The 57671-nt window shown below is 64.3% G+C and carries 49 protein-coding genes and 2 pseudogenes (2 of these 51 running past the window's edge); 20 read left to right on the forward strand and 31 right to left on the reverse strand.

The features are described from left to right. Positions 1-1383, forward strand: the final stretch of a protein-coding gene (locus AC15MQ_RS16800; RefSeq protein ID WP_483080739.1) for an AAA family ATPase. Its footprint begins 2127 nt before the window's first position; the window shows 1383 of its 3510 coding nt (coding positions 2128-3510); its start codon lies beyond the left edge, outside the window; the stop codon is at positions 1381-1383. Between the two features lie 146 nt (positions 1384-1529). Next, positions 1530-2114: a hypothetical protein gene (locus AC15MQ_RS16805; RefSeq protein ID WP_483080740.1), complete on the forward strand. Its 585-nt coding sequence runs from the start codon at positions 1530-1532 to the stop codon at positions 2112-2114. 9 nt (positions 2115-2123) lie between these two features. Here AC15MQ_RS16805 and AC15MQ_RS16810 read toward each other — a convergent pair whose 3' ends face one another. The 19 genes from AC15MQ_RS16810 to AC15MQ_RS16900 form a co-directional block, all read right to left on the reverse strand. Next, a complete protein-coding gene (locus tag AC15MQ_RS16810; RefSeq protein WP_332335588.1) occupies positions 2124-3746 on the reverse strand; it encodes an ABC-F family ATPase in 1623 nt (540 codons plus the stop codon). A gap of 86 nt (positions 3747-3832) precedes the next feature. Further along, on the reverse strand, positions 3833-4189 hold the full coding sequence (locus tag AC15MQ_RS16815) for a hypothetical protein (protein WP_483080741.1): 357 nt from the start codon (positions 4187-4189) through the stop codon (positions 3833-3835). A gap of 180 nt (positions 4190-4369) precedes the next feature. After that, positions 4370-4990: a LysE family translocator gene (locus tag AC15MQ_RS16820; protein WP_483080742.1), complete on the reverse strand. Its 621-nt coding sequence runs from the start codon at positions 4988-4990 to the stop codon at positions 4370-4372. Then, positions 4983-5516: an HD domain-containing protein gene (locus AC15MQ_RS16825; RefSeq protein WP_350496543.1), complete on the reverse strand. Its 534-nt coding sequence runs from the start codon at positions 5514-5516 to the stop codon at positions 4983-4985. The genes AC15MQ_RS16820 and AC15MQ_RS16825 overlap by 8 nt, the downstream gene beginning before the upstream one ends. Before the next feature lie 2 nt (positions 5517-5518). Beyond that, positions 5519-6583, reverse strand: coding sequence for a sterol desaturase family protein (locus AC15MQ_RS16830; protein WP_483080743.1), 1065 nt, complete (start codon positions 6581-6583; stop codon positions 5519-5521). Beyond that, complete coding sequence (locus tag AC15MQ_RS16835; protein WP_483080744.1) at positions 6580-7335, reverse strand: polysaccharide deacetylase family protein; 756 nt, start codon at positions 7333-7335, stop codon at positions 6580-6582. The genes AC15MQ_RS16830 and AC15MQ_RS16835 overlap by 4 nt, the downstream gene beginning before the upstream one ends. Positions 7336-7415: 80 nt before the next feature. Further along, positions 7416-8405, reverse strand: a complete 990-nt coding sequence (locus AC15MQ_RS16840) for a YncE family protein (RefSeq protein WP_483080832.1) — start codon at positions 8403-8405, stop codon at positions 7416-7418. A gap of 11 nt (positions 8406-8416) precedes the next feature. Then, positions 8417-8803 carry a lactoylglutathione lyase gene (gloA, locus tag AC15MQ_RS16845; protein WP_483080745.1) on the reverse strand — a complete coding sequence of 129 codons (387 nt, stop codon included), beginning with the start codon at positions 8801-8803 and terminating at the stop codon, positions 8417-8419. A gap of 9 nt (positions 8804-8812) precedes the next feature. After that, on the reverse strand, positions 8813-9571 hold the full coding sequence (locus AC15MQ_RS16850) for a M48 family metallopeptidase (protein ID WP_483080746.1): 759 nt from the start codon (positions 9569-9571) through the stop codon (positions 8813-8815). After that, positions 9555-10298: a lysophospholipid acyltransferase family protein gene (locus AC15MQ_RS16855; RefSeq protein ID WP_483080747.1), complete on the reverse strand. Its 744-nt coding sequence runs from the start codon at positions 10296-10298 to the stop codon at positions 9555-9557. The genes AC15MQ_RS16850 and AC15MQ_RS16855 overlap by 17 nt, the downstream gene beginning before the upstream one ends. Then, positions 10298-10834, reverse strand: coding sequence for a D-glycero-beta-D-manno-heptose 1,7-bisphosphate 7-phosphatase (gene gmhB / locus AC15MQ_RS16860; protein ID WP_287654413.1), 537 nt, complete (start codon positions 10832-10834; stop codon positions 10298-10300). Before gmhB ends, AC15MQ_RS16855 begins: the two co-directional genes overlap by 1 nt. After that, positions 10831-12903: a glycine--tRNA ligase subunit beta gene (gene glyS, locus AC15MQ_RS16865; RefSeq protein WP_483080748.1), complete on the reverse strand. Its 2073-nt coding sequence runs from the start codon at positions 12901-12903 to the stop codon at positions 10831-10833. Before glyS ends, gmhB begins: the two co-directional genes overlap by 4 nt. Before the next feature lies 1 nt (position 12904). After that, positions 12905-13810, reverse strand: coding sequence for a glycine--tRNA ligase subunit alpha (gene glyQ, locus AC15MQ_RS16870; RefSeq protein ID WP_287654416.1), 906 nt, complete (start codon positions 13808-13810; stop codon positions 12905-12907). Between the two features lie 93 nt (positions 13811-13903). Further along, on the reverse strand, positions 13904-15478 hold the full coding sequence (lnt, locus tag AC15MQ_RS16875) for an apolipoprotein N-acyltransferase (protein ID WP_483080833.1): 1575 nt from the start codon (positions 15476-15478) through the stop codon (positions 13904-13906). After that, complete coding sequence (locus AC15MQ_RS16880; protein WP_287668206.1) at positions 15432-16274, reverse strand: HlyC/CorC family transporter; 843 nt, start codon at positions 16272-16274, stop codon at positions 15432-15434. The genes lnt and AC15MQ_RS16880 overlap by 47 nt, the downstream gene beginning before the upstream one ends. A 90-nt stretch (positions 16275-16364) precedes the next feature. Then, a complete protein-coding gene (ybeY, locus tag AC15MQ_RS16885) occupies positions 16365-16829 on the reverse strand; it encodes an rRNA maturation RNase YbeY (RefSeq protein WP_287654419.1) in 465 nt (154 codons plus the stop codon). Then, positions 16816-17847 (reverse strand): PhoH family protein, encoded by a 1032-nt coding sequence (locus AC15MQ_RS16890; protein ID WP_483080749.1) that lies wholly within the window; start codon positions 17845-17847, stop codon positions 16816-16818. The genes ybeY and AC15MQ_RS16890 overlap by 14 nt, the downstream gene beginning before the upstream one ends. Then, positions 17844-19211 carry a tRNA (N6-isopentenyl adenosine(37)-C2)-methylthiotransferase MiaB gene (gene miaB, locus AC15MQ_RS16895; RefSeq protein ID WP_483080750.1) on the reverse strand — a complete coding sequence of 456 codons (1368 nt, stop codon included), beginning with the start codon at positions 19209-19211 and terminating at the stop codon, positions 17844-17846. The genes AC15MQ_RS16890 and miaB overlap by 4 nt, the downstream gene beginning before the upstream one ends. A gap of 16 nt (positions 19212-19227) precedes the next feature. Beyond that, positions 19228-19683: a hypothetical protein gene (locus tag AC15MQ_RS16900; RefSeq protein WP_287668200.1), complete on the reverse strand. Its 456-nt coding sequence runs from the start codon at positions 19681-19683 to the stop codon at positions 19228-19230. A gap of 39 nt (positions 19684-19722) precedes the next feature. Here AC15MQ_RS16900 and AC15MQ_RS16905 point away from each other — a divergent pair, with 39 nt between their 5' ends. Then, positions 19723-22329, forward strand: coding sequence for a bifunctional aconitate hydratase 2/2-methylisocitrate dehydratase (locus tag AC15MQ_RS16905; RefSeq protein ID WP_483080751.1), 2607 nt, complete (start codon positions 19723-19725; stop codon positions 22327-22329). Between the two features lie 200 nt (positions 22330-22529). On the opposite strand, the gene AC15MQ_RS16910 is transcribed toward AC15MQ_RS16905, so the two are convergent. From AC15MQ_RS16910 to AC15MQ_RS16945, 8 genes and pseudogenes are all read right to left on the reverse strand, one after another. Beyond that, on the reverse strand, positions 22530-24734 hold the full coding sequence (locus AC15MQ_RS16910) for a patatin-like phospholipase family protein (RefSeq protein WP_287654424.1): 2205 nt from the start codon (positions 24732-24734) through the stop codon (positions 22530-22532). 30 nt (positions 24735-24764) lie between these two features. Next, positions 24765-25046 carry a TIGR02647 family protein gene (locus AC15MQ_RS16915; protein ID WP_287654425.1) on the reverse strand — a complete coding sequence of 94 codons (282 nt, stop codon included), beginning with the start codon at positions 25044-25046 and terminating at the stop codon, positions 24765-24767. A 189-nt stretch (positions 25047-25235) separates the two neighbouring features. Continuing rightward, positions 25236-26792, reverse strand: coding sequence for a protein adenylyltransferase SelO (locus AC15MQ_RS16920; protein ID WP_483080752.1), 1557 nt, complete (start codon positions 26790-26792; stop codon positions 25236-25238). 100 nt (positions 26793-26892) lie between these two features. Beyond that, positions 26893-27876, reverse strand: a pseudogene (locus tag AC15MQ_RS16925) (YcjF family protein); the annotation flags it as partial. 128 nt (positions 27877-28004) lie between these two features. After that, on the reverse strand, positions 28005-28169 hold the full coding sequence (locus AC15MQ_RS16930; protein ID WP_483080753.1) for a sensor histidine kinase: 165 nt from the start codon (positions 28167-28169) through the stop codon (positions 28005-28007). A 59-nt stretch (positions 28170-28228) separates the two neighbouring features. Continuing rightward, entirely contained in the window at positions 28229-28630 is a 402-nt protein-coding gene (locus tag AC15MQ_RS16935) for a hypothetical protein (RefSeq protein ID WP_483080754.1), read from the reverse strand. After that, positions 28615-29331: a hypothetical protein gene (locus AC15MQ_RS16940; protein WP_483080755.1), complete on the reverse strand. Its 717-nt coding sequence runs from the start codon at positions 29329-29331 to the stop codon at positions 28615-28617. Before AC15MQ_RS16940 ends, AC15MQ_RS16935 begins: the two co-directional genes overlap by 16 nt. After that, positions 29328-30049, reverse strand: a pseudogene (locus tag AC15MQ_RS16945) (response regulator). Before AC15MQ_RS16945 ends, AC15MQ_RS16940 begins: the two are co-directional and overlap by 4 nt. Before the next feature lie 190 nt (positions 30050-30239). Here AC15MQ_RS16945 and AC15MQ_RS16950 point away from each other — a divergent pair. The 3 genes from AC15MQ_RS16950 to AC15MQ_RS16960 all read left to right on the forward strand — a co-directional run bounded on the left by AC15MQ_RS16950 (position 30240) and on the right by AC15MQ_RS16960 (position 35149). Continuing rightward, the gene (locus AC15MQ_RS16950) at positions 30240-30746 is read left to right on the forward strand and encodes a periplasmic heavy metal sensor (protein WP_483080756.1); all 507 of its coding nucleotides are present in this window, start codon (positions 30240-30242) and stop codon (positions 30744-30746) included. 267 nt (positions 30747-31013) lie between these two features. Beyond that, the gene (locus tag AC15MQ_RS16955) at positions 31014-33758 is read left to right on the forward strand and encodes a DUF2339 domain-containing protein (protein WP_483080757.1); all 2745 of its coding nucleotides are present in this window, start codon (positions 31014-31016) and stop codon (positions 33756-33758) included. Next, a complete protein-coding gene (locus tag AC15MQ_RS16960; RefSeq protein WP_483080758.1) occupies positions 33755-35149 on the forward strand; it encodes a DUF3999 domain-containing protein in 1395 nt (464 codons plus the stop codon). Before AC15MQ_RS16955 ends, AC15MQ_RS16960 begins: the two co-directional genes overlap by 4 nt. Before the next feature lie 24 nt (positions 35150-35173). On the opposite strand, the gene AC15MQ_RS16965 is transcribed toward AC15MQ_RS16960, so the two are convergent. The 4 genes from AC15MQ_RS16965 to aceK all read right to left on the reverse strand — a co-directional run bounded on the left by AC15MQ_RS16965 (position 35174) and on the right by aceK (position 40323). Next, on the reverse strand, positions 35174-35941 hold the full coding sequence (locus tag AC15MQ_RS16965; protein WP_287670060.1) for a 2-phosphosulfolactate phosphatase: 768 nt from the start codon (positions 35939-35941) through the stop codon (positions 35174-35176). A gap of 131 nt (positions 35942-36072) precedes the next feature. Then, complete coding sequence (locus AC15MQ_RS16970; RefSeq protein ID WP_287670058.1) at positions 36073-36549, reverse strand: tRNA (cytidine(34)-2'-O)-methyltransferase; 477 nt, start codon at positions 36547-36549, stop codon at positions 36073-36075. Between the two features lie 148 nt (positions 36550-36697). Continuing rightward, on the reverse strand, positions 36698-38395 hold the full coding sequence (gene leuA, locus AC15MQ_RS16975) for a 2-isopropylmalate synthase (protein ID WP_483080759.1): 1698 nt from the start codon (positions 38393-38395) through the stop codon (positions 36698-36700). A gap of 173 nt (positions 38396-38568) precedes the next feature. Next, positions 38569-40323: a bifunctional isocitrate dehydrogenase kinase/phosphatase gene (gene aceK / locus AC15MQ_RS16980; RefSeq protein WP_350497298.1), complete on the reverse strand. Its 1755-nt coding sequence runs from the start codon at positions 40321-40323 to the stop codon at positions 38569-38571. A 308-nt stretch (positions 40324-40631) separates the two neighbouring features. Here aceK and icd point away from each other — a divergent pair, with 308 nt between their 5' ends. From icd to ptsP, 14 genes are all read left to right on the forward strand, one after another. Beyond that, positions 40632-41861, forward strand: a complete 1230-nt coding sequence (icd, locus tag AC15MQ_RS16985) for an NADP-dependent isocitrate dehydrogenase (protein ID WP_287654436.1) — start codon at positions 40632-40634, stop codon at positions 41859-41861. 115 nt (positions 41862-41976) lie between these two features. Then, a complete protein-coding gene (locus tag AC15MQ_RS16990; protein WP_287654437.1) occupies positions 41977-43176 on the forward strand; it encodes a CaiB/BaiF CoA transferase family protein in 1200 nt (399 codons plus the stop codon). A gap of 135 nt (positions 43177-43311) precedes the next feature. Beyond that, the gene (locus AC15MQ_RS16995) at positions 43312-44154 is read left to right on the forward strand and encodes an AAA family ATPase (protein ID WP_350497296.1); all 843 of its coding nucleotides are present in this window, start codon (positions 43312-43314) and stop codon (positions 44152-44154) included. 20 nt (positions 44155-44174) lie between these two features. Continuing rightward, entirely contained in the window at positions 44175-45344 is a 1170-nt protein-coding gene (locus AC15MQ_RS17000) for a vWA domain-containing protein (RefSeq protein WP_483080760.1), read from the forward strand. A 260-nt stretch (positions 45345-45604) separates the two neighbouring features. Then, the gene (locus AC15MQ_RS17005; protein WP_483080761.1) at positions 45605-47554 is read left to right on the forward strand and encodes a DNA topoisomerase IV subunit B; all 1950 of its coding nucleotides are present in this window, start codon (positions 45605-45607) and stop codon (positions 47552-47554) included. Between the two features lie 13 nt (positions 47555-47567). Further along, the gene (parC, locus tag AC15MQ_RS17010) at positions 47568-49922 is read left to right on the forward strand and encodes a DNA topoisomerase IV subunit A (protein ID WP_483080762.1); all 2355 of its coding nucleotides are present in this window, start codon (positions 47568-47570) and stop codon (positions 49920-49922) included. A gap of 106 nt (positions 49923-50028) precedes the next feature. Further along, positions 50029-50472, forward strand: a complete 444-nt coding sequence (locus AC15MQ_RS17015; protein WP_287670179.1) for a CreA family protein — start codon at positions 50029-50031, stop codon at positions 50470-50472. Between the two features lie 123 nt (positions 50473-50595). Then, positions 50596-51960 (forward strand): Eco57I restriction-modification methylase domain-containing protein, encoded by a 1365-nt coding sequence (locus AC15MQ_RS17020; RefSeq protein WP_483080763.1) that lies wholly within the window; start codon positions 50596-50598, stop codon positions 51958-51960. After that, positions 51932-53242, forward strand: a complete 1311-nt coding sequence (gene gshA / locus AC15MQ_RS17025) for a glutamate--cysteine ligase (RefSeq protein ID WP_483080764.1) — start codon at positions 51932-51934, stop codon at positions 53240-53242. Before AC15MQ_RS17020 ends, gshA begins: the two co-directional genes overlap by 29 nt. Beyond that, positions 53233-54186 carry a glutathione synthase gene (gshB, locus tag AC15MQ_RS17030; protein WP_483080765.1) on the forward strand — a complete coding sequence of 318 codons (954 nt, stop codon included), beginning with the start codon at positions 53233-53235 and terminating at the stop codon, positions 54184-54186. The genes gshA and gshB overlap by 10 nt, the downstream gene beginning before the upstream one ends. Further along, positions 54168-55205, forward strand: a complete 1038-nt coding sequence (locus AC15MQ_RS17035) for an FAD:protein FMN transferase (protein ID WP_483080766.1) — start codon at positions 54168-54170, stop codon at positions 55203-55205. Before gshB ends, AC15MQ_RS17035 begins: the two co-directional genes overlap by 19 nt. 70 nt (positions 55206-55275) lie before the next feature. After that, on the forward strand, positions 55276-55668 hold the full coding sequence (locus AC15MQ_RS17040; protein WP_287670040.1) for a PTS sugar transporter subunit IIA: 393 nt from the start codon (positions 55276-55278) through the stop codon (positions 55666-55668). A gap of 22 nt (positions 55669-55690) precedes the next feature. Continuing rightward, positions 55691-55960 carry an HPr family phosphocarrier protein gene (locus tag AC15MQ_RS17045; RefSeq protein WP_287670039.1) on the forward strand — a complete coding sequence of 90 codons (270 nt, stop codon included), beginning with the start codon at positions 55691-55693 and terminating at the stop codon, positions 55958-55960. A gap of 7 nt (positions 55961-55967) precedes the next feature. Beyond that, positions 55968-57671, forward strand: partial view of a phosphoenolpyruvate--protein phosphotransferase gene (gene ptsP / locus AC15MQ_RS17050; protein WP_287670038.1) — the 5' portion only. Its footprint extends 45 nt past the window's final position; 1704 of the gene's 1749 nt are visible here — the first part of the coding sequence; it begins with the start codon at positions 55968-55970; its stop codon lies beyond the right edge, outside the window.

Genomic DNA, 57671 nt, shown 5'->3' on the forward strand with positions numbered 1-57671 from the left:
ACGCTGGCGCGCGCCCGTGCCATCGCCAGGCACCATGCCGACCATCTGACCCAGCGACAACTCAAGACGACCGCCAGGGCAAAGGCGGCTGCCGCGGTCCAGCATGCCGGGGCCGCAGAAATTGCCAGCCGCAGGCAACTGGACGAGTGGAAGAAGCAATGGGGCGAAGCCATGCTGGCGATTCGACTGACCAGCGAGGCCAGCGAGGAAGAAGCGGACGCTCGACTCGAACAGCTTTCTGCGCTGGCCCTGGCGCGTGCCGCGCTGGATCAGGCAGAGAACGAGCAGCGCAACGCCGGCATCCAGATTGACGACTATGAAACCCGACTCACCAGGACCTGGCTGCGCGTCCGTCATCAGCCGATTCCCGAAGACGGACGAACCCACGACGTCCTGGCCGGCGAGTTGTACCGCGAACTGGGGGCGGCTCGTTTGCAGCAGGACAGGAAAAACACGCTCACGCAACAGCTCGCCGATGCCCAGCAGGCCGTGGCCGCAGCTCGCCAGTCTGCGCAGGACGCCGCCGCGATCATCGACAGGCTCCTGCAGCAGGCAGACTGCCGGACGCTCGAAGATCTCGAACTGGTCGAGGGCGAGAGCGCCCTGCGCGCCGCCCTGGTGACTGAAGTGCGGGAAATCGAAGCCCGGCTGGTGAAGTCAGCGGGTTTGCCGCTGGCAGAAGCGCTCAGGCAGGCGGTTGGCCAGGAACCGGATGCGATTGCCGAGGCCCTCGACCACAACATGCGGGAACAGGAACGAAGTGCCGCAACGGTACAGCTCCGCCACGAAGTGTACCTGGCCGCCAGGCAGGCGTTCGAGAAGATGGACGGTTCCGCCGTGGCTGCCGATGCGCAACAGAAAGCCGCGCAGTACGCCGCCCGGATCAGTGAACTCGGGGCCGATTATGCCGCGACGCGGATCGCTTCGGCGGTGATTGCTCAGGTCATCGACGCCTACCAGAAACGGAACCAGGGGCCGCTCGTCGAGCAGGCGTCGCGGCGATTTGCGGTGATCACCGCCGGCCGTTATCGTGGCGTGGTCGTCGATTACGACGACGAGCGGCAGATCCTCAAAGCCGTTCGCGCCGATGGCGAGCGTCTGACGATGGAGCAACTGAGCACCGGTCGCCGCGATCAGCTCTTTCTCGCCTTGCGCCTGGCCGCCATCGAAGGGCACCTCGAAAACGGCGAGCCCTTGCCGGTGATCGTCGATGACATCCTGATCCAGTTCGACGACGAGGCCGCGGCGGCGACCTTCCAGGTGCTGGCCGATCTCTCCCGGCATACGCAGGTGCTGTTCCTGACGCACCACGAGCACTTGCTCGATGTGGCGCGGGCGGCCATCGGTGACGACGCGTATCGGGTACAGCGCCTGTCGCCGTGATCCGGCGGACAAATGCCGTGAGGCGTTTGGCCGGCGCGTTTGATGGATTCAGACTGAACGGCATCGATTCGAACGCAAGCGGCTGCGTCGCTTATAGTGCACGGGTTTGCCGGGCGGCGGCATGTGGGGGGTACAAGGAGGATTGCATGCGTACAGGACAGGTGCTGTTGTTTTCGCTGTGGGTAAGTTGCGCGGCCTGGGCGGCGCCACCGGAGGCGGCGCCGGAGGTGCCGCAAACGCTCGAAGCCGCCGGAGAGCAGCGGACGCGGGCGGCGTCGATGCGCGCCGAGGCGGAGCGCCGTCATCAGGCTGATCAGGACCGTTGCTACACGAAGTTGCTGGTCAACGATTGTCTGGTTGCGGCCAAGAAGCGTTATACGGCGTCCATCGTCGAGGCGCGCAGGCTCGATCAGCCGGCTCGCGACTTCGAGCGGCAGGCGAAGCGGCAGGAAGTCGAAGCCAAGGAGAGCAAACGCGCCGTCGATCAACAGCAACGCGAGGCCGATCAGCAGGAGAACGCCGAGCGCCACCGCACCGAGGAAGCTGCGAAGGCCAGCGCGCGCGAAAAGAAACTCGCCGACAAGGCGAGAAAGGCTGAAGAGGGGCAGAAGAAAGCGGCCGCCGACCAGGCCAGGCGGCAGGCGAAACTGCAGAAGCGTGCCCAGCAGGATGCCGAGCGCGAGGCCAGGAAGGCTGCCCGCGAGGGCGGCAAGCCGGCTCCCGCCAACTGACCGTGCGTTTCAGGCGATGCCCTGGCTGGCCAGGTACTCTTCGTAATTGCCCGGGTAGTTGACCACCTTGCCATCGAGGCGCACTTCGAGGACACGCGTGGCCAGCGACGAGACGAACTCGCGGTCGTGCGAAACGAAGACCAGCGTCCCCTTGAACTTTTCGAGCGCGGTGTTGAGTGACTCGATCGATTCCATGTCCAGGTGGTTGGTGGGCTCGTCCATGACCAGCACGTTCGGCTTCATCAGCATCAGCTTGCCGAAGATCATGCGGCCCTGCTCGCCGCCAGAGATCACCTTGACCGCCTTGCGCACCTCGTTGCCGGAGAACAGAAGGCGTCCGAGGGTGCCGCGGATCAGTGTCGCGAGGTCCTCGCCATCGCTAGCGCTGCTGCGCGCGTAGCCGGCGATCCAGTCGGTGAGGTTGGTATCGCTGCTGAAATCCTTGGCGTGATCCTGTGCATAATATCCGGGGCGTGCCTTCTCCGCCCATTTGATGCTGCCGCGCTGGGGTTGCAGTTCGCCCATCAGCAGCTTCAACAGGGTCGTCTTGCCGACACCGTTTTCGCCGATGATCGCCAGGCGATCGCCACCATTGAGTGACAGGGTGAACCTGCTGAAGATCTTGCGGGAGCTGCCCGGATAAGCGAAGTCGAGGTTTTCGATCTCGACCGCCTGGCGATGCAGTTTCTCCTTTTCGTCGAACTCGAAACGGATCCAGGGATACTGGCGTGACGACGGCTTGACGTCCTCCGGCTTCAGCTTTTCGATCAGCTTCTGGCGGGAAGTGGCCTGCTTGGCCTTCGACGCGTTGGCCGAAAAACGGCGAACGAAGTTCTGCAGCTCGGCGATCCGTTCCTTGGCTTTGGCGTTGGCGTTCTGCTGCCGCTCGCGGGCCATCGTCGAGGCTTCCATGAAATCGTCGTAGTTGCCCGGATAGATGGCGATCTTGCCGTAATCCAGGTCGGCCATGTGCGTGCACACCTGGTTGAGGAAGTGGCGATCGTGCGAAATGATGACCATCGTGCTGTTGCGCTCGTTGATCGCGTTTTCCAGCCAGCGGATGGTGGCGATGTCGAGGTTGTTGGTCGGTTCGTCGAGCAGCAGGATCTCGGGGTCGGCAAAGAGCGCCTGGATGAGGAGTACGCGCAGCTTCCAGCCCGGCGCGACGTCACTCATCGGGCCAAAGTGCTGCTCGGCGGGAATGCCCACGCCGAGCAGCAGTTCCCCGGCGCGTGCCTCGGCGGTATAGCCGCCGTATTCGGCATAGCGGGCTTCCAGATCGGCAGCGTGCAGGTAATCTTCCTCGGTCGCTTCCGGGTTGGCGTAGATCGCGTCCTTCTCCAGCATGCAGGCCCACATCTCCTCATGGCCCATCATCACCACGTCGATCACCCGCTGCTGTTCGAAAGCGAACTGGTCCTGGCGGAGGTAGGCCATGCGTTCGTGCACGTCCTTGGCGACGTTGCCGGCCGTGGGTTCGAGTTCGCCGGCGAGGATCTTCATGAAGGTCGACTTGCCGGCGCCGTTGGCGCCGATCAGTCCGTAGCGATAGCCTTCGCCAAATTTGACCGAAACGTTTTCAAAGAGGGGTTTGACCCCGAACTGCATGGTGATGTTGTTGGCGACGAGCACGAAGAAACCTCGGTAAAATCATCAGGTTGCAAAAGGGCGCTATTGTACATCAGGGACCGGCGATGTGCCTGCCGGCGGCCCTCGTTCTACTCCCGGGGGGCGTGCGCAGGCGGGGCGCTGGTCTGCGAGACGAAGGCAAAGGCTCCGGGCTCGGCAAACCATTGCAGATTGATGCCGTCGACGATGACGGTTACCGGTATCTCATGGGTCGTTCCGGCATACGACACACTCGCCAGTGCAGCGAACTGCCTGTCGCCACCGCCGGTCACGCGCACGCGCACCACCTCGATGCCGCTGCCCTGGAACTCCGGGTTGCTGCGGAAATACTGTTGCATCGAAGCCCTGGCCAGGTCCCCGACCTTCTCCGGGCCAGGGAAGCATGCGGCGAGTGCGCAGGCGACAATCAGCATCGCGGCTCTGAGCAAGATGGTATTGCCGTGCATGGCGTGTTCTCCCTTCTGGTGGTGGCGGCGGGATTGCGGTTCTCGGATCGGCACGCCGCCGATGCCGATCAGTCAGCATCGCCAATGGCAATGCGGCGGTGCACCTCGGCGGGCTGCAGATAGGCGCGACGGCTTGCCAGTCTATCCGCCGCCAATGCCGCGCGACCGGGATGCCCGTCCTCAGCGATTGTCGAACGCCAGCCTGATGCCGAAAGCAAGCAGGGCAGCGCCCGCCGCGCGCGTGGCCAGCCGGCGTACCCAGGGCAGGCGTGACAGCTTGCTTGCCACGGCGTTGCCGACCAGTACCAGCGCGGCCTGATAGAGGAAACTGAGGAGGGTCACGTGCGCCATCATTACCCCGAGCGTCAGCGATGAAGCGTCCGCGCGGAGAAAGAGCGGAAAGAAGGCGACGAAGAAGAGTACGACCTTGGGGTTGGTGAGGCTGACCGCGAAGGCCTGACGAAAATAGACCCAGCCACTTTTTCGGGCTTCCGGCGCACCACTGACATCGGCGATGGGCTTGCGCAGCAATTGCAGACCCATCCAGCCCAGATAGGCCGCGCCAAACCATTGCAGCCCCTGAAACAGGGCAGGCACTGAATGCATCACCGCAGCCAGGCCGAGCACCGCTGCCACCATATAGACCATGTCACCCAGCAGGGTCCCCATGACAGCGCCCAGTCCCGCGGCGACGCCGTTGCGCGCCGTGGCGTTGAGAATCGCCAGCGTGCCCGGGCCGGGGATCAGTTGGAAAACGAAAATCGCGCCGACAAAGCTCGCGTAGTTCTGGATGTCAAACATCGGTCGATCCTTGGTCGCTGCGGCTCCCGGCGTCGGACGCGGTATCCAGCAAGGCATCGAGTTCCTCCCACAGGGGGTCACAAAGCCCTTCACGATAGGCGGCCCGCCTGAAGGCGGCGTGCTCGCTGCGGTACACCCCCCAAAGTCCGCAGCGCTGGTCGACGACGCAGCTTCGGACGTTGGCCAGGCGATCGGCGGCCTTGACCACCAGTGCCAGTTCCCCGGGGCCGGCAACCGTTGCCAGCCGGGCATAGGTGCCGGCCTTGCGCTCGGCCCGGTTGGCCCCCGGTGCGTCGGTCAGCAGACTGACGCATTCACCTACCAGGTGCCCAAAGCGCTTGCGCACCTCGTCTTCGGTGACCGCGGTGTCCTCGACAACATCATGCAGGTAGCCGACGATCTGTGCCTCGACGCCGTAGGGCGTCAACAGTCCGACGACCGCATCGAGATGAAAGACATACGGCTTGGCACCATACATCTGGCTGCCGTGTGCAGTCACAGCGAAGGAGCGGGCATCATCGAGCATGTCTATGGCGTTTCACTGGGGTGTCGTGCGCGCTGCTGGTCGGCGGCGTGCGACGGCAAGGGCACCGCTGTCGTCGGGGCATGGGCCAGGGCTGTCTGCGGCGGCGACGAAGCCGGCAGCACGGTGGCCAGCAGTGCCCGCAGTCCTTCCCACTGCTGCCGCCAGAAGCCACTCTGCGCGGCGGATTCGGCCAGCGGTCCGTGGCTCAGGCCGGAAGGCGGCATCGCCTGCCCGCGATACTGGGTGCCGAAGAGTTGATCCCAGATCGGAAACAGGATCGCGAAATTGCAGCCGAAGCGGTACTGTCGGCCTTCGGGAAGCTCGATCGCATGGTGCCAGCGATGGTAGCGCGGGCTGACCAGCAGCAGCTCGCCAAGGCGTCCGAACGACAGCCGGGCATTGACGTGCGACAGGTTTTCGACGGTTTTCACGGCGATCAGCAGGACGATGAAATGGCCCGGCGGGACGCCGATCAGGAGCGCAATGACGGCGAACCAGAAGCCGCCGATGAGGTCGTCGAGCAGATGGTTGCGGCTGTCGGTCCACAGGGTCATCTGGCGTTGGCTGTGGTGGATCGCGTGCAGCGCCCACCACCAGCGGAGCGTGTGAGAGAAGCGGTGGCGCCAGTATTCGGCGAAGTCCAGGAGGATCAGATAGATCAGGAAGCTGAGCAGGGGGCGTGCTTCCAGCGCCGGAAACAGGTCTTCCAGTTGCCGGGGGATGATGTCGTGAAAACGCAGCCAGCCATCCACCGACACGAAGAGCGGGGCCAGCAGGGCGAACACGAGGAGCGGGATGATGCCCAGCCGGTCGAGCAACGAATACAGCACGTCGACGCGCACTGCCTTGCGGTCGGGCCAGACTTCGATCGGGCGCAGCGCCTCCAGCGGCCGCAACAGCAGGTAGGCGGCAGTGATCTGCAGCACCCCGCAGAGGAAGAATTCAACGCCGTCGAAGGCCATTTCCAGATAGCTTCCCAGCCCAAGGGTCAGCAGCACGGGCTCCAGCAGGTGCGCCAGCAGCCAGTCCTGCAGAGCGACGAAGGCTTCCAGTAAGGCGTTGCTCATGGCTGTGGCCGACGGGTGGAAAAACAGAAGCCCTTGCTCTTGAGGCCGCTGATCAAGGGGTCGAGCATCGGCGCAAAGGGATCCTTGCGCGACCAGATCCCGAGGTGGGCCATGACGATGTCGCCATCCTTCAGGCGGTCGAGCGCGCGCTGCACGAGTAATGCGTTCGGGTAGCTGTCGGAAGGCAACTCGTCACCGAGGAAGCCGGCCGGTGCCCAGCCGACATGCTGGTAGCCACAGGCACGCGCCGCTGCGAGCGTGTTCGGGGTGGTGCGCCCACCCGGCGCGCGCCAGAGGGGGGCGAGTCGATGCCCGGTGAGTTCCTGGAAGCGGCTGTCCGGACGCTTCAATTCCTCGCACACGGCAGCTGCGTCCAGGGTTTCGCTGCGGCCATCCGGCAGCCGGTAGCGGACCCGCTCGCCGCTGTCGCTGCGAAAGCTCCCGTGCCGCCAGGTGTGGCTGCCGAAGGCGTGCCCTTCGGCGACGCGCGCGCGCCAGTACGGCGCCCAACCGGCGTCGAGCGCATGGTCACCACGGGTCGACTCTTCCTGCGCCAGGAAGAAGGTCGCCTTGACGCCGTGCCTGGCGAGCGTATCGGCAATCAGTTCGGCGTGCCGCATGTTGCCGGTGTCAAAGGTCAGGTACAGGGTGCCCGCCTGGCAAGCCGCCGTGGCGTGTGCCGCGGGCGTGGTCAGCAACAGCATGCCGCTGCCCAGCAACATCAGGATTCGGGCCAGGAGGCTAGAGCGCATGGTTTTTCCGGCCACCCCTGCTGACGTGGCTCATGCCGCGTGTTCATCCGTTGGCCAGGGCCGGCCATGCCTTGAGGCGTTCATCGCAGACCCGCGTGGTTGAGAAAGAACACGCCATGCGGCGAACTGCCGACCGGGATCGACATCTTGAGCTTCTTGCTGACCAGATCAATGACCTGTACCTTGCGGGCGAAGCGTGCCGTCGCCCAGAGTTCCTTGCCGTCGGCGCGAACCATCATGTCGTCCGGTCCACCGGGGACATCGTATTTTTCCACGACGGTCATGGTCTGCGTATCGAGCAGCGAAATACTGCCATCGACCGAGCGATTCGAAACGAAGAAATGGCGCCCGTCGCCCTTCGGCTGAAGGTTGTGGGCGGCGGTGGCGGTCGGCACCTTTCTGACGCTCTTCTGGGCACGCCAGTCAATGACCTCGACGACGCCTTCGCCCATGCAGGCGACCAGCAGATAGCGATTGTCCGGCGACATCACGATTCCCGCCGGGGTGGCGGCGACCGGCATGACCCAGACGATCTTTTGCGTCCCGAGGCTGATCGCCATGACTTCGTTCGAGTCCTGCAGGGTCACGAAGACAAACTGGCTGCCGTCGTCGAAGGCCATGTGCGAGGGGGTTTTCGGTGCCGGCAGGCGGGCAACCAGGCGGAAGTCCGTCGGGTCATAGAGATCGACCCGGTCCAGGCGCAGCGATGTGGCGACGAACCATTTCCGGTTCGGCGAGTAGCCCAGCTGATAAGGATCGGAAATGTTACGGATACGTTTCTGTTCCTGACCGGTGGTCGGGTCGAAGAACACCAGCTGGTTGGAGGCGGCACAGGCAATGACCACGGATTTCTCGTCGGGGGTCGGCATCAGGTGGTGCGGTTCCTTGCACACCGTCGCCTTGCCGGTGACCTGGTAGGTCTCGGTATCGATCAGGCTGATCGTGCCGTCTGCCGAGTTCAGGGCAATCGCCAGCAGCGCGTGTGCCGCGGTGGTCGAGCACAGCAGCAGGATCATCAGCAGCCATCCGGCAGGCCGGCGGACGATGTGGGCGAAGAAGAGGGCGATCATCGCGGGCAAGCTCAGGCCTTTTTCTGGATCAGTTCAATCTTGTATCCGTCGGGATCCTCGACGAAGGCGATCACCGTCGTGCCGTGCTGCATCGGCCCGGCTTCGCGCACCACCTTGCCGCCACGCGCCTTGATCTGCGCGCAAGCCGCGTAGGCGTCGGCGACTTCGATCGCCACATGCCCGAAGGCGTTGCCCAGCTCGTAGGCCGGCGTGTCCCAGTTGTGTGTCAGTTCAAGGACCGCGCCTTCGGCTTCCGGGCCGAAGCCGACAAAGGCCAGGGTGAAGCGGCCGGCCGGGTAATCCTGGCGACGCAGGGCGCGCATGCCGAGTACCTCGGTGTAGAAGGCCAGCGAGCGATCAAGATCGCCAACACGCAACATGGTATGCAGAATCCGCATCCGTTTTCCTTACCAGTGAGGGCAATGGGTCGCGCCAAGCTGCAGGGCTTTGCGCGCGTTCGGGTAATCGGGGTACACCTGCGCGACGATCGACCAGAAGCGCGCACTGTGGTTCATTTCGCGCAGGTGCGCCAGTTCGTGCACCGCGACGTAGTCGATCACCGGCAGCGGGAAGTGGATCAGCCGCCAGTTCAGGCGAATGCCGCTGCGCAGGCTGCAGCTTCCCCAGCGGGTGCGCGCGGATGATAACGACAGGCGCGGCAGGGCGACGCCGAGCCGGGAAGCGTAATGGCCCAGGCGCTCGACGAACAGCGTGCTGGCCCGCTCGCGCAACGCTCTCTCGAGCAGCAGCGGTGCTTCCGCGGGTGAGCGCAGACACAGGGTGAGTGCGCGTTCGGGGGTTTGCGGGTTCCAGACGCAGCGCCTGGCGCCGATGGCCAGGCGAACGGTGATCGGGCTGCCGAGCAGCGGTATCTGCACGCCATCGACGATACGTAGCGGTTCCGGATGGGGGCGAACCTGCCATTCGTCGAGTTTGCTTCGGATCCACTCGCGGTGCTGCAGGATCGATGCCTCGACTTCGCGTAGCGAGGCGCCGTTGGGGGCGCCGACCCGCAGGCCGCGGTGGTCGATCGAGAGCCCGATGCTGCGGCGCCTGGCCCGGCGCAGCAGGTAGTTGACGGTGTGCTCGCCAAGGGCGATGGTCCGTGGCGTTTCGCCGCACGCCGGCTGCACGCACGCGCGCGGCAATTCAGGCGGCGACAGCATCGGCAACAGCCGGGTAGCGGTGCGGCGAGATGCGCTGCATCTCGGCCTCGATCCAGGCGGCGGCCAGGGCATTGATCTTCACCGCAGTCTTGCCCGCGGGATCGATCGGCGGGCCGATGCTGACGGTGATCAGCCCTGCCGAGATGTCCAGGAGGCCCTTTCCCCAGACTTCCCCGGCGTTGTGCGCCACCGGCACCACTCTGGCACCACTGCGGACGGCGAGGTGCGCGCCGCCCGGCTTGTAGCGACACGTTTGTCCGGGCGCGACACGGGTGCCTTCCGGGAAAATCACCACCCAATAGCCTGCGGACAGCCGCTCGCGCCCCTGATCGAAGACCTGCTTGAGGGCATCCTTGGCCGCCGCGCGGTCGATCGAAATCATCTTCATCGCCGCCAGCCCCCAGCCGAAGAACGGTACCCGCAGCAATTCCTTCTTCAGCACAAACACGAGGGGCGGGAAGATCTCCTGCAGCCCGACCGTTTCCCAGGCCGACTGGTGTTTGGCCAGCACCACCGACGGCTCGTCGGGGATGTTCTCGCGGCCGAGGACGCGGTAGCGGATACCCAGCACGAACTGGCAGAGGGCCATGAAGCCACAGCGCCAGACGGCGATGATCCGGTAGCGCGTGGGCATCGGAAACAACACGGCCAGGGAAACGGCCACGCCGAACGGTATGGTCAGCAGGCTGACCAGCAGGAGAAAAAGCGCTGCACGCAGAGCGGCCATCACAGGCTCAGGATATGGTCGGCCGCGGCGGCGAGGTCGGGGAAGATCAGGGTGCCCTCCGGAAGACCGCCTTCGTCCTTGGTTTGCGTCCCCTTGCCGGTCAGCACCAGCAGCGGCGTGGCGCCGACCGCAGCGGCGGCCTGCAGATCGCGCAGGGAATCGCCGACGGCCGGTGTGCCTGGCAGGTCGATGTTGAAGCACTTGGCGATGCGCTCGAACATGCCGCTTTTCGGTTTCCGACAAAGACAGTCGGATTCGACCGTGTGCGGACAATAGAAGATCGCGTCGATGCGTCCACCGACTCCGAGGACCGTCCGATGCATTTTTTCGTGGATGCCATTCAGCGTATCCATGTCGAACAGGCCGCGACCAAGCCCCGACTGGTTGGTCGCGACCACCACGTGGTAGCCCGCCTGGTTGAGCCTGGCGATGGCCTCGAGGCTTCCCGGGATGGGTCGCCATTCGGCAGGCGACCGGATGAACTGCTTCGAGTCGTAGTTGATGACGCCGTCGCGGTCGAGAATGACGAGCTTCATACGGCCAGCCTGGAGATGTCGGCGACCGCGTTGAACTGGTCGAACAGCGCTTTCAGGAGCCCCAGCCGGTTGCCCCGGAGCAACGGCTCCTGGACATTGACCATCACCTCGTCGAAAAAGCGGTCAACCTCGGCACGTACCGAGGCCAGCACCTTGAGTGCGTCGGCGTAATCCTCGTTGGCGACGTGCGACCTGACCACTGGCGCGATCAGCAGCACACGCTGGAACAGGGCTTTCTCGGCGTCTTCCTCGAGCAGGGCGACGTCCGGCTCGGGAAGCACCGACTCGGCCTTCCTGAGGATGTTGCCGATCCGCTTGTTCGCCGCCGCCAGCGCCAGCGATTCGGGGAGCGCCAGGAACTCGCGCACCGCCGCCAACCTGGCCGGAACCAGGTCGATACGCGTCGGCCGTTGCGTGAGCACGGCCTCGATGACGTCGACCGCATGGCCGCTGTCCTTGAGCATGCCGCGCAGGCGCTCGAGCATGAACCCCAGCAGCGGTTCATCGAGCCCTTCGAGCTGGATGCCCTGCTGCCGCAGCGCCGCCTTGGCGTCGCCGATCAGATCGCCGAGGTCGAGCGGCAGCGGCGTCTCCATCAGGATGCGCAGGACGCCGAGCGCCGAACGGCGCAGGCCGAAGGGATCCTTGTCGCCGGTCGGCAGTTGCCCGATGCCGAAGAAGCCGACCAGGGCGTCGAGTTTGTCGGCCAGCGCCGCCGCACACGCGATGTTGCCTGCCGGCAGGGTGTCGCCTGCAAAGCGCGGTCGATAGTGTTGTTCGATGGCGTCGGCGACCACCGGCAAGCCCCCTTCGTGCAGCAGGTAGTAGCGGCCCATGATGCCCTGCAGTTCGGGGAACTCGCCGACCATGTCGGTCAGCAGGTCGATCTTGGCAAACAGGGCCGCGCGCTCGGCGAGGTTGGCGTCGGCTCCGAGCTTCTCGGCGATGCTGCGCGCGATCCGGCCCATTCGCTGCGCGCGGTCGCCCAGCGATCCGAGCTTGTGGTGGTAGACCACTGCACCGAGGCGAACGACGCGCGTGGCAAAGCCGTTCTTGCGGTCCTGGTTGTAGAAGAAGCGCGCGTCCGAGAGGCGTGGACGCACGACGCGCTCGTTGCCGGCAATGATATGGCGCGGGTCGTCGACCTGCATGTTGGAAACGATCAGGAACTTGTTGAGCAGTTTTCCGGCGCTGTCGAGCAGCGGAAAATACTTCTGGTTCTGCTGCATCGTCAGGATCAGGCATTCCTGCGGCACTTCCAGATATTCGGGCTCGAACTCGCCGACATAGACCGCCGGCCATTCGACCAGCGCCGTCACCTCGTCGAGCAGGCCATCAGCCGGATTGATGCGGGCCGAGAGTTTTTCGGCGGCAGCCGCGAGTTGTGCGGCAATCGACGCGCGTCGCTCGGGGAAGGCGGCGATCACCTTGCCCGCCAGCAGCCGCGGTGCATAGTCGGCAGGGCTGTCGATGGTGATCTCGCCCGTCGCAAGGAAACGGTGGCCGAGTGTCGTCCGGCCACTCCGCAGGCCCAGCACCTCGCCGGGGACGACGCGCGTACCATGCAGCAGGATCAGGCCATGCACCGGGCGAACGAACTGATGTTCCGAATCTCCCCAGCGCATGACTTTCGCGATCGGCAGCTTGCGCAGGGCGTGCGCAACGATCTCGGCCAGGTGCTTGTCGAGTTCCTCGCCCGGCTGCTCGCGGCGCGCGACAAAGTACTCGCTCTTGCCGTCGGTGATCTTCTGCAGTTGCGCAAAGCTGACGCCCGCCGCGCGCATGAAGCCTTCGAGGGCCCTGGTCGGTTGGCCGGCGGCGTCGAGGGCGCTGGCCACCGACGGGCCCTTCTTTTCCAGCATGCGGTCGGGCTGGCGCCCGGCAACCCCGGTGATGGTCAGCGCCAGACGGCGCGGTGTGGCGTAGGGTGTGCAGACGCTGTCCGCGGCAGCAAACTGCTGCGTCGTCAGGGCGGAGAAAACCGCCTCGGCAAAAGCTTCGGACAGCACCTTGAGTGATTTTGGCGGCAGTTCCTCGGTGCGCAACTCGATCAGGAGCGTATCGTTCATCTCAATGCCCCTCGCCGCCGACACTGGCCTTGCACATCGGGAAGCCGAGTGCCTGGCGGGAATCGTGGTAGGCCTGCGCCACCTCGCGTGCCAGGGCGCGTACGCGGCCAATGTAGGCCGCCCGTTCGGTGACCGAGATGGCGCCGCGCGCATCCAGCAGGTTGAAGGTATGCGAGCACTTCATCACCATTTCATAGCCCGGCAGGGCCAGGCCGGCAGCGATCAGGCGTCGTGCTTCCGATTCGTGTTCGCCGAAATGACGGAACAGCAGGTCCACATTGGAATGCTCGAAGTTGTACTTCGACTGCTCGACTTCGTTCTGGTGATAGACGTCGCCGTAGGTCACCCGGTAGCCTGGTCCTTCGGCCCAGACCAGGTCGAAGACGTTTTCGACTCCCTGCAGGTACATCGCCAACCTTTCGATGCCGTAGGTGATCTCGCCGAGCACCGGTTTGCAGGACAGCGAACCGACTTCCTGGAAATAGGTGAACTGCGTCACCTCCATGCCGTCCAGCCACACTTCCCAGCCCAACCCCCAGGCGCCCAGTGTGGGACTTTCCCAGTCGTCCTCGACAAAGCGGATGTCGTGCTGGCTGGTATCGATGCCGAGCGCGCGCAACGAATCGAGATAGAGTTCCTGGATGTTCTCCGGCGACGGCTTCAGCACCACCTGATACTGGTAGTAATGCTGCAGGCGGTTCGGGTTTTCGCCGTAGCGGCCGTCCTTTGGCCGCCGCGACGGCTGCACGTAGGCCGCGTTCCACGGTTCGGGGCCGATCGCGCGCAGGAAGGTCGCGGTATGGAAGGTACCGGCACCGACTTCGATGTCGTAAGGCTGCAGCAGCGCACAGCCCTGTTGGTCCCAGAACTCCTGGAGACGCAGAATGACTTCCTGAAACGTAGGCATGGGAGAGCTTCGTGCAGAACCAAAAGCCGGGATTTTACTTTGTTTCTCGGCCGACAAGAACCTGCTTCCGCCGGCTCCCGGCAAGCCGGCGTGTCAGGCCGTTGCCGATCCCGTTCTGCGGCGACCCGACACGGCAATCCACAACAAGGCGAGACCGATGACCGGCCAGTTCCCCCCGCGTACGAACGGAGTGGCTCCCGAATGGCCGCGTACTTCGCCGACCAGTGCGCCGCGCGTGAAAGCGGGCAGTGCCGAGAGTACGCGACCGTCGACGTCGACGATTGCGGTCATGCCGGTGTTGGTGGCGCGCAGCAGCATGCGCCCGGTTTCGAGGGCGCGCATCTGGGCAATCTGCAGGTGTTGCGCCGGTGCCAGCGAGTCTCCGAACCAGGCGACGTTGGACATGTTCACCAGCAGCGTCGCGGCCGGCAACGCGCCGATGATCTCGCTGCCAAAGGCGTCTTCGTAGCAGATGTTCACCCGCACGCGTTGGCCGGCAAGGCGCAGCGGCGCCTGCGTGGTTGAGCCGGCGGTGAAGTCGGACATCGGGATGTTGGCCATCGCCATGAACCAGGCAAAACCCGGCGGAACGAACTCACCGAAGGGCACCAGATGCACCTTGTCGTAGCGCTGCCGGCCTGACGCCCCCAGGTTCACCGCCGCATTGTAGTAGTGCCTGCCTTCGGCCACCGGGATGCCGAGCAGCAGTTCGCCTTGCTGGCGCAGCGCGAGTTGCTGCAGGGCGTCGAGATAGTCCGCGGGAATCTGGTCGAGGAAAGCGGGCAGGGCGGTTTCGGGCAGAACCGTGAGCCGCGCCGGGTTCTCCAGTGCCAGCCGGTAGTAGCTGTGCAGGGAATCGGCGAAACGCTCGGGCCGCCATTTCATTTCCTGCGCCACGTTGCCCTGCAGCAAGGCCACCGACAGCGGCTCACCTTCCTCCTGCGTCCAGCGGACCTCGCGCAGCAGTTCGCCGGCTGCCAGGATCGCGGCAGCGGCGACCAGCGGCAGAGCCGGACACCAGCGCAGCCAGCCGCGTGCCGGGCAGTCGGTGGTAGACAGCCAGCGCCTGACGATCTCGAAGATCAGCGCGCCGAGCAGCGCCGAAGCCAGCGACGCGCCATGGATGCCGAGCAGCGGCACATAGCCGGCGAGCGGACTCGGTGGCGTTTGCGAGTAGCCGGCAGACAGCCACGGAAAACCGGTGAACACCCAGGCGCGCAAGCCCTCGGTCAGCACCCACAGGGCGGCGAAGAGCAGGGCGCGAGGCCAGTAGCCGGGCGCGGCAAGGCGAACGAAGAGCGCGCCGGCCAACGCCGGGTAAATCGCCAGCACGCCGCAGAACAGCAACGTCGCCAGGCCCGCCAGCGCTGCCGGCATGCCGCCAAAGACGCTGAGGCTGACATAGACCCAGGAGACGCCGGTCAGGAACTGGCCAAGGCCATAGGCGGCGGCGATCAGCGCACCGTGGCGGACCTGTCCTTGGCCGCCGATTACCGCGCAGAGCAGGCCGAAGAGGCCGCCGAGGCTCAGCCAGTTGGCGGGAAACCAGCCGACCGGCGCAAAAGCGACGACACCCGCAGCACCGAGCAGGCTGGCGCCGAGGCAGCGCCAGCCCAGGCTCCTATTCAGAATCGTCAGCCGCCGGCGAACGCGAGACGACCAGCGTATAGATGCGCCGACTGTCGGCGCGCAACACCTGGAAATTCACGTCGTCAATGGCGATCGTTTCATTGAACTGCGGTACCCGCCCAAGATGGTTCAGGATCAGTCCGCCGACGGTATTGCATTTCTCGTCGCTGAAGCGGGTGTCGAAAGCAACATTGAAGTCCGCCACGGTGGTATGCGCCTTGACCCGGTACGCCCCGTTCTGATCGAGCTGAATATTGTCGTCCGCCTCGTCGAAGTCGTATTCGTCCGAGATATCGCCGACGATCTGTTCGAGCACGTCTTCGATGGTGATCAGGCCGGCAATGCCGGCGTATTCGTCAATGACGATCGCCATGTGATTGCGCGAGACGCGGAACTCGCGCAGCAGGACGTCGAGACGCTTGTATTCAGGGATGAACACCGCCGGCCGCAGCCAGTCGCGCAGGCTGAAACCGTCGGCGTGCGGTACGCGCAGCAGGTCCTTGGTCAACAGGATGCCGATGACGTTGTCGCGGCTGCCGTTGATCACCGGAAAGCGCGAGTGCAGGGTCGTGTTGACCTGGTTGATGACCTGCTGCAGCGAATCCTGGACATCGACGACCTCCATCATCGGCCGCGGCACCATGACTTCCCGGACGCTCATTTCCGAAGCCGCGAGCGCGCCCTCGATGATGCCCAGGGCATCGGCATTGAGCAACTGGCGCTGGTGCGCGGCGTGCAGGAGTTGCATGAGTTGTTCGCGATCCTCGGGTTCATGCACCAGCAGCGAGGAGAGACGTTCAAAGAATCCGGGTTTGTGAGCGGGGTTGCTGTCCATAGGGGCCTTCTGGCGTGCGGGTCGCGTCAGCGACCGACGTATCGGTTCTCTCCTGGATGCCGGAGAAGACTTGTGGTGGTGAGGTGAGGGTCACGACTCGTCGCGGTAGGGGTCCGCGTAGCCCAGGGCAGCGAGTATGCGCCGTTCATGGCCTTCCATTTCGGCAGCCTGTTCGTCGCTCGCTTCATGGTCGTAGCCCTGCAGGTGCAGCAGGCCATGGACGACCAGATGCGCGCAATGCGCTGCCAGCGACTTGCCCTGCTCGTTTGCCTCGCGAACGAGGACCGGCGCGCACAACACCAGGTCGCCGCAGACACTGGGTTCGATCTGGTAGGGGAAGGACAGGATGTTGGTCGCGTAGTCCTTGTCACGGTACCCGCTGTTGAGTCGCCGCCCTTCCTCGGCGTCGACAAAGCGCACGCTGATCTGCCCGCCCGGTCTGCCGGTCGCCTTCAGCGTGCGACGTACCCAGGTCCGGACCTGCTTCCTGCCGGGTAGCGTCGCCCTTTGACAGGCGTACTGCACGCCGAGATCCAGGCGCTTATTCTTTGGCATGCTTTCTTGCCACGTTTGCCGCGGCTTCGCGGGCCTCGAGCGCTGCGGTATGCGCTTCGTAAGCGGAGACGATGCGCGCCACCAGGGGATGGCGTACCACGTCTTCCTTGAGGAACTCGGTGAAAGCGATGCCGCGAACCTCCTTGAGGATCTGGCGGGCTTCGATCAGGCCGCTCTTCTGGCCGCGTTGCAGGTCGATCTGGGTGACATCGCCGGTGACTACCGCCTTGGCGCCGATGCCGATGCGCGTCAGGAACATCTTCATCTGCTCGGGCGTCGTGTTCTGCGCTTCGTCGAGGATGATGAAGGCGTGGTTCAGGGTGCGGCCGCGCATGTAGGCCAGCGGGGCAATCTCGATCGCGCCGCGTTCGAAGAGCTTGCCGACGCGCTCGAAGCCCATCAGATCGTAAAGCGCATCGTACAGCGGTCGCAGGTACGGATCGACCTTCTGCGCCAGATCCCCCGGCAGGAAGCCGAGGCGCTCGCCGGCCTCGACGGCTGGACGGGTCAACACGATGCGCTGCACCAGTTCGCGTTCGAAGGCGTCGACCGCGGAAGCGACCGCCAGGTAAGTCTTGCCGGTACCGGCGGGACCGGTACCAAAGGTGATGTCGTGTTCCTGGATGCTTTTCAGGTATTCGATCTGCCGCGGCGTGCGCCCGTGCAATTCGCTCTTGCGGGTCATCAGTGCCGGCGAAACGCCGCCGCCCGAGCTGATGTTGCGCACCGGCCGGTTGAGCAGTTCGATCAGGCCGAGCTGGATTTCGTCGACCGACAAGGTGTCCTTGGCCTGCGCGTAGAACTGCTGCAGGGCCTCGGAGGCGCGCGCGGTCTGCGCGGTCTCGCCGCGCAACGTAAAGCGCTCGCCACGGCGGGCGATCGAGACGTCGAGTGCCGTCTCGATCTGGCGCAGATTCTCGTCGAGCACGCCGCAGAGGTTGGCGAGCTGCTTGTTGTTGACCGGCGACAGCAGCAGTTCGGTGCTCGGCCGCTTGGCGGTGACCGTCCTGGCGGTCATGCCGGTCGGCTCACGATTTCACCGCGCAGCGAGTGCGGCATCGCCGAGGTGATGCGCACATCCAGGAAGCGATCGAGGAACACCGTGTTGTCGGTGGCATGTCCGGCAAAATTGACGACGCGGTTGTTGTCGGTGCGCCCGGCCAGTTCATTGCGGTCCTTCTTCGACAGGCCCTCGACGAGCACGCGCTGGACGCTGCCGACCATTGCCGCGGAAACGGCCTGCGCCAGTTCGTCGATGCGCTTCTGCAGACGCAACAGGCGTTCGAGCTTGACCGGCTGCGGCGTATCGTCGGCGAGATCCGCCGCCGGGGTGCCCGGACGCGCGCTGTAGAGGAAAGAGAACGAGGCATCGAAGCCGACCTCGTCGATCAGTTTCATGGTTTTCTCGAAATCTTCGGCCGTCTCCCCCGGAAAGCCGACGATGAAGTCCGAGGATAACGACAGGTCGGGGCGTGCCGCCCGCAGCTTGCGTACCAGGCTCTTGTATTCGAGCGCCGTATAGCCGCGTTTCATCGCCGCGAGGACACGATCCGATCCCGACTGGACCGGAAGATGCAGGTGCGATACCAGCTTCGGCACCCTGGCGTAGACCTCGATCAGCCGCGACGAGACCTCGCGCGGGTGCGAGGTCGTGTAGCGGATGCGTTCGATGCCGGGAATCTCGGCGATGTATTCGATCAGCAGCGCGAGATCGGCTGCTTCCTCACCGGCAGGTGCCTGGCCGCTGCCGCTCATCGCGCCCCGGTAGGCATTGACGTTCTGGCCGAGCAGCGTGACCTCCCTGACCCCCTGCGCCGCCAGGCCCGCCACTTCGGTCAGGACGTCGTCGAAGGGACGCGAAACCTCTTCACCGCGGGTGTAGGGCACGATGCAGAACGAACAGAACTTGCTGCAGCCCTCCATGATCGAGACGAAGGCCGCAATGCCCTCGACCCGGGCGGGTGGCAGATGGTCGAACTTCTCGATCTCGGGGAAGGAAATGTCGACCTGCGACTTGCCCAGCCGGTGCCGTTCGGCGATCAACTGCGGCAGGCGATGCAGGGTCTGCGGGCCAAAGACGACGTCTACATACGGCGCCCGCGCGACGATCGCCGCACCCTCCTGACTTGCCACGCAACCGCCGACGCCGATGACCAGGTCGGGATTGGCCAGCTTCAGCAGGCGTACCCGGCCGAGGTCGTGGAAAACGCGTTCCTGCGCTTTCTCGCGTACCGAGCAGGTGTTGAAGAGGATGATGTCCGCGTCGTCGGGAGTGTCGGTCTTGACGATTTCTTCGGAGGCAGCGAGCACGTCGGCCATCTTGTCCGAATCGTACTCGTTCATCTGACACCCGAAGGTGCGGATGAACAGTTTTTTGGCCATCTTTTACCTGATTTTGTTAGCGTGGGCGCGACACCGAGGCTTCGCCCGGCGTCAGCATCCAGACGCGGTAAATCGCGCCGGAAGCGTCGGTGATGTAAACGACCTCGACTGGGTTCTGGATCTGCATCGGCATCACGATCAGGTTCTGCCGGCTGCGGATCTGCGCTGTCGGGGCCAGGGGCAACTCGCGTCCGCTGATCGTCACGAAGCCGTCACCCGTCGGTGGCTGCATGACGCCCTGCCTGGCCTCGTCGGGTAGCGAGCGGCTCAGTGCCTGTCCTTCGTATGCCATCTGCGGGTCGGGCGCCGGCGCCAGGGCAGCCTCGGCGATGGCGCTGAGGATGCTGTACAGCAGGGCGGAAGGGATGTCCATCGCCGCATTATAGACAAGGCGGCACCCCGATGGCAGTCCATCGTGCGCCAGGTACCGGTTCTTCGACCGGTCGGTGTTGCTCCCTTGCAGTACAATCATGCTTTTGCTGCCGTACAACCTTTGAGAAAGGACGTCGCCGTGCTGGAATCCTATCGTGCCCATGTTGCCGAGCGCGCTGCGCTTGGTATTCCGCCGCTGCCGCTGACCGCGAAGCAGACCGAGGAACTGATCGGACTGCTGAAGAACCCGCCCGCGGGTGAAGAGGCAAATCTCGTCGAGCTGATCACCTACCGTGTGCCGGCCGGGGTGGACGACGCGGCCAAGGTCAAGGCCGAGTTCCTGGCCCGAGTGGCCAAGGGCGAAGAGTCCTGCCCCCTGCTCTCGAAGGAAAAGGCGACCGAACTGCTGGGGACGATGCTCGGCGGTTACAACGTCAAGCCGCTGATCGACCTGCTCGCCGGTCCGACCGGTACGATTGCTGCCGAAGCGCTCAAGAAGACCCTGCTGGTGTTCGATTTCTTCCACGACGTCAAGGAACTGGCCGACAAGGACAACGCCAACGCCAGGGCGGTCATGCAGAGCTGGGCGGATGCGGAGTGGTTCACCTCGCGTCCGCCGGTGCCCGCCTCGCAGAAGCTGACCGTTTTCAAGGTCACCGGCGAAACCAACACCGACGACCTGTCGCCGGCGCCCGACGCCTGGTCGCGCCCGGACATCCCGCTGCACGCGCTGGCCATGCTCAAGAACCCGCGTCCGGGGATCGACCCCGACAAGCCGGGCGAGCGCGGCCCGATCAAGCAGCTTGAGGAACTCGCGAAGAAGGGCAACCTGATCGCCTACGTCGGTGACGTCGTCGGCACGGGTTCCTCGCGCAAGTCGGCGACCAACTCGGTGTTGTGGTTCACCGGCGAGGACATTCCCTACGTGCCGAACAAGCGCTTTGGTGGCGTCTGCCTCGGCTCGAAGATCGCCCCGATCTTCTTCAACACCATGGAAGACGCCGGCGCGCTGCCGATCGAACTCGACTGCGGCCAGATGGACATGGGCGACGAGATCGAACTGCAGATCGACGCCGCCACCTCGAAGGTCATCGCGCTGAAGAACGGCGCGGTGATCGCCGAATCGCAACTGAAGACGCCGGTGATCCTCGACGAAGTGCGTGCCGGTGGCCGCATCCCGCTGATCGTCGGCCGCGGCCTCACCACGCGTGCCCGTGAAGCGCTCGGTCTGCCGGTGTCGACGCTGTTCTGTCTGCCGCAGAATCCGGCCGATCCGGGCAAGGGTTACTCGCTGGCGCAGAAGATGGTCGGCCGTGCCTGCGGTCTGCCGGAAGGCAAGGGCGTCCTGCCCGGGACCTACTGCGAACCGCGGATGACCACCGTCGGCTCGCAGGACACCACCGGCCCGATGACCCGCGACGAACTCAAGGATCTGGCCTGCCTCGGCTTCTCGGCGGACATGGTGATGCAGTCGTTCTGCCATACCGCCGCCTACCCGAAGCTGGTTGACGTCCGGATGCACCGCGAGCTGCCGTCGTTCATCAGCACCCGCGGTGGCGTCGCGCTGCGACCCGGCGACGGCGTCATCCACTCCTGGCTCAACCGCCTGCTGCTGCCCGACACCGTCGGCACCGGCGGCGATTCGCACACGCGTTTCCCGATCGGCATCTCGTTCCCGGCCGGTTCGGGCCTGGTCGCCTTTGCCGCGGCCACCGGCGTGATGCCGCTGGACATGCCGGAATCGGTACTGGTGCGCTTCAAGGGTTCGCTCGCCGAAGCCGGCAAGCGCGGAGTGACGCTGCGCGACCTGGTCAACGCGATCCCCTTCTACGCGATCAAGGCCGGCCTGCTGACCGTCGAGAAGAAGGGCAAGAAAAACATCTTCTCGGGCCGCATCCTCGAAATCGAAGGGCTACCGGATCTCAAGGTCGAACAGGCCTTCGAACTCTCCGACGCCGCTGCCGAGCGTTCGGCCGCCGCCTGTGCGGTGGCGCTGAACAAGGAGCCGATCATCGAGTACATGCGCTCGAACATCACGCTGATGAAGTGGATGATCGCCAACGGCTACTCCGACGCCCGCACCCTCGGCCGCCGCATCAAGGCCATGCAGGCCTGGATCGCCAAACCGGAACTGCTGCAGGGTGACGCCGACGCGCAGTACGCCGCGGTGATCGAGATCGACCTCGCCGAGGTCACCGAGCCGCTGGTCGCCTGCCCGAACGACCCCGACGACGTCAAACTGCTCTCCGCCGTCTCCGGCACGAAGATCGACGAAGTCTTCATCGGCTCGTGCATGACCAACATCGGTCACTTCCGCGCCGCCGGCAAGGTCCTCGAAGGCAAGACCGACATTCCGACGCGCCTGTGGATCGCGCCGCCGACCAAGATGGACGCGATGATCCTCAACGAGGAAGGTTATTACGCGATCCTCGGCAAGTCCGGCGCGCGCATGGAAATGCCCGGCTGCTCGCTGTGCATGGGCAACCAGGCGCAGATCCGCAAGGGCAGCACGGCGATGTCGACCTCGACGCGCAACTTCCCGAACCGTCTCGGCATCGACACCAACGTCTATCTCGGCTCGGCCGAACTCGCCGCCGTCTGCGCGCTGATGGGCCGGATCCCGACGCCGGCCGAGTATCTGGAGCAGGTGCAGGCGGTCAACGCCAAGGCCGCGGAGGTGTACCGCTACATGAACTTCGATCAGATCAGGGAGTTCAGTGACGTGGCGGATACGGTGACGGTGTAAACCATCCTCCACTAGTAGCAAGTTCCTGGCCCCCGTCGATGCAGTTCACCTGTGCGGCGGGGGCTGTGTACTTTGGGCCAGTGGTGCGAAACCGTCGCGCAGGGTATCGAGCGCGCGCCCGAGGCCTTCATCGGCCTGCTCAAGGGCGCCAACCTCGGCAAGCAGCTTGTGCGTTTGATCTGAGAGGTGTGGAGGTCCGCTCAGGGGGTTCCGAGAAACAGGTAGAGATTGGAATAACCGCCGGTCGAACCCGAGCTGGAGTAGCCGTATCCAAGGTAGACCGGCCCCAGGGGCGTCTCGCCACCGAGATAAATGGCGGTGGAGTTGATCCAGCCTTTCAGGTTGGTTTCCGTGTAGGGAGTGCCGATCTTCGCCCCCTCGACCGCCAGACCCATGCGCATGTCGCCACGCAGACCGAGCGGCAGGCGGCCAATGATGCGTTCGGCACGGGCATTGACGTAGCTCATGTCATCGCCCTTGAGCTGACCGACAGCAAACGCAGTCATGTTCAGCATGCCCCCGAGGCTTCCTACATCATAGAATGGCAGGCGGCCGACAGGCGAGCCCTGATACGAAACCCGGCTGCTCAGTACCCAGTCGCCAAAGCTCCGGTAGGCGCTGGCATAACCGTCGACCTTGCTGTAGTGTTCAGTCGGGGCGTCGAAATACTTGACTGAAGAATTCCAGCCGCTGGTTGGAAAATAGAGCCGATCGGTCTGGTCCAGGTCGAAGCGGGCAACCCAGCCGCCATACCGCTTCGATTGTTCGGGGAACACCGGCAAGCCGGTATCCAGCTTGGGATTCCACCAGTTTTCCTCCCAACCCGCACGCGCCTGGCCGAGAGCGCCGAGGTTGATTCCGGCGCCGAAACGGGCGCTGCCCTGCAGGATTCGGTATTCAGCGAGTTTGTTGTCGTTCTGATAAACGCTGCTGATTTTGCTGACGTACTTCAGGTTGGTTTCGAGAAAGTAGCGTTGGCGCGCATCAACCGGCTGGTAATAGTCCACGGAGACTCCATTGGTCGAGCCGATCTCTCCAATGGCCAGGAGTTCGGCACCCAGCGAGTTGATCCAGGTCTTCTGGTAGCCAAGACGCAGACTGTAACTGGAGTCGCTCTTGAAATTGCTGTCGAGGTTGATGCCGTAGCGAATGTAATCGGGTCCCCAGCTTTTTTCGAGGGGCATCACGCGCAGAATGTTGCGGTCGCGCAGCGTGTCGAGCATGGCGTAATCGACGTTCTGATAGTAGCCATCGCCGTACACTCGCAGCAGGTCGGGGTTGATCACGGACGGGTTGACCGGGTCGCCCGGCTTGACCTGGATGTGCTGTTCAACCATGGCTGGGTTCACCAGTCTGAGTCCGGCGATCTGGATTTCATGGATCTTCGGCGTTTCGCGCCGTGCCACCTGGATGTTCTCGGTCCAGGCGGCGTAGGCGGCTTCGCTGACGGCCAGGAGGCGCAGGCGATCGGCGACCGATTCAGCAGCCTGCACGCCACGATCCGCAGTTTCGGAAGTGCGCTTGAAGTCACCGGCGCTGATCCCATCGAGATCAGGCTTGATATAAATGTCAGTCGCCTTCAGGGTGGCCAGTGAACGGGTCACATTCTGCTCGGTGAGGATATTCACCATCTGCACCGAAATGCTCAGCAGGCCGCTGATGTCTTCGGCCTTGAGCAGCGGCGAGCCGACATTGACGGCAATCACGACATCGGCCTGACAGCGGGAGCGCGCCTCGCCGATCGGCACGTTATCGACGAGGCCGCCGTCTACCAGTTTTTCGCCGTTGATCTCGACCGGCGACATCAGGCCGGGAACCGACATGCTGGCGCGCATGGCGGTGGTCAGGCTGCCGCTGCGAAAGACCACCCGCTGGCCCTGAACGATATCGGTGGCGATGATCGACAGCGGCAACGGCAGCCGGTCGATCTCCCGTTCTCCCAGATAGTCGCCGACCAGTTGGTTGAAAAACAACTTGATCTTCTGGCCGGTGACGACGCCGGTTTGGTACTTCAGACCATCCGGGCCGACGCCGGTTTCCGACGCCGGCAGGAAGCGCCTGTCCAAGACCTTCTTGCGGAAATTCTGCTGCGAGAAGGACGGGTCATCGTGGAACAGGTCGTCCCAGTCGGCTTTCGCCAGCTCTTCCCGCATGACTGCCGGCGAGAGTCCGGCCGCGTAGGCGCCGGCAACCAGTCCGCCCATGCTGGTGCCGGCCACGCAGTCAACCGGCACGCGCAGCCTTTCGAGCACTTCGAGCACGCCGATATGCGCCGCGCCGCGCGCGCCGCCGCCACCGAGGACCAGTCCGACACGCGGCCGGGCCGGAAGATCTGCGGCGTTGGCCACTGCGCCCAGCGCAAGCAGGACGACCAGCAGCAGGTGCCGGGCAATCACGGTGGTCATGAGGCTACTCCATTCAGGCTGGCGAGCCGTTCAGACTCCGGGTGCCAGCGCGGGAGTCTGGCTTGTTGCCGCGGAGGGAAGCGAGCTGAGAATGGTCAAGGCGGCCTGCACATGTTCTGCTGCATCCCGACCCAGGCTGGTCAGATAACCCCCGTCGGCCTGCGTGAGCAGCCCTTTGGCGTGCAGCCGTCGAGTGGCCGCGATGACTGCCGGATCGGCGGTCTTGTGGATCTTGATCCCGTGCTGGGTACTGGCCAGATCGAAGCGAACCAGCGTATTGAGTTCATCGACCAGATCGGGCGTAAAGGGCATGGCAACTCCTTGTTGATCCAAACGGGTGGCGATCTTGCAGCGAAGGCCGCCACAACGATGCACGACTTTCCCCACCCCGGATGGCGGAGAGGGGGGCTGTGCCAATCCATCCCGACGGACATCAGTAGATCTCCGGGAGCAGCCGGGGCGGCCAGGATGCCATTCTAACGCGAGCTGAAGTCGATGCCCCTACGAACTGCACGAGAGCATCGAACAGCCCGCCCGGTGTCGCGCCCAGTCGGGCCTCTTGGCACTGAATGCCTCGCACCCGGCCTGCTCGTCGTATGGACGGCGCATAACCTCGAGCAAGTGGTGGATCATCTGCGTATCGCCCTGCTCGGCGTGGTCGATGGCCTGTTGCGCGAGGTAGTTGCGCAGCACGTAGCGAGGGTTGGCGGCGTTCATCCGGGCGATACGTGTCGCCGCCGCTTCGCCGTCCTGTCGCAGCCGGGCGGCGTAGCGTGCCAGCCAGCGTGTCAGACCGATGGAATAGCGCTGGCGGAGATCGTCGCGGTAGCAGGCACCAAGCACGACATCGAGATGCGGCTGCTCGATGTCCAGCCTGGCCAGACTGCGGAAGAACTCGGTCATGTCGATCTCCGCCTGACGCATCAGTTCGAACAGGTCTTCGAGCAGTTCGGCATCGTCGTGACGCCAGGCGCGAAGACCGAGCTTGCCGGCAAATGCCGCGCAGAATTCGGCAGCGTAGATCTCGTCGTAGCGTTCGAGACCAGCGGCCAGCTCGTCCGTTCGAGGCACCAGTCTGGCCAGGGCGTCTGCAAGACGTTCGAGATTCCAGCGTGCAATAGCGGGTTGCCGGGCAAAGCAGTAGCGGCGACTCGAGGCATCGGTGGTATTCGGTGTCCAGCCCGGATCGAAATTGTCGACCCAGCCGTAGGGACCGTAGTCGATGGTCAGACCAAGAATCGACATGTTGTCGGTATTCATCACGCCGTGCACGAAGCCGACGCGCATCCAGTGCACCATCAGGCGCGCCGTGCGCTCGCAGATTTCGCTGAACCAGAGTCCCAGGCCGCCTTGCTCTGGGTCGCTGTGCAGGGTCGGGAAGTCGCGTGCAATCGTGAAGTCGACCAGGCGCTGCAACAAGCGGTGCTCGCCGCGGGCAGCCAGCAGTTCGAAATGGCCGAAGCGGGTGAAAGAAGGCGCAACCCGGCAGACCACCGCCCCCGGTTCGGCCACTGGATGGCCGTCATAGAACATGTCGCGGACGACCGATTCGCCGGTGCCGACCAGGCTCAGCGCGCGTGTTGTCGGCACCCCGAGGTGATGCATGGCCTCACTGCACAGGAACTCGCGGATCGACGAGCGCAACACGGCGCGTCCGTCTGCTCGACGCGAGTACGGCGTCGGACCGGCACCCTTGAGCTGTAGTTCAAAGCGCTGTTGACGGCGGTTGATGACTTCGCCGAGCAGGATCGCCCGCCCATCGCCGAGCTGCCCGGCCCATTGCCCGAACTGGTGGCCACCGTAGCAGCTGGCGTAGGTGACCATCCCTGGCAGCAAGGCATTGCCGGCCAATGCGGCGACCATTTCCGGCGTCTGCATGGCCGCCTCGTCGAGATCGAGCGCTGCCGCCACTTCGCGCGAGTAGGCGAGAAGACGGGGCGCGGCGACTGGTGTCGGATCAACCGGCGACCAGCAGGCGCCGAAGACCTGCCGAGGTTCGTTGCGTCGCTCGGGATCACCCGGCAACTCGCGCAGGAAGCGATTATCGAACTGCAGCACGAGCGGCCCGGTTACCGTGGGCTGAGGAGCGCTGGCGGTGGGTGGAGGCTGGCGAAACGGCATGAGACGCCCGGCGTGGTCGGCAACAGGGCATCGGCAGTCAGCCCTTGCGGACCAGGTCGACGATCTGTGCCGCATCCAGTGATCGGGCTTTGGCCTGCATCTCGGGTAAATAGCGGTTCTGCATGCCCTTGGCCTCACCGAGCAGATGGTCGAACGACTCGCGCAGCATCTGTGTCGAGAAATTTCGGCCACCCGCGTAGTAGCGCCTGGCGACATGGCCGAGCGCATAGGTACTGGCGAAACTCATGCCTGAACTCACCGCCTGCTTGCCAATGCCTCCCAGCAGGCCGCCGCCGATCTTGCCCAGCAGGCCGCCGAGCAGTTTCCGTCCGGCCTGCTCAAGATACTGGGAGGTCAACCCGACACCGAGGGTGGCAAGAAAATCCTTGATATGCCCGCGGTCGAGGTCGAAACCATAGGATTGGCCAATGCGATAGACCAGTTTCATCTGCAGCGGGATGATGGCCATCGTTGACAGGGATTCCGGCAGCAGTTCGAGGGCGCCGTTGAGGATCGCCGCATTGAGAATGGCGCTGTCGAGCTCGGCCTCGCTGCGCGTCGACGCGTAGCCTGCCGCGGGCGGCTTCGCCGTACCGGCGGTGTTATCGCCGCGCGACGCTGCGGCCACAGGCATTGCCGCGATCTCTTCCACGCGCTGTGTATAGGCCGCCGCTTGCTGCACGTCGAGCGCCAGTGCGCTGCGCAGTTCGGCGAGAAAGGCCTGTTCGGCAGCCGACTGTACGCCGTCGGCGTCGCAGACGCAGACCGCCATTTCGAAAGCGAGCTGCCTGGCTTCGGAGGTTTTCAGCGCGGCCACAGCTGAAGCCATCGACACTCGCTTGAGCAGCACGGCCTGATACAGCGGCGCGAGATTGATCGAGCCCTCGCCCGCCAGGGCATCGGCGATGCGTTTGAGTTCGGCTCGTTCGGCCTCGTCCTTGTGGCCGTCGGCAAAGGCAGCCATCAGGCTGAGGACGAGAATGGCTTCCTGTTCCTGCTGGTTCATTCCGGGTGTCTCCTGTGAAGTGGCGCTGGGACTCGGCGACTCTCGGGAAGTTCCTCGCCACTACCAAGGCGCGCGACCCAGACTCGTCATTACGGTAGGCAGCATAGCGCAGAGTGAGGGTCCGCGCGACAATCGTCAAGGGGTCAACACGTCGGCAGGCTGACGGTTACTTCCAGCCCGCCGCCCGCGGCATCTGCCAGCACCACGTCACCGCCACAACCCGCGGCGATGCGCCGCACGATGGCCAGCCCGAGCCCGCAACTGCCGTCGGTCGCTCGCGCCGGATCAAGTTGGGCGAAGGGCTTCAAGCGCGCGTCCGCGGTCGGCGCGTGCGATACCCGGGCCATGGTCACGCACGCTGCAGCAGTCACTGCGCCGTCAGCGGGCGATGCTCAGATACCACCTCCACCGGCGGAACGCCGTGCTGCAGGGCATTGTCGATCAGGTTGTCGAGCAGGCGCTGGAGGTTTCCAGCGCTGATCGCCACCTGGCAGTCGGCGGCGACCCCGCCGACGGTCAACTCGATGGGTCGCCCGAGTTCGCGCTGCCGGGCAATCTCTTCGTACAGAATCGCTGCGATAGGGATCGACGCCTTGACCATTGCGAACTCTTCGCTACGCAGGAAAGCCAGGCATTGGCCGACGATGCGCTCCATGTCGTCAACGTCACGCACCAGTCCGGCGCGGTCGGCATCGCTTTCGAGCAGCGCCAGGCGCAGACGCAAACGGGTCAGGGGGGCTCGCAGATCGTGCGTCAGCCCGGCGAGCATCTCGCGTCGCTCGGCCGCCGCGCTGGCCAACTGCCCAAGCATCGTGTTGTGGCGTTCGGCCAGTCGCCGCACCTCGCGTGGACCTTCAGGCGTCGCCGTGCGCGCCAGCCCGTCGCCGGTCGCCGCGACGGCTTCGCTCGAGGCGTGCCAGCGGACCCACGATGCCGCGCACGAACAGGCCGGCGATCAGCAGCACGGCCGCCAGCATCGCCGGCGAGGCCCAGCCACAGGTCCGAGGGCAGTGCCTGGGGTTCGAAGCGCGGCGGTGGCAACACCAGCCACCACCGCTCGCTGCCGGCCATGAAGCCGATCCACAGGCCGCTGCGCTGCTCCGGACCGCCGTGCCGGAGCAGCACCGGTTCGGCCGAGGCGCTCGGCAAGTTCGTTGGCAAGGCGGTGGGCAAAGGGAAACTGTGGCTGATGCCGTGGCACGCTGTTGCCGTCCGGCGCGCACCTGCAGACCCTGCTCGCCGGCGTCGGCGGCGCTCGAGGATATGCCTGGCTTCGTCGTCCAGTCCCGGCAGGACGATCTGCAACAGGTGCACCTGGCCGGCGAGCAGTTGCACGGTCTGATTGAGGTGCGAGTTGCGGCGAAAGTGCCCGATCAGGGAAAAAGTGGCGACCTCGGTGACGGCAATCACCGCGATCACCAGCAGCACGGTGCGGCTGGCCAGGGATGAGGGCAGGAGTCTCATCGTCATGCCGGGCAGTCACCTGCCGCGTCCGGGACAAAGACATAGCCGATCCCCCACACCGTCTGCAGATAACGCGGGTGTGCCGTGATCCGCCTCGATCAGGCGGCGCAGGCGGTGGATCTGGACGTCGATGGCGCGGTCGAAGGCTTCAGTGGTCTCGCCGCGCGTCAATTCGAGCAGCCGCTCGCGCTTCATCGGCCGATTGGCGTTGGCGACCAAGGCGTTCAGCAAGGCGAATTCGCCGCTGGTCAGCCCCACCACCTGACCGTTCCTTTCGACAACTGGCGCGCTAGCCGCGGTCGAAAAGCCAGTTGCCGAAACGGGTTACGCCCCCCGCGGGATCCGGCGCGGCCGGCGGGCGTGCGCCGCGGCGCAGCACGGCCTCGATGCGGGCGACCAGTTCGCGGGGGTCGAAAGGCTTGCCGACGTAGTCGTCGGCACCGGTCTCCAGGCCAATCACCCGGTCGACGGTTTCGTCGCGTGCGGTCAGCATGATGATCGGTCGCGTCTCGCCGCGCGCGCGCAGGCGGCGGCAGGCGGCGAGACCGTCTTCGCCGGGAAGCATCAGGTCGAGCACCAGCAGTTGTGGCTGGTAGCGTTCGAGAAAGGCATCGAGCTGGCGGGTATCGGGCAACAGCAGCGTGTCGAAGCCATGCCGGCCGAGATAGGTGGCGAGCAACTGGCGCAGCTCGGGATCGTCGTCAACAAGCAGGATTTTCTTCATGGCCTTGGTCGATCGGGTAACGGTCATCATTCTATGTCGTCGGCAGCGCCTGCCTGGCGGGCGGAAACAATTTGCAATCGCGGAACCGGTCTGGCGAAATCTTTTGCAATCGGGCCAGCGGCAGAATGAGTGCATCGCGAGAGAGCAAGCTCTGGTCGCGATCGATCAACCTCAACCAAGGAGTCCTGGCATGAAAACGAATTTCTCTCCCCGTATTCTCGTTGCGGCACTGGTGCTGGCGCTTGGCGCCGGCGGCACGGCGCTGGCGATGAGTCCCGAACACTGCGGCGCCGCTGGTGGCAGAATGGAACAGCGCATGGGGTATCACCTGCAGGAGATGTCACGCCTGCATGGGGACCTCAAGCTCGATGCCAGGCAGGAAGCGCTCTGGCAGGACGCGGAACAGTTCAGCCGGTCAAGTATGCGCGATCGCGGCGATCAGATGCGCAAGCAGCGTGCAGAAGTCCTGGCCAGCGTCAGCCAGCCGGGAGCAGACTTGCGCGCGGTGGTGAAGCAGATGGACGAACTCAAGGATGCCGGCCGCCAGCAGCATGCCGCCAGTCGCGACCGCTGGCTGGCGGTGTACGACAGCCTCGACGCGCCGCAGAAGGAGAAGGCGCGACTGTTCATCAAGGGCAAACTCGAACATATGCCGCAGGGCGGCCGATTCGGTCGCGACGCACCTGCCCGCAACTGAGCGGCGGAAGGTCCCGACAGTTCCTGCCCATTCGGAAACGCCCACCGGAAGATAGCCCATCAGCGACCGATGGCGGCGCGCACCGGTGACCGCCCACCGGTTTGCTTGTGGGCGGCGGTGCGCGCCGCTAGACTTCACTTTCGGCAGCAGGCCGCACCTTGCACCTGGCCGCAGCCAGCAAAGTCCCGGCGCCATTCGTTACGCACTGGCGTCGAGTGGCGAGTGACGACTGACTGGTGACCATCGACAGCGGGGGAGGGCAGGCGGATGTGGTTTATCGGGGCCGTAGTGGGGGCGCTTCTCGCCTCGGAAATCCATTCCGCGCTGTGGATCGTCGGAGCCTTGCTGGGGGCAATGCTCGGCTGGGGCCTGGGCCGTCGCGCACGGCAGGAAGCCGACGATCGCTTCCGGGCCATCGACCAACGCCTGCGTCGGCTTGAAGCTGCGCTGGAAGATCTGCAGCCGGTTTCGCCCTTGCCGGGGCGCGTGCCGGAGCAGGACTACCCGGCGGTGCCCGTACCGCACGTCGCGGCAGTGGCGGCCAGTCAGGCGCCGGGGGCTGTTCCCGAAGGGGATCACCTGCCCTCCGGCGTGCTGCCAGTGACGATACCGAAAGCACACGAACGACCACGGACGGAACCCGCCGGGGAAGTCGCCAAGCCCGTCGCGGCGCGGCCTGCAACGCCGCCGCAGCGGCCGTCGCCGATCCGGGAGTGGCTGGTCAACGGCAACATGGTCGCTCGTGCCGGCATCGTGATCCTCTTCTTCGGGGTTGCTTTCCTGCTGAAGTATAGCTACGCGCACATCCAGGTTCCGATCGAACTGCGGCTGGCGGCGGTAGCGCTGGGTGCGGGCGTGTTGCTGGGCATTGGCTGGCGACTGCGGCGCCGCCGCGAAGCCTACGCCCTCGCACTGCAGGGCGGTGGCGTCGGTCTCCTCTACCTCACCATCTTCGGGGCGTTGCGGCTGTTCGGGTTGCTGCAGCCCGCACCGGCGTTCGCCCTGCTGCTGGCGGTGGTGGCGCTCTCGGCGGTGCTGGCGGTGCTGCAGGATTCGCTGGCTCTGGCGGTGCTCGGGGCCGCCGGCGGTTTCCTGGCGCCGATCCTCGCTTCGAGCGGAGCGGGCAGTCATGTGGCCTTGTTCGGCTACTACGCGTTGCTCAATGCCGGCATCCTGGCGATTGCCTGGTTCAAAGCCTGGCGGGTGCTCAACGTGCTCGGCTTTGCATTCACTTTCGGCATTGCGACGGTGTGGGGAGGGCTCAACTACCGACCCGAGGTGTATGCGACGACGCAGCCGTTTCTGGTCCTGTTCTTCCTGATGTACGTGGCCATCGCGGTCCTCTTCTCCCGCCGCGCGGCCGGGACCGTCGAGCGCCACCTGGATACCACACTGGTCTTCGGCGTGCCGCTGGTCGCCTTCGGTCTGCAGGTGGGGCTGGTGCAGGAAATCGCGTACGGCTCGGCGTACAGCGCGCTCGCGCTCGGCGCCTTTTACCTGCTGCTCGCCCGCAGCATGTGGGCGCGCCGGGGCCAGGACCGGCGTCTGCTGGTGGAAGCCTTTCTTGCACTCGGCACGGTGTTCGCGACGCTGGCCATCCCGCTCGCCTTTGACGGTCGCTGGACGTCGGCAGCGTGGGCTCTCGAGGGCGCGGCGATGGTCTGGGTCGGTGTGCGGCAGCAACGCCTGCCGGTGCGATTGTTCGGCATCCTGTTGCAGTTGCTTGCCGGAGTCTTCTTTATGGCCGACCTGGGGGCGCCTGCCGGCGACTGGCCGGTGGTAAACAGCGTGTGCCTGGGCGCGCTGCTGTTGGCGGTCGCGGGCCTGTTCTGCGCGTGGCTGTTGCAGCGGCCTGGGCAGGCGCTGCACCCGGTGGAGCGCTGGCTGGCGTATCTGCTGTTGGGCTGGGGGGTGATCTGGTGGGGGCTTGGCGGCCTGCACGAGATCGATCGGCGCGTGCGTTACCTCCTGCAGGGCAACGTCGCCCTGGCCTTCTTCACCGCTTCCTGTCTTTCTTTCGGCTGGCTTGCGCGACGCCTGGCCTGGCCCATGGCACGGTATCCGGCGCTGGCCTTGTTGCCGTTGATGGTGCTGGTCGCGATGGCCAGTGCCGACCATGACGCGCATCCCTTCGCCCACAGTGGCTACCTGGTCTGGCCGCTGGCCTTTGCCGGACAGCTTTTCCTGCTGCGCCGGCACGAAGCACCCGCCAGCCGCTACCTGGAGTGGCAGCACGCGGTCGGCCTGTGGCTGTTCGCGGCGCTTGGAGCCTGGGAAGCAAGTTGGGCGATCGATTCCTGGGTCGCCGGAAGAGCGGCCTGGCCGCTGATCGCCTGGGCACTGTTCCCGGCAGCGCTGCTGACCCTGCTGGCGCTCCGTGGCGAGCGCCTGCGCTGGCCGGTGGCGGCGCACCTCGCCAGTTATCTGGTCGGTGGTGCAACGCCGCTGGCCATTTTCCTGGCGTTCTGGTTCCTCCTCGCCAACCTGGTCTCTGACGGCAATCCCTGGCCGCTACCCTACCTGCCGTTGCTGAATCCGCTGGATCTGGCGCAGGCCGGGGCCGTGCTGGCGGTCGCCACCTGGTTTCTCGAAGTCCGTCGTCGCGGCCTGCCGCCGCTCGCCGCGGTGCCGCTGTCGCTGGCCTGGAGCATCGCCGCCGCTGCTGCCTTCGTCTGGGCCAACGCCGCCTTGCTACGCACGCTGCACCACTGGGCCGGCGTGCCTATGCATCTGACGCTGATGCTTCGCTCGGACCTGGTGCAGGCGGCGCTGTCACTGTTCTGGACGCTGCTCGCCCTCGGCGCGATGGTCGCCGGGACCCGGCGTGCATCACGTCCGCTATGGCTGCTTGGCGCCGGGCTGATGGCAGTGGTGGTCGGCAAACTGTTCCTGGTGGACCTGTCGAACATCGGCACCGTCGAACGCATCGTGTCCTTTCTTGGGGTCGGCGTGTTGATGCTGGTGATCGGCTACCTGGCGCCGGTGCCGCCGAAGGAAGGAGAGCGGGCGTGAGAAGATGCGTTCGCGCCTGGCTGCTGTGCCTGTGGGCCGTTGCTGCGCTTGCCGAGGGCCCCGCCGATTTTGCTTTTGGCATCCCGATCGAAACCCGTGGCCCGCAGGCGCTGTTTCAGCTTGAGTTGCCACAGACGGTGTACGAGGGCGTGCTGCGCGCCGACCTCGCCGACCTGCGGGTGTTCAACGCCGCCGGCGAACCCGTGCCGCACGCATTTCTGCCCCGCGCCACCGCCACGCACGAGAAACGACAGTCTCTGCGGCTGCCGTACTTTGCGCTCCGCGGCGACGCCGTCGCCGGCGTCGAGGGCCTCGAAGTGCGCATCGAGCGCGGCGCCGGGCGCGCCGTGGTGACGATGAACGGTCGCCAGCAGGTGCCGGCGCGGGCCGACACGTTGCTTGGTTACCTGGTCGATGCCAGCTCGCTGCAGCAGCCGCTGCGCGGCTTGGGCCTGGAACTGCCCTCCGGCCTCGACGACGTGGTGATGCGCGTGCGCGTCGAGGCGAGTGATGACCTCGCACGCTGGACGACACTGGTGGCGGACGCGCCGGTGCTGCGACTGCAGGCGGGTGGGCAGCAGCTGGAACAACTGCGACTGGAGTTTCCGCCGCGCCAGGCCAGGTACCTGCGGCTGTCGTGGCCGGGGTCGCCGCGCCCGCTGCCATTGGCAGGCCTGATCGGCGAACCGGGCGACGTGCTGGTCGAGGCGCCGCGGCTGTGGAAACAGGTGGCCGCGATGGCTCCGCCGGATAAACCGGGGGAATACGTCTTTGACCTCGGCGGCCAGTTTCCGGCGGACCGTCTGCGGCTGCTCCTGCCGCAGCCCAATACCGTGGCCGCGGTCGAAATCCTCTCCCGCCCACGGACCAACGCCGCATGGCAGCGCGTCCTGCTGACCACGGCGTATCGCCTGGGGCAGGGCAGCCAGAAGACGGTCAATCCGGATCTCGCGGTGGCGACGGTGAGCGATCGCCACTGGCTGCTGCGCGTCGATCAGCGCGGCGGTGGGCTCGGTGTGGGCATGCCCCAACTGGCCGTGGGCTGGGTGCCGCAGCGGTTGGTTTTCGCTGCTCGCGGCGACGCGCCGTTTCTGCTCGCCTATGGAAGCAGTCGCGCAGCTCTCGCCGCCTACCCGATCGCGACTTTGTTGCCGGGCTACCGAAGTGACGATACGGAGCAGCCGGGTAATTTTCCGCTTGGCAGCGCCAGCACCGGTCGCGTCCAGACCCTGGCGGGCGAGAGCGCTAGCCGCGAAGCGATCGACTGGAAGCGATGGACGCTGTGGGCCAGCCTGGTGCTTGGCGTCGCACTGCTGGCATGGATGGCCTGGCGGCTTGCCCGACAACTCGCCGCGGCGCGGCCTCCCGACGCGGGGTCGGATGACACCTGAGACGCGCCGGTACCCGCGCGAGGTTCAGGCGCAGACCTGCTCGCTCAGTGGGGCCTGCAGCTGCAAGCCATTGCGCAGTTCCAGGCCGTGCTGGCCGGCGCACGACCGCTGGAGTTGCAGGCGCCCATCGACATGCGAGGCGAGGAGGGCGAAGTCGAAGCGATCAGGCTGCGCGCAGAGATCGAGATCACCCGCAGGCAGATTGGGGTTGTTGCCGGCCTGAAAGCGGCGACCGAAATCCGAGTTGCGCACCCGTGCGGCATACTTTTCGGGATCGGGATCCTGGCCGCGCAGCAGCGCCTCCAGATAATCCGCGCAGGCCACGTCCTCGTCGCCGTCGCGATCGACCCATTCGCCGGTGATCACGAAGCACACTTCCTCCGGTTGCAACGCCAGCAGCGCCTTCGCCGTGGCCCGGCCGAGGACCAGGCTGCCCGCGAACAGCGCCCGCGCACGCCGAAAGCGGGTCAGCCCGCGCACTCCGGCAGCAGTCGTCTGAATCAGCGGCCGACCGACCAGGTTGGCGTTCTGCACGGCCGATGGCGAGTTACCGAAATCGAAACCGGGTATCGGGTCACCGCCCCCGACGGCGCCGGTGGTCGCCGCATCCGGCACGCGCCGCAGCAGGCGGAACGCTCCAGCGATCGTTTCTACCGGGTAGATGGTGCTGGCGCCGGCGGCGAAAGCGTAGGCTGCGGTCGTAAATGAACGCAGCACATCGATCACTACCACGGCATCCACGGGCTCGTGTGCCGGATCCAGGCGGTTCAGGAAAAGGCGGCGGGTGCGCATGGTGTGGGCTAAGTCCTTGTGTAATTGGTGAATCGATTCAGGCAGGCGAGTATCACCGATCTCTGCCGCCTGGTCAAACGGCTTGCAAGGGCATGGGTCCCAAGTCGCCAGCTCATCCTTGCGGACGCGGTTCAGGCAGCGCCGGGGTAGCCGATCTGGCGCCACGCTTCATAAACGCTTACCGCGACAGCATTGGACAGGTTGATGCTGCGATTGCCGGGGACCATCGGCAGACGCAGGCGCTGCTCGGGAGCAAACTCGGCGAGGATTGCCGGTGGCAGCCCGCCGGTTTCGCAACCGAAGACCAGCACGTCGCCGGCCTGGAAAGCGGCCTCGGCCGGCCAGCGCCGCCCTTTGGTGGTCAGTGCAAAACGTCGTCCATGTGTCGACAGTTCAGCCAGCGCCGCGCAGCAGCGTGCCCAGTCGGCATGAACCCGCACCGGCGTGAGCTCGGCATAGTCCATGCCCGCACGGCGAAGGCGGGACTCGCTGAGTTCGAAGCCGAGCGGTTCGACGAGGTGCAGCCGCGCTCCGGTATTGGCGCACAGCCGAATGACGTTGCCGGTATTGGGCGGAATTTCCGGATGTACCAGAACGACCTCGAACACTTGTCAGCCTAATAAAGGGGTTACGATCAGAGTACTGGCGCATTATCGTCGATGGCCGCAGAAATGCCGAGGACGCCGTCAGGCGTCCTCGTCTTGCGGTGTGGAGCCCAGGCTTGCGCGATGTCGCCCGGCAGGCCTGGGCTCCAGCCTATGCGGCTCGGCTTTCGCTTCCCGCGGCGGCGCGGCTTTCCAGACGATTGATGCCGTTCACCAACGACCTGATCGACGCGGTGACGATGTTCTCGTCGATTCCGACACCGTAGGATTCGCCGCCGCTGCCCGGGCGCAGCAGTTCGAGGAAGGCGCAAGCGCTGGCGTCGCTGCCTTTGCCGCGCGCCGCCAGCGAGCGCTCTTCATAGCTGCGCACCTGCACGGCAACGCCGAGATGGCGCAGTGCGTGCACCGCCGCGTCGATTGGACCATTGCCTTCGCCGGCCAGCAAATGCACCCGGCCATCGATCTCGACACTGAGGCGGATGCCCTGAGCGCTGCCATGTTCGAAGAGATGGTGCTCGACATAGCGCACTGGCTGGTCGTTGTCGAGATAGGTCCGCGCAAACAACTGCCAGATTTCCGCAGCGCTCATTTCGCCGCCATGGTTGTCGGTGTGTGCCTGCACCACGCGCGAGAACTCGACCTGCAGGCGGCGCGGCAGGACGACGCCGTATTCGGACTCAAGCAGATAGGCAATTCCGCCTTTGCCCGACTGGCTGTTGACGCGAATCACCGAATCGTAGCTGCGGCCGACGTCGGCCGGATCGATCGGCAGGTAGGGAACTTGCCAGAGGCCGTCCGGCGGTTGCACGGCAAAGCCTTTCTTGATCGCATCCTGATGCGAGCCCGAGAAAGCGGTGAATACGAGGTCGCCGACATAGGGATGGCGCGGATGTACCGGCAGCCGGTTGCAGTACTCGACGCTGCGCGCCACAGCGTTGATGTCCGAGAAATCGAGGCCCGGCGCGACGCCCTGGGTGTAGAGATTGAGCGCGAGCGTCACCAGATCCACATTGCCGGTGCGCTCACCGTTGCCGAACAGGCAGCCCTCGACGCGTTCGGCGCCGGCCATCATCGCCAGTTCGGCGGCGGCGACCGCCGTGCCCCGGTCGTTGTGCGGGTGCACGCTGAGGATGACGCTGTCGCGGCGCGCGAGATGGCGGTGCATCCACTCGATCTGGTCCGCGTAGACGTTGGGCGTCGTCACCTCGACCGTCGTCGGCAGGTTGAGGATGACCTGCCGGTTCGGTGTCGCGCCCCAGGCGGCGGTCACTGCATCGCAAACCTCAAGGGCGAAGTCGAGCTCGGTGGCGGTAAAGGTTTCCGGGCTGTATTCGAGTACCCACTCCGTTTCCGGACGCTCGGCCACCAACTGCCGCAGCAGACTAACCGCCGCAACGGCCATGTCCACCACCTCGGCCTTGCTCATCCCGAAGACGGTGTCTCGAAAAGGCTTCGACGTGGCGTTGTAGACATGCACGATGGCCCGGCGTGCACCCTGGAGGGCGTCGATGGTCCGGCGGATCAGGTGCTCACGAGCCTGCGTCAGCACTTCGATGGTGACGTCGTCGGGGACGTGGTCGCCCTCGATGAGCAGGCGGACGAAGTCGAAGTCGGTTTGCGAGGCGGACGGGAAGGCGACCTCGATCTCCTTGAAACCGATCTCGCAGAGCGTTTGGAACATGCGCATCTTGCGCTCGGCGTTCATGGGTTCGAAAAGCGCCTGGTTGCCGTCGCGCAGATCGGTGCTCATCCAGATCGGTGGCGCGGTGAGCGTGCGACCCGGCCATTGCCGATCGGCGAGTTGGACCGCCGGGAAGGGCGTGTATTTGAGGGAGGGATTGTTCAACATGATCGCAGGCTCCTGAGGGTTGGGTAGCAGTGGATGACTGGCCCCATGCTACGCACAATGGCCCCGCAGGTGCTTGCGATTTTTAGCCTAATAATGTCCCTGAACGGCAGATTATTGTGAAGAAATGCTTAATGAGTTGGATGTCTGCCGGATTGATGAATTTTTGGGCAATATCAGACAGTGCCGGCAAACACCTTGCAGAAACGCAACTCTTCGGGGTAGGGGAAGAAATCCTCGAAATGCCCGGCGCGGATCTTGTCCTGCGTGTGCTTCCAGAAATTTACGCTGAGCAGCGCGCGATGGTACTTGAGGAAGGCCGAGCGCACCTTTGGGGAACCGAGCAGGAAACTGGCAAACTCCTCCGGGAAAACGTCGTGCCTGCCGACCGAGTACCATGGTTCTCCGGACATTTCCATTTCCGGGTACGGCGCTTCGGGGATGACCCGGAAGTTGGTGTCGGTCATGTATTCGATCTCGTCGTAATCGTAGAACACGACGCGGTTGTATCGGGTCACGCCGAAGTTTTTCCAGAGCATGTCGCCGGGGAAGATGTTGGCGCTTGCCAGTTCCTTGATGGCGTTGCCGTACTCGAGTACGGCATGGTCGATCTGTTCGGGTGTCGCCGTGTCGAGATAGATGTTGAGTGGCGTCAGGCGGCGTTCGATGTAGAGGTGCTTGATCACCAGGTCTTCACCTTCTTCTTCCAGAAGGGAAGGAGCCAGGTTGCGCAAGGCGGCGAGGAGATCGGCCGAAAAGCGCTTCCTGGGGAGCGCGACATGCGAAAACTCGAGCGTGTCGGCCATGCGTCCGACACGGTCGACCTGTTTCACCAGCAGGTACTTGCGTTTGACCGTTGCCCGGTCCATCTCCTTTGAAGCCCCGAAGACGTCCTTGATGAGTTTGAACACATAGGGGTACGACGGCAGCGTGAACACCAGCATGACCAGGCCGGCGATGCCCGGCGCAATGATGAACTGGTCTTCGGAGTGGCGCAGGTGTTGTTTCAGATCCCGGAAGAACAGCGTTTTGCCCTGTTTGCCGAGACCCAGCATGGTGTAGATCTCGGAAGGCGGTTTGTTCAGCATGATGCTGCGCAGAAAGTGCACATAGCCCGAAGGGACTTCCATATCGACCATGAAATACGCTCGCGACAGCGAGAACAGCACGCTGATCAGCCATCGATCGAGCAGGATCGTATCCAGGACCAGTTTGTTTTCCGGCGTGTGCAGGACGGCGATGGCGAATGGACACTCGAAGTGGCCGTTGATCGCCTTGCCGAAGATGTAGGCGCCCTTGTTGCGATAGAAGCCCGAGTGCAGAACCTGTATCTGCGCGTTGGCTTCCGCTTCTGGCCACTTGCCAAGCCGCAACTCGGCGGTGCACATGATGTAGTCGACATCGCGGTCGAGATCTTCGAAGGGCCGTTGCCAGTCGAAGTCGACGATGATCTGTTTGATCGTGTTGCGCAGACCATGCTGTGCCGGATAGTAACTCCGGTAGGTCGGCGGGTACGACTGGATGTACTCCGTCGACACTGCCGAGCGGGCAAAGATGTAGTTATTGTTGAAGTAGGTTCGGTGAAGGATTTTCGAGCACACCGAGTTGAAGAAAGTTTCCGCGAGTTCCGGTTGCTGATGGTTGATCAGATGCCCGATATAGAACAGCTTGAGCTGTTGCCAGGTGGCATCGTCGAGCGTCGCGGCACCGAAGTTGGCGCACAGCAACTCGGCGGTCTCCCTGACGCGGTCGTCGTAGGAACGGATGCGCTCGCGCACCGCGTCATGAACGCCCTTCCAGTCGGCAGCCTCGAAGAGCGCCTTGGCTTGCTGACCGTAGCGACGGATCAGCCGGTAGTGCCGGTTGAAACCGTCGATCATCGCTTCGGCAATGCGTTGAGCGAGCGCGTTTTCTACGCTGAAGATGTCCATGCGGCAGGGTTCCGTGGTGTGGCGTCGGAGGATTGTAGCATCGGCGCTGTTGCGTCGCATCACGCGGCGGCATGGCGCCGCAGGTCGGACGGCAACCGGGTTGACGGTCCGGAATATGCTGGCAGAGCACCCGAATTTGCGACATAATCACGAATGGTGCCGCAGGCGAGTCTGCTTCAGACAGATCCCTCGTGCCCATGTACGCAGCATCGTCCGATCTGCAGCTTCCGAGCCCCCGCAGCGAACTGCAAAGCGCCGGCGCCGGCACCAGAATCGGGTACCACCACACCACATTACACGGAGTTGGCATGAGCGCAAGTCTGATCAAAGTTCCCCAAGGCGGCCAGAAAATCATTCCAGGGCAAGCGGTCCCGGATAACCCGATCATCCCGTTCATCGAAGGCGACGGCATCGGCATCGACATTACGCCGGTGATGATCAAGGTCGTCGACGCAGCCGTTGCCAAGGCTTACGGAGGTGCCAAGCAGATTCACTGGATGGAAGTGTATGCCGGTGAAAAGTCCACCCAGATGTACGGTTCCGACGTGTGGTTGTCGGCCGAGACGCTCGATACGCTCAAGGAATACTCGGTGTCGATCAAGGGACCGATGACGACTCCGGTCGGTGGCGGCATCCGTTCGCTGAATGTGGCGCTGCGCCAGGAACTCGACCTTTATCAGTGCGTCCGCCCGATCCAGTACTTCCGTGGCGTTCCCTCGCCGCTGAAGGATCCCTCGAAGACCAATATGGTGATCTTCCGCGAGAATACCGAGGACATCTACGCCGGCATCGAATGGGAAGCCGGTTCCGAGGGCTGCAACAAGGTCGTCAAGTTTCTGCAGGAAGAGATGGGCGTCAAGAAGATTCGTTTCCCGGCAACCTCCGGCATCGGCATCAAGCCGATTTCCAAGGATGGTACCGAGCGCCTGGTACGTGCCGCCATCAAGTACGCGATCGCCAACAAGCGCCGCTCGGTGACTATTGTGCACAAGGGCAACATCATGAAATTCACCGAAGGCGCCTTCCGTGACTGGTCGTATGCGCTGGCCAAGAACGAATTCGGTGGGGTCGAGATCGACGGTGGTCCGTGGCTCAAACTGCCGAACGGCATCATCATCAAGGACTCGATCGCCGACGCCTTCCTGCAGCAGATCCTGCTGCGTCCGGCCGAATACGATGTGATCTGTACGACCAACCTCAACGGCGATTACATCTCCGATGCGCTGGCGGCGCAGGTCGGCGGTATTGGTATTGCCCCTGGCGCGAACATTTCCGACCAGTATGCCTGCTTCGAAGCCACGCACGGCACGGCGCCGAAGTATGCCGGGCTGGACAAGGTGAACCCCGGTTCGCTGATCCTCTCCGCCGAAATGATGCTGCGTCATCTGGGTTGGATCGAAGCCGCCGACCTGATCGTCACGGCAATGGAAGCGGCGATTGGCGACAAGGTGGTTACCTACGACTTCGCGCGCCTGATGGAAGGGGCGACCGAGGTGTCGTGCTCTGCTTTCGGCGACGCGATGATTGCCCGCATGTAGGCAAGGGCCACACCTGCCACACTGACAAGGCCCCCGCAAGGGGGCTTTGTGCTTTTTCCTCGGCGCGCGCGTCAGCGGTGCATCGGGTGCCACAGCAGGACGGATCTCCATTCCCATGACGACATTGAGCAAACCCCTGGCCGGATTGACGGTCATCGAACTCGGCAGCCTGATTGCCGGCCCTTTTGCCGCCCGCATTCTGGCGGAATTCGGCGCCGAGGTGATCAAGATCGAATCTCCCGACGGCGGCGACCCCCTGCGCAAATGGCGCAAGCTCTACGAAGGCACGTCGCTGTGGTGGTACGTACAGGCGCGCAACAAGAAATCGGTGACGGTGAATCTCAAGCATCCGGCCGGGCGCGAGATCGTCCATAAGCTCGTCAGCGGAGCCGACATCGTGGTCGAGAACTTTCGCCCCGGCGTGCTCGAGAAGCTTGGGCTGGGTTGGGAGACGCTGTCGGCGATCAACCCCGCTCTGGTCATGTTGCGTCTTTCCGGTTTCGGCCAGACCGGCCCGATGGCGCAGCAACCGGGTTTCGGCGCCATCGGCGAGTCGATGGGTGGCTTGCGCTATGTCACCGGTTTCCCGGATCGGCCACCGGTCAAGACCGGTATCTCGATCGGCGATTCGATCGCCGCGCTGTGGGGAGTGATTGGCACGCTGCTGGCCTTGCGTCACAAGGAACAGGCGGGTGGCCGGGGGCAGGTGGTCGATGTCGCCCTGTACGAGGCGGTCTTCGCGATGATGGAGTCGCTGATCCCGGAATTCGACGTTTTCGGCTTCGTGCGCGAGCGTACCGGCAACATCATGCCCGGTATCACTCCCTCCAATACGCACACCACCAGCGACGGCAAGCATGTCGCGATCGGCGGCAATGGCGACGCCATCTTCAGACGGCTGATGCTGGCCATCGGCCGCGAAGATCTGGCCGACGACGCGCAACTTGCCGACAACGCGGGGCGCGACACACGTCGCGATGAACTGTACGCCGCCATCGACGCCTGGACCGCTGTACATGCCGAAGGCGAGGTGCTGCGCATCCTGACTGCTGCCGACGTCCCGGTTTCGCGAGTGTTCTCTGCCGCCGACATGTTTGCCGATCCGCAGTATCTGGCCAGGCAGATGATCGAATCGGCCAAGCTGCCCGACGGCAAGGCGTTCAGGATCCCGGGAATCGTGCCGAAGCTGTCGGTCACTCCGGGCAGCACCGAATGGCTGGGCCCCGGACTCGGCGAACACACCGACGAAACCCTGCGGCGACTCGGCTATTCGGCGGCCGAGATCGCTGGTCTGCACGCTGCGGGAACAGTCTGAGAGTGGGCACATCAAACCCCGCAGGCCGTTGCGGTCCGCCTCTCGGTGCTGGGCCGCTGGCTACGCGGCCGCGGTACCGACACTGCTCCTGAGCTTTGCGGGTAGAATCAACACGTCTTCGAGAGGAACATTACCATGCGCTTTTCCGGTTCCGAGAGTTACGTTGCTACCGGCGATCTGACTCTGGCGGTCAACGCCGCGATCACCCTGCAACGCCCACTGTTGATCAAGGGTGAGCCGGGTACCGGCAAGACCATGCTGGCCGAGGAGGTCGCCGCTGCGCTTGGGCTGCCGCTGTTCGAGTGGCACATCAAGTCGACGACCAAGGCGCAGCAGGGGCTCTATGAATACGACGCCGTTTCGCGCCTGCGCGATTCGCAGCTTGGCGAGGCACGGGTTGCCGACATCGGCAGTTACATCGTCAAGGGTGTCCTCTGGCAGGCCTTCGAATGTGAAACGCCTTCGGTGGTGCTGATCGACGAAATCGACAAGGCCGACATCGAATTTCCCAACGATCTGCTGCGCGAACTCGATCGCATGGAGTTCTTCGTCTACGAAACCCGCCAGAAGGTTCGTGCCCGCCATCGGCCGGTGCTGTTCATCACCTCGAACAACGAGAAGGAACTGCCCGACGCCTTCCTGCGGCGCTGTTTTTTCCACTACATCAAGTTTCCCGACAAGGAGACGATGACCCGCATCGTCGATGTGCATTTCCCAGGCCTGAAGCCGACGTTGCTGCGCGAGGCGCTGGAGGTGTTCTTCCAACTGCGCGAAATTCCCGGCCTGAAGAAGAAGCCCTCGACGTCGGAGTTGCTCGACTGGCTCAAGCTGCTGCTTGCCGAGGACATTCCACCGGAAGCACTGCGCAGCAAGGACCAGAAGACGGCCATCCCGCCGTTGCACGGCGCCTTGTTGAAGAACGAGCAGGACGTTCATCTCTTCGAGCGCCTGATCTTCATGGCCCGCCACAACCGCTGACCGGCTGGGCAAGGCCGACGATGCTCATCGACTTCTTCCTGCATCTCAAGGCGAGCCGGCTGCCGGTATCGATCAAGGAGTTTCTCACCCTGCTCGAAGCACTGCAGAAGCACGTCATCGAACATAGTCTCGACGATTTCTACGTTCTGGCGCGCGCCATCCTGGTCAAGGACGAGACGCACTTCGACAAGTTCGACCGCGCGTTCGGCGAGTACTTCAAGGGGGTCGAGGCGCTGCCGGGTATGGAGGTGCTGATTCCGGAAGAATGGCTGCGGCAGGCAGTGAAGAAGCATCTCACCGACGCTGAACGGGAGAAGCTGGAAAAACTTGGCTGGGACCAGCTGATGGAGACTTTCCGGCAGCGCCTCGCCGAACAGAAGGAGCGTCACTCCGGCGGCAACAAGTGGATCGGTAGTGGCGGCAGTTCGCCGTTCGGTCATGGCGGGACGCACCCCGAGGGTATCCGCGTCGGTGGGCGGAGCGAAAACCGGTCGGCGGTCAAGGTCTGGGAGAAACGTGAATTCCGCAACCTGGACGACAGCGTCGAGCTGGGCACGCGCAACATCAAGGTCGCCCTGCGTCGCCTGCGCCGCTTTGCCCGTGAAGGGGCCGCCGAGGAACTCGATCTCGAAGGCACCATCGCCGGTACCGCCCGCAACGCCGGCTGGCTCGATCTGCAACTGCGGCCGGAGCGTCACAATGCCGTCAAGGTGCTGCTTTTCCTCGATATCGGCGGTTCGATGGACGATCACATCCGCGTCTGCGAGGAACTCTTCTCGGCCTGCCGCAGTGAATTCAAGCACCTCGAACACTATTACTTCCACAACTGTGTCTACGACTATCTGTGGCAGGATAACCGTCGTCGCCACAGCGAGCGCATTCCCACGCCGGAGGTGCTGCACAAGTACGGCAATGACTACAAGCTGATCCTTGTCGGCGACGCGTCGATGAGTCCCTACGAACTGGTGCAGCCGAACGGCAGTATCGAGTTCAACAACGCCGAACCCGGCGCGACCTGGTTGCGCCGTCTTGCCGAAACCTGGCCGCACACCATCTGGCTGAACCCGGAGTCGGAACATTCATGGCCCTACCGACAATCGACTTCGTTGATCCACAACCTGCTCGGCGGGCGCATGTTTCCGCTGACCCTCGACGGACTCGAGCGGGGAATGCGGTTGTTGAGCAAGTAGCGGGACTCCTCTGAAGGCAGGCAGCAGATTGCGTCCCTGCGCCGGGATCTGCCGCCATCGCGGGTGCTTCGGTAGTACACTCCGCACCTTTATGGAGCCCTACGCCAGATTCTGCTCTGGCGCTTCTGTGTTTGGCCGGCCTCGACGACGTGGTGTATTGCCGCCGCCGGGTGATGAAGTTGCAGCGATGCAAGGGACTCCGACACCATCGGCTGTGCATGGCCATGCGGCCGAGCCGGCCTGCTGGAGATATCAGCGTAATGAGTTACACCGCAGAATCGATCGCTGTCCTCAAGGGGCTGGAACCGGTACGCCATCGTCCGGGGATGTACACGCGTACCGATTGTCCCTTGCACATCATCCAGGAGGCCATCGACAATGCTGCCGATGAGGCCCTGGGCGGATATTGCAAGCGTATCGCGGTGACGCTCCACCGGGATCATTCGGTCACCGTTCAGGATGACGGGCGGGGCATTCCCGTGGAGATGCATCCGATCGAGAAGGTCCCGACCCTGGAGGTGGTGTTCACCCGACTGCACGCCGGCGGCAAGTTCAACAAGGATGATGGTGCTTCGGCGTACCGCTTTTCTGGTGGCTTGCACGGTGTCGGTGTCTCGGTGACCAATGCCTTGTCGACAAGGCTGGAGGTCGAGGTGGTTCGCGACGGCGCGCGGCATCAGATGGCTTTTGCCGGCGGTGCGGTCGTAGAACCGCTGCGCCGTGTCGGCGATGCGCCGAAAAAGGCGACCGGCACGCGTTTGCGCGCGTGGCCGGACCCGACCTTCTTCGATTCGCCGACGATTCCGCTGCCGCAGCTCGAACGTCTGTTGCGCAGCAAGGCGCTGCTGCTGCCCGGTCTGCAGGTTTCGCTGACCGTCGAGGACGGCGCGAGCAGCGAATGGTGCTTCGCCAAGGGCATGGTGCAGTATCTGAGCGAACAACTCGACGCGGAAATGGTTGCGCCGGTGTTCAGCAGCGAAAAGTACGTGGCGAAAGGCGACGAGACTTTTCCGTTTGGCTCGGGTGCGGCCTGGGCGATCTGCTGGACCGCCGAGGGTGCGCTGGCACGCGAATCGTACGTCAACCTGATCCCGACGACGGCCGGTGGCACGCACGAAGCCGGCCTGCGGCAAGCGACACTCGATGCCATCCGCAGCTTCGCCGAGCACCACGCCCTGTTGCCCAAGGGGGTGAAGCTGGCGGCTGAAGACGTTTTTGCGCGCGCCAGCTTCGTTCTCGCGGTGCGTATGCTCGATCCCTCCTTCCAGGGTCAGACCAAGGAGCGCTTGAACTCGCGTGACGCGGTCGCACTGGTCGTCCGCATGCTGCGCGACTCGCTGGAGTTGTGGCTCAACGAGCACCCCGAGGCGGCGAAGCGGATCACCGAACTGGCCATCCGCGCAGCGCAGGCGCGTACGCGGGCAGGTCAGAAGGTCGAGAAGCGCAAGCAGTCCGGGGTGGCGATCCTGCCGGGCAAGCTCTCCGATTGCCAGAGCGAGGACACCAGCCGCAACGAAATCTTCCTGGTCGAGGGCGACTCCGCCGGTGGTTCGGCGAAGTCGGGGCGCGACAAGGAATTGCAGGCGATCCTGCCGCTGCGCGGCAAGGTGCTGAATACCTGGGAGGTCGAAGCCGGCAGCCTGTTCGCCAACCGCGAAGTGCATGACATTGCGGTGGCGCTGGGTATCGATCCACACCAGGCGAGCGCCCCCGACGTGGTGCTGGCGAACCTGCGCTACGGCAAGGTGGTGATCATGACCGATGCCGACGTCGACGGCTCGCACATCCGCGTCCTGCTATGCACTCTTTTCTACCGGCATTTCCCGAAGTTGATCGCCAGCGGCCATCTCTACTTCGCGCAGCCACCGCTGTATCGTCTTGATGTTCCCGGCCAGGGCAAGACCCGTCCACCCCGCAAGATCTATGCGCTTGACAGCGCCGAACTCGAAGCGACCATCGATCGCCTGCGACTCGAAGGGGTCAAGCCGGAGGCCGTCTCGATTTCGCGATTCAAGGGTCTCGGCGAAATGAATCCCGAGCAGCTTTGGGAAACGACGATGTCGCCGGATACCCGCCGCCTGATGCGCATCCGCATGCCCGGCGTCGAGACGGCGCGCCCGGTGATGAACATGTTGATGGGCAAGAACGAGTCCGCCGGCCGGCGGGCGTGGATGGAAGAAAACGGCGCCCTGGTCGGCGCGGAGACTTGAAGGTGAGCCGCAAGTGAGGAAAGATTCGACCCCCGACCTGTTTGCCGACCTGCCGGCCGATGGCCAGTCGCCACCGGCCCCCCCAGCGCCTCCAGCGCCGCCGGCCGTGGAAGACGATGACAGCATTCTGCTGCACGACTCGGCGGCACGCGACTACCTGGAATACGCCATAGCGGTGGTCAAGGGTCGGGCGCTGCCGGATGTCAAGGACGGGCTGAAACCGGTGCAGCGTCGGGTTCTGTTCGCGATGCGTGAACTGGGGCTGTCGGCGACCGCCAAGCCGGTGAAGTCGGCGCGCGTCGTCGGTGACGTGATCGGCAAGTACCACCCACACGGCGACACTTCGGCCTATGACGCGATGGTGCGGGTGGCGCAGCCGTTCATGCTGCGCTATCCGCTGGTCGATGGGCAGGGGAATTTCGGCTCGCGTGACGGCGACAACGCGGCGGCGATGCGCTACACGGAAGCGCGCCTGACACCGATCGCCGAACTGTTGCTCGGCGAACTGGGTGAAGGCACCGTCGATTTTCAGCCGAATTACGACGGTTCCTTCGAGGAGCCGGCCTTCCTGCCGGCGCGGCTGCCGTTCCTGTTGCTCAACGGCGCTTCGGGTATTGCCGTGGGCATGGCCACCGAAATGCCCTCGCATAACCTGCGCGAGGTTGCCGCTGCGGCGATTCACATGATCGAGCATCCGCAATCCGGCGTCGGCGAGTTGATGCAGCATGTTCCGGGGCCGGATTATCCGGGGGGAGGGCAGATCATCTCTGCGCCCGGCGATATCGCCGCCGCGTATGGCAGTGGCCGCGGTAGCCTGCGCGTGCGTGCGCGCTACGAGATCGAGGAGATGGCGCGCGGTGCCTGGCAGGTGGTGTTCAAGGAGTTGCCGCCTGGCGTTTCGTCTGCCAGGGTGCTGTCCGAAATCGGCGCGTTGCTCAACCCGCAGCCCAAGGCCGGCAAGAAGACGATCGAGCAGCCGGCGGCGCAGCTCAAGGCGCTGATGGCCTCGCAGCTCGATCGGGCGCGCGACGAGTCGGGCAAGGACGACGATGTGCGTCTGGTCTTCGAACCGAGCAGTTCGCGCATCGATCGCAATGAGTTTGTGGCGCTGCTGCTGGCCCATACCAGCCTCGAAACCTCGGCGCCGATCAATCTGGTCGCGGTCGGCATCGACGGCCGGCCTTGCCAGAAATCGTTGGCCGAGTTGATCGGCGAGTGGTGCGTTTTCCGCATCCGGACCGTACACCGGCGTACCGAATACCGCCTGCAGAAGGCCGATGACCGCATCCACATTCTGGAAGGCCGGCACATCGTCTTCCTGAACATCGACGAAGTGATCCGCATCATCCGCGAATCGGATGACCCGAAAGCGGCGTTGATTGCGCGCTTCTCGCTGTCTGATCGGCAGGCGGAAGACATTCTCGAAATCCGCCTGCGTCAACTGGCCCGGCTCGAAGGGATCAGAATCGAGCAGGAACTGGCGAAACTGCGCGGCGAGCGTGAAGGACTGATCAAGCTCCTGGGTAGCGACGCGCTGCTGCGCCGGCAGGTGATCCGCGAAATCAGAGCCGATGCCGAGAAGCACGGCGACGCGCGCCGTACGATCATCAAGCCGGCGGCAATCGCGTCGCGCTCGGAGGTTGCAGCCGTCGCCGACGAGCCGGTCACGGTGATCATTTCAGAGAAGGGCTGGGCGCGTGTCAGGCAGGGGCACGGCCTGGACCTCTCGGGTGTTGTCTTCAAGGATGGTGACCGCGCCGGTTCGGCGCAGGAGTGTCGGTCCGTCGATTCGCTGGTCATCCTCTCGACTGAAGGCCGGGCGTTTACCGTGGCGGTCGCCAGCCTGCCGGACGGTCGCGGCATGGGTGCGCCGCTGTCATCGTTCGTCGACCTCGGCGCCGGGAAGATTGCGCACGTGCTGACCGGCTTGCCGGAGGAGCAACTGCTGGTTGCCAAGACCTCCGGTTACGGCTTCGTCTGTACCTACGCCGACCTGCTTTCGCGTCAGAAGGCGGGCAAGGCCTTTCTGAGCGTCGAGGACGGCGCGACCATCCTGCCGCCGGTGAGGCTTGCGGGCAAGGATCATCTGGCGGCATTATCGGAGGATGGTCGCCTGTTGATCTTTCCCCTGGAACAGATGAAACGCCTGTCGGCCGGCAAGGGGGTGCAGCTCATCGCGCTGCGCGAAGGTGAGTCGCTGCGCGCGGCGGTGGCTACCCTGGGGGCGCGGGTGACGATCAAGGGCACGGTCCGCAACCGGATCAAGACGCTGCTGTCCGAAGAGCGGCATTGCGGTTTGCGCGCCCGCCGTGGCTCACCGGTTGGACAACTCGGCAACGTGATGCTGGAAGCCTGTCCCGAGCCCTGATCTTTGGCAGGCTGTGCCGGGGCGTGGCGGTTCGCCATCAGGTGCTGCAAAGGAGAAAGAATTGGTGAAGATCAAGACGAACACGAGTGGGTACAGACAGGCCGGCGTGTGCGGGGTGCTGGCCCTGTGCAGCACGCTGGTGCTGGCAGAGCAGGTCGGATGTGTGACCACCGAGTGGAAGCTGGTGGGGGCCAATCACCGCGTCTGCGTCGAAAGTTTCCCCGACCCCAAAATACCGGGCATTACCTGCCATGTCAGTCAGGCCAGGACCGGTGGCGTCAGCGGCTCGTTCGGGCTGGCGCAGGACCCGTCGCAATTTTCGCTGGCCTGCAGGCAGACCGGACCGATCACACTGCCAGCGAAGCTCCCCAAGGAGGCGACGGTGTTTGCCGAAGACACTTCGATTCTGTTCAAGGAGACGCGTGTTGTCCGGATGTGGGACGAAGCCCACAAGACGCTGGTCTATCTCGCGATCAGCCGCAAGCTGGTCAATGGTGCGCCGGCAAACAGCATTTCGACGGTACCGGTAATGCCCTGGGGGGCGCCTTGATGTGCCGAAGACCAACGACTACCGTCCCGATCCGGAAGGTCCTGATGGTTCGGGAGGGCCTCCGATGAGCGGCCCAAGCTGGCCGCAGTTCTCCCCTCAACGCAATCGTACGGCTGCCCGGCCATGGCACTGAGCGAGGTACGACGACCCGATTGCGACGTCAGTCGACTCGGGCAGGTGTTTACGCCGCCGTTGATCGTCGACGCGATGCTGGCCCTGGTTCGTAACTGCGGGCGGGTGCTTGAGCCGGCCTGTGGTGACGGCGCCTTCCTGCAGCATTTTCCGTTTGCGCTGGGCATCGAGATCGACGCACGCCACGCACCCGCCGGGGCGCGGGTGATGGACTTCTTTGAACTGCCGGAGCGCGAGACGTTTGCCACCATCATCGGCAATCCGCCGTATGTGCGCTATCAGGATATCCAGCCCGAGACGCGCCAGCATGTCCGGCGCAGCGTCCTCGACGGGCGCGCGAACCTCTATCTGTACTTCATCGAGAAGTGTCTGCGGCATCTGGCGCCGGGGGGTGAACTGGTGTTCATCACGCCGCGAGATTTCGTCAAAGCCACTTCGGCGGTACCGCTCAATCGGTTGCTGCACGCTGCGGGAACGATCACCGATTTCGTCGATCTCGGGGATTCACGGCTATTCGACGGGGCGGCGCCGAACTGCGCGATCTGGCGTTTCGAACGCGACAACTTCTCGCGTCTGACGCGCCATGCGCAGCAGGGCGTGGCCGACGGTCTGGCAGGTCTGGCCCGGCTGCAATGGGTGGAACGGCATTTTGTCGAGAGTGGCGGGCACCTGCTATTCACGCGCGGCGACTATGCCCTGCAGCTCGCCGATATCGCCTTCGTCAAGGTGGGGGCAGTCTCTGGTGCTGACGATCTCTATGCCAGCGAGGATTACGGTAACCGCAGCTTCGTCTGCTCGGCGACTGTGGCCTCCGGTAACACACGGCGCATGCTCTGGTGTGCGCCGGGCGAACCGCCGCCAGCGATGCTGCTGCCGCACCAGGAGCGTCTGATCGCGCGTCGTATCCGGCCATTCGACGACTCCAACTGGTGGCACTGGGGGCGTGGCTACCATCAGACGGATCAGCCGCGCGTGTATGTCAACAACAAGACGCGCCGGTCGCGGCCCTTCTTCGTGCACCCCTGCACACATTACGACGGGTCGGTGCTGGCGATTTTTGCCCATGACCCGACGGTCGATGTGCAGGCACTGGCTGCCGCGCTGAATTCGGTCGATTGGTCCGACCTCGGCTTCGTCTGTGACGGCCGATACCTGTTTACACAACGTAGCCTCGAGCAGACACCGCTTCCCGAGTCGTTCCGTGCCTTCCTGCCCGGCGGCGGTGTAAGATCGCAGCCGGCGGATGCGTCCCTCTTGCCGCCGCTGCAAGTTTTGCCACCGAGCATTTCCCGGCCCCGGCCGGTGCCGAAGGGAAGGAGAAAAGCCCATGGTTCCACGCCTCACGACGGCCTTTAGCGGTCCGCTGCTGGAGATCGAACGTTGTGTCCTCGATGCCATGCCGGAAATCGAGCGCTGGTTGCGCGGTCAATGGCAGGAACATACGCCGCCCTTTTACGGTTCCGTCGATCTGCGCAATGCCGGTTTCAAGCTGGCGCCGGTGGACATGAATCTCTTTCCCGGGGGATTCAACAATCTTGACGCCACGTTCCTGCCGCTGTGCGTCCAGGCGGTGGTGACGGCCGTCGACCGCATCTGCCCCGACGCCAGGAGGTTGCTGCTGATTCCCGAAAACCATACGCGAAACGTCTTTTATTTGCAGAATGTGGCCCAGATCGCGGCAATCCTGCGCTTGACCGGTCTTGAGGTGCGCCTGGGCTCGCTGCTGCCGGAAATCGACAAGCCGACCCCGCTGACCTTGCCCGATGGTACGACACTGCTTCTCGAACCGGTGCTGCGCAATCGCCGGCGGATTGGCCTGCAGGACTTCGATCCCTGCGCGATCCTGCTCAACAACGATCTTTCGGCGGGTATTCCCACCATACTGCAGCATCTCGACGAACAGTTCGTGTTGCCGCCGCTGCACGCGGGTTGGGCGGTGCGCCGCAAATCCAACCACTTCGCTGCTTACGACGAGGTCGCGGGTGACTTTGCCAGGCTCGTCGGCATCGACCCGTGGCGGATCAATCCCTATTTTTCGGTCTGTGACAGTGTCAACTTCCATGAGCGGCAGGGTGAGGAGTGCCTGGCGGCCAATGTCGATGCCGTTCTCGGCCTGATCCGCGAGAAATACCAGGAATACGCGATCGACGAGACGCCCTACGTGGTGGTCAAGGCCGACGCCGGTACCTATGGCATGGGAGTGATGACGGTCAAGGATGCGTCCCAGGTGACCGGCCTCAATCGCCGACAGCGCAACAAGATGTCGGTGATCAAGGAAGGTCTGGCGGTTTCGCAGGTGATCATCCAGGAAGGTGTTCATAGCTACGAGCGGGTGGGCAGCGGCAAGGAAGAGGGGGTCGCCGAACCCGTCGTCTACATGATCGACCGCTTTGTCGTCGGCGGCTTCTATCGCGTGCACAGCGGGCGCGGCAAGGACGAAAACCTCAACGCGCCGGGCATGCACTTCGAGCCGCTGGCTTTCGAGACCAGTTGCTCGTTACCGGACCAGTGCCAAAATCCCGACGCCGCACCCAACCGCTTCTACGCCTATGGGGTCGTGGCCCGCCTGGCACAACTGGCCGCGTCACTCGAACTCGAACGCACGGCACCTGTAGAGGAGGAACTGGCATGCGCATAGCATTTGTCGTCGACCCGCTGCCGTCACTGCGGGCGTACAAGGACACCAGCATCGCTCTGATGCGGGCCGCGCAGGCTTCCGGGCACGCGGTGTGGACGATACAGCAGGAGGCAATTCACTGGTCGCCGCTGCACGGCGTCTGCGCCGAAGCGGTGCATCTGGAAATGCTGGCCGACGACAAGGACTGGTTCGTCGAGGTCGATCGCCATGTCGTGCGCCTGCGGGATTTTCGGGCCGTGCTGATGCGCAAGGACCCGCCCTTCGACGTGGAGTACGTGACCACCACCTGGCTGCTGGAACGTGCCGAAGCCGAAGGCGCGCGCGTCTTCAATCGACCGCGCGCCTTGCGTGACCATTCCGAAAAGCTGTCGGTCGCCGAATTCGCGCAATTTTCGGTGCCGACACTGGTAGCCCGTGACCCTCTTCTGATCCATGCGTTCGTCGACCTCGAACGCGATACTGTGCTCAAGCCGCTCGACGGCATGGGCGGTAGCGAGGTCTTCCGCGTGTCCCACGACGACCCGAACCGCAACGTGATCGTTGAAACGCTGACCCGCCACGGCACGCGTACGATCATGGCCCAACGCTACATTCCCGAGATCGTCGATGGCGACAAACGGATCCTGATCGTCGGCGGGGAGGTCGTACCCTATTGTCTGGCTCGCATTCCCAAGGCCGGGGAGACGCGCGGCAACCTGGCTGCCGGTGGCACCGGCGTGGCCCGCGAACTGTCCGCTCGTGACCGCGAGATCGCCAGCACGCTGGCGCCGGTGCTGGCCGCACGCGGTTTGCTGCTGGTCGGTCTGGATCTGATCGGCGACTGGCTGACGGAAATCAACGTCACCAGCCCGACATGCATGGTCGAGATTGCCGAACAGACCGGTTTCGACGCCGCCGAGATGCTCATCGCCGCGCTGGAGCGTCAGTGCGCGGCGCGCGCCTAGTCCTTCTGCTTGTTGTGTTCGGCTGCCTTGTCGCTTGCGGCAAGGCGCCGCTGCATCATCAGGAAGCCTTTGTTTTCGGAACCCGCGTCGAGGTGTTGATTGCCGGGCTGGACGAAGCGCAGGCGCGTCCGGCTGCGGCGGCCGTGCTGCGCGAGTTCGATCGCCTGCATCGCAGCTATCACGCCTGGAAGCCTTCCGAATTGAGCGCCCTGAACGCGGCCATCGCTGCCGGCAAGCGACAGGCGATAACGCCTGAAATGGCCGCGCTGATCGTCGAAGCACAGCGCCTGACGCGGCTCGGCGAACAACTCTTCGACCCCGGGATCGGGCGTCTGGTCAGCCTCTGGGGCTTTCAGTCCGACGAACTGCCAGCCGTCCTGCCAGACGCCGGCGCGCTGGCTGCCTGGCGAGCGGCCAGGCCGAGCATCCTCGATTTGCGCATTGACGACCATTACGCCAGCAGCCGGCAACATCAACTGGCGCTCGATTTCGGCGGCTATCTCAAGGGTGTCGCGCTCGACCGCGCGGCGAGCATCCTCAGGGCGCAGGGTGTGCATGACGCGTTGATCAACATCGGCGGCAACGTCATGGCCCTGGGCAGCAAGAACGGGCAAAGCTGGCGAGTCGGCATCCAGCATCCGCGCCAGCCCGGTCCGCTGGCGACGCTGGAACTCCAGGACGGCGAGGCGATCGGTACCTCGGGGGACTACCAGCGCTACTTTGAAGTCGATGGCCGGCGCTATTGCCATCTGCTCGACCCGCGTAGCGGCCAGCCGGTGACGCACACGCAGGCACTAAGCGTGTTGATCACCCCGCGGGCGAACACGGGGGCGCTTTCAGACGTTGCTTCGAAACCGTTGTTCATCGCCGGCGACGACTGGCCGCGCCTGGCGCGTGCAATGGCCGTCGAGCATGTGCTGCGGGTCGATGCCGAAGGTCATCTGCAGGTCAGCAGTGCCATGCAGCGTCGACTCGTTTATGTCGGTGGTACGCCGAAAGCGCTCCAGATCATGCCGTGAAGCGTTCGTCGATGCTGCCGAGCGGTGCGGAATCGCATAGAATGACGGCCTGTCGCAAGGGATGAAGGCAATGATCGGTATTCTCCTGATAACGCACGGTTCGTATGGCGAAGCCCTGATCCAGAACGTGTGTCATGTGCTCAACAGGCGTCCGGCGCTGATCGCCCAATTCGGGGTCGCCGCTCAGGACGACCCGCTCGACATCCTGCCGTTGGCGCGCCTGTTGCTCAAGGAGGTCGACGGCGGTGAAGGGGTGCTTGTGATGACCGATGTGTTTGGCGCGACGCCGGGCAACCTGGCGCTCAAGCTGCTCGAACCGGGTCATGTCGAAGGCGTTGCCGGCCTCAGTCTGCCAATGTTGTTGCGCGCCCTGACCTATCGCGAGAGAGGGATGGAAACGATGCTGCAGAAGGCGATCAGTGGTGCACACGATGGCATAACCAAGCTGCCGCCGCCTGCCTGAGATCATAATACGGGAGTTCCGGATGGTTCGCGCTGAAACTGCAATCCTCAACAAGCTGGGCCTGCACGCTCGTGCTTCGGCCAAACTGACGCAACTTGCCAGCCACTTCGCCAGCGACGTCTGGATGGAGAAGGGGTCCCGCCGAATCAATGCGAAAAGCATCATGGGGGTGATGATGCTGGCTGCAGGCAAAGGCTCGACGGTGATCGTCGAAACCGATGGCGCCGACGAGCAGGCGGCCAGCGAAGCAATCCTCGAACTGATCGCCGGCCGCTTCGGCGAGGCGGAGTGAGTCCATCATGAGCTTTACGCTGCATGGCCTGGCGGTCTCCGGGGGTATCGCGATCGGTCAGGCGCATTTGATGTCGCACGCCACGCTCGAGGTGTCGCACCTGTTCATCGCCCCACGTCTGGTGGACAAGGAGGTGGCCCGTTTCGAGGCCGCGCTGGTGCGCGTCCGCGAAGAGTTCGCGAACCTGAAGGGGCGCATGCAGCATGCGTCGGCCGAGTTCGGCGCGTTCATCGATCTGCATTCGATGATTCTCGCCGATCCGGAATTGGCGGAGGCGCCCAAGCAGTTGATTCGCGAGCGTCGTTGCAATGCCGAATGGGCGCTGGTGCAGCAGATGGAAGTCCTGGTAGACCAGTTCGAACGTTTTGACGACCAGTACCTGCGTGAGCGCAGCTACGACGTGCGGCAGGTCGTCGAGCGGGTGATCAAGGAACTTGTTGGACAGCCGGGCCGGATGGCGCTCAGAACGGGCAAGGGGACCAAGGAAGAGAACCTGATCGTCGTCGCCCACGACCTGTCGCCGGCCGATGTCATTGCCTACAAGGAGCATCATTTCGCTGCCTTCGTCACTGATGTCGGCGGCTCGACCTCGCACACTGCCATTCTTGCGCGCAGCCTGCGCATTCCGGCGGTACTCGGCCTGCACAACGCCAGGCAACTGATTCACGACAACGAGGTTCTGATCGTCGATGGCACGCGTGGTGTGCTGATCGTCAACCCGGATCCGCGCGTGCTCGACGAATTCCGGCTCAGGAAAAGTCAGATCGAGCTCGAACGCTCGAAGCTCCGGCGCCTCAAGACGGCTCGGTCGACGACACTCGACGGGGTCGATATCGACCTGCACGCCAACATCGAGTTGCCTGGTGACGTTGCGGCAGCCCTCGATGGCGGTGCCGAAGGGATTGGCCTGTTTCGCACCGAGTTCCTTTTTCTCGATCGTGGCGACATGCCGACCGAGGACGAGCAGTTCGAGGCCTACCGCAAGGTCGTCAGGGGCATGGCTGGACGGCCGGTGACGATTCGCACCTTCGATCTCGGGTCGGACAAGGACCTGCACCGGGAAAAGGCCCAAGGCGAGCGCATGCAGAGCAACCCGGCGCTCGGTCTGCGTGCCATCCGGCTGTCGCTGGCCGAGCCGAAGATGTTTCAGACACAGTTGCGAGCCATCCTGCGCGCATCGAAGTACGGCAAGATCAAGCTGCTGATTCCGATGCTCTCGCAGGCCCACGAGATCGACCAGACGCTGGCGGCAATCGAGCGCGCCAAGTCAGGCCTTCGCGGCGAGCATATTGCCTTCGATGAGGCGATTACCATCGGCGCGATGATCGAGATCCCGGCGGCTGCGCTGGCTGTTGGCCTGTTCCTGCGGCGCATGCATTTTCTGTCGATCGGGACCAACGACCTGATTCAATATACTCTGGCGATCGATCGCAGCGATGAACAGGTCGCGCCGCTGTACGATCCGCTGCATCCGGCGGTGTTGATGCTGCTCGCGCACACCATCGCCAGCGCCGAAAAGGTCGACATCCCGGTTTCGATCTGCGGCGAACTGGCCGGAGATCCGGCGCTGACACGCCTCTTGTTGGGGATGGGGCTACGCCAGTTCTCGATGCATCCGGCCCAGATCCTGTCGGTCAAGCAGAAGATCATGCAGAGCAACTGCTCGGAGCTGGCGCCGATTGTGCGCCGCCTGTTGCGCCACGAGGAGCCG

The organism is Candidatus Accumulibacter propinquus (assembly GCF_056856495.1).

Excerpts from the sequence above, each read along its gene's own strand:
- AC15MQ_RS16940 (WP_483080755.1), bottom strand. The coding sequence starts at position 29,331 with ATGACGATGAGACTCCTGCCCTCATCCCTGGCCAGCCGCACCGTGCTG.
- aceK (WP_350497298.1), bottom strand. The coding sequence starts at position 40,323 with ATGGACATCTTCAGCGTAGAAAACGCGCTCGCTCAACGCATTGCCGAA.
- AC15MQ_RS17000 (WP_483080760.1), top strand. The coding sequence starts at position 44,175 with ATGCTCATCGACTTCTTCCTGCATCTCAAGGCGAGCCGGCTGCCGGTA.
- AC15MQ_RS16840 (WP_483080832.1), bottom strand. The coding sequence starts at position 8,405 with ATGATCGCCCTCTTCTTCGCCCACATCGTCCGCCGGCCTGCCGGATGG.
- AC15MQ_RS16950 (WP_483080756.1), top strand. The coding sequence starts at position 30,240 with ATGAAAACGAATTTCTCTCCCCGTATTCTCGTTGCGGCACTGGTGCTG.
- icd (WP_287654436.1), top strand. The coding sequence starts at position 40,632 with ATGAGCGCAAGTCTGATCAAAGTTCCCCAAGGCGGCCAGAAAATCATT.
- AC15MQ_RS16820 (WP_483080742.1), bottom strand. The coding sequence starts at position 4,990 with ATGTTTGACATCCAGAACTACGCGAGCTTTGTCGGCGCGATTTTCGTT.
- AC15MQ_RS16910 (WP_287654424.1), bottom strand. The coding sequence starts at position 24,734 with ATGACCACCGTGATTGCCCGGCACCTGCTGCTGGTCGTCCTGCTTGCG.
- AC15MQ_RS16935 (WP_483080754.1), bottom strand. The coding sequence starts at position 28,630 with ATGCTCGCCGGGCTGACGCACGATCTGCGAGCCCCCCTGACCCGTTTG.
- AC15MQ_RS16900 (WP_287668200.1), bottom strand. The coding sequence starts at position 19,683 with ATGATTGTACTGCAAGGGAGCAACACCGACCGGTCGAAGAACCGGTAC.
- miaB (WP_483080750.1), bottom strand. The coding sequence starts at position 19,211 with ATGGCCAAAAAACTGTTCATCCGCACCTTCGGGTGTCAGATGAACGAG.
- gshA (WP_483080764.1), top strand. The coding sequence starts at position 51,932 with ATGGTTCCACGCCTCACGACGGCCTTTAGCGGTCCGCTGCTGGAGATC.
- AC15MQ_RS16835 (WP_483080744.1), bottom strand. The coding sequence starts at position 7,335 with ATGCGCTCTAGCCTCCTGGCCCGAATCCTGATGTTGCTGGGCAGCGGC.
- AC15MQ_RS16995 (WP_350497296.1), top strand. The coding sequence starts at position 43,312 with ATGCGCTTTTCCGGTTCCGAGAGTTACGTTGCTACCGGCGATCTGACT.
- glyS (WP_483080748.1), bottom strand. The coding sequence starts at position 12,903 with ATGAACGATACGCTCCTGATCGAGTTGCGCACCGAGGAACTGCCGCCA.
- AC15MQ_RS16890 (WP_483080749.1), bottom strand. The coding sequence starts at position 17,847 with ATGACCGCCAGGACGGTCACCGCCAAGCGGCCGAGCACCGAACTGCTG.
- AC15MQ_RS16880 (WP_287668206.1), bottom strand. The coding sequence starts at position 16,274 with ATGGACAGCAACCCCGCTCACAAACCCGGATTCTTTGAACGTCTCTCC.
- glyQ (WP_287654416.1), bottom strand. The coding sequence starts at position 13,810 with ATGCCTACGTTTCAGGAAGTCATTCTGCGTCTCCAGGAGTTCTGGGAC.
- AC15MQ_RS16915 (WP_287654425.1), bottom strand. The coding sequence starts at position 25,046 with ATGCCCTTTACGCCCGATCTGGTCGATGAACTCAATACGCTGGTTCGC.
- gmhB (WP_287654413.1), bottom strand. The coding sequence starts at position 10,834 with ATGAAGCTCGTCATTCTCGACCGCGACGGCGTCATCAACTACGACTCG.
- gshB (WP_483080765.1), top strand. The coding sequence starts at position 53,233 with ATGCGCATAGCATTTGTCGTCGACCCGCTGCCGTCACTGCGGGCGTAC.
- AC15MQ_RS16850 (WP_483080746.1), bottom strand. The coding sequence starts at position 9,571 with ATGCTGTCGCCGCCTGAATTGCCGCGCGCGTGCGTGCAGCCGGCGTGC.
- gloA (WP_483080745.1), bottom strand. The coding sequence starts at position 8,803 with ATGCGGATTCTGCATACCATGTTGCGTGTTGGCGATCTTGATCGCTCG.
- AC15MQ_RS17045 (WP_287670039.1), top strand. The coding sequence starts at position 55,691 with ATGGTTCGCGCTGAAACTGCAATCCTCAACAAGCTGGGCCTGCACGCT.
- AC15MQ_RS16955 (WP_483080757.1), top strand. The coding sequence starts at position 31,014 with ATGTGGTTTATCGGGGCCGTAGTGGGGGCGCTTCTCGCCTCGGAAATC.
- AC15MQ_RS16805 (WP_483080740.1), top strand. The coding sequence starts at position 1,530 with ATGCGTACAGGACAGGTGCTGTTGTTTTCGCTGTGGGTAAGTTGCGCG.
- AC15MQ_RS16855 (WP_483080747.1), bottom strand. The coding sequence starts at position 10,298 with ATGGCCGCTCTGCGTGCAGCGCTTTTTCTCCTGCTGGTCAGCCTGCTG.
- AC15MQ_RS16830 (WP_483080743.1), bottom strand. The coding sequence starts at position 6,583 with ATGAGCAACGCCTTACTGGAAGCCTTCGTCGCTCTGCAGGACTGGCTG.
- AC15MQ_RS17005 (WP_483080761.1), top strand. The coding sequence starts at position 45,605 with ATGAGTTACACCGCAGAATCGATCGCTGTCCTCAAGGGGCTGGAACCG.
- AC15MQ_RS16965 (WP_287670060.1), bottom strand. The coding sequence starts at position 35,941 with ATGCGCACCCGCCGCCTTTTCCTGAACCGCCTGGATCCGGCACACGAG.
- AC15MQ_RS17040 (WP_287670040.1), top strand. The coding sequence starts at position 55,276 with ATGATCGGTATTCTCCTGATAACGCACGGTTCGTATGGCGAAGCCCTG.
- AC15MQ_RS16825 (WP_350496543.1), bottom strand. The coding sequence starts at position 5,516 with ATGCTCGATGATGCCCGCTCCTTCGCTGTGACTGCACACGGCAGCCAG.
- AC15MQ_RS16990 (WP_287654437.1), top strand. The coding sequence starts at position 41,977 with ATGACGACATTGAGCAAACCCCTGGCCGGATTGACGGTCATCGAACTC.
- AC15MQ_RS16815 (WP_483080741.1), bottom strand. The coding sequence starts at position 4,189 with ATGCACGGCAATACCATCTTGCTCAGAGCCGCGATGCTGATTGTCGCC.
- AC15MQ_RS17020 (WP_483080763.1), top strand. The coding sequence starts at position 50,596 with ATGGCACTGAGCGAGGTACGACGACCCGATTGCGACGTCAGTCGACTC.
- leuA (WP_483080759.1), bottom strand. The coding sequence starts at position 38,395 with ATGTTGAACAATCCCTCCCTCAAATACACGCCCTTCCCGGCGGTCCAA.
- ybeY (WP_287654419.1), bottom strand. The coding sequence starts at position 16,829 with ATGCCAAAGAATAAGCGCCTGGATCTCGGCGTGCAGTACGCCTGTCAA.